We start from the raw sequence: 56,003 nt of genomic DNA on the forward strand, positions 1-56,003 counted from the left end.
CACCAATTCTGGTGCTGAGGCAGTTGAAGGCGCGATCAAGGCAGCGCGTGCGTACCATCAGAACGCCGGCGAAGACGGTGATGCCGAGCGTTTCGAACTGATCACATTCTCAAACGCGTTCCATGGCCGGACCATGGCTACGATCAGCGCGTCTAATCAAACCAAGATGCACCATGGGTTCTCGCCTCTACTTGAGGGCTTCAAATACGCAGAATTTGATGATCTGGAATCGGCGAAGGCTCTGATGGGGCCTAAGACTGCTGGATTCCTCGTGGAGCCGATCCAAGGCGAAGGTGGTATCCGCCCCGCATCCGACGCTTTCATGAAGGGCCTCCGGGCGTTGGCCGATGAGCATGATCTCATGCTGATTCTCGACGAAGTACAATGTGGCGTTGCGCGCACGGGAAAAATCTACGCTTACGAACACTATGGCATCGAGCCAGACATTGTCGCCACGGCAAAGGGGCTTGGAGGAGGTTTTCCGCTCGGAGCTGTACTCGCAACAGAGAAAGCGGCTCGCGGTATGACCTTTGGCACTCATGGCTCGACTTATGGCGGAAATCCGCTTGCAATGGCTGCGGGAAGTGCAGTGATGGATGCTGTCGCCAATCCTGAGTTCCTTGCAAGTGTTGCTGACAAAGGTGAACGCATTCGGACGCGGTTGGAGCAGTTTATCGGGAATTATCCGGAACTGTTCGAGCTTGTGCGCGGAAAGGGTTTGATGCTGGGCATCAAGATGAAAGTCGAAAGCCGTCCCTTCTTTGTCCATCTGCGCGACAATCACCAGCTGTTGACAGTGGCCGCTGGTGACCAGACGTTGCGAGTTATTCCGCCGCTCGTGATCGGCGATGAAGAAATTGATGAGTTCTTCGAGAAGCTCTCTGCAGGCGCAGCTAGTTTCAAAGTGCCAGAGCCAGCGTAATGTCAGGAAGTCCGCTTCATTTCCTCGATTTGGGGGACGCTGGCGCCAACGCCATGGCCGCAATGATTTCCGATGCGATTGATCGTAAGGCTGCTCGCGCTGGGTCACCAAAGGGAGAAGCGGACAATGATGCCCCGCTTGCCGGCCGGGTCTTGGCGCTGGTTTTCGAGAAGAATTCGACCCGCACTCGGGTTAGTTTCGACATAGCGATGCGGCAATTAGGGGGAACAGTGCTGATCCTTGAGGCCGGATCAAGTCAACTGGGCCGTGGTGAATCGATTGCCGATACTGCGCGTGTGCTCAGCCGCATGGTGGATGCAATTATGTTGCGCACTGATGATCATGCTAAGATTGAGGAGATGGCACGCCACGCCACGGTGCCAGTTATAAACGGTCTGACAGATCGCTCGCATCCCTGCCAAATCGTCGCAGATCTGCTGACGGTGATCGAGCATGGCAAAGCGCTACCAGGCCTAGAGCTTGCGTGGTTTGGCGATGGCAACAATGTGTTGCACTCAGTTTTGGAGGCTGCTGGCCTCATGAAATTCAACGTCCGAGTTGCAACGCCCCCAGGCTTTGAGCCTGACCCAGAGTTTGTTGAGTTGGCGCGGGCAGGCGGAGCGCGGGTGACGCTGACCAATTCTGCCAAAGAGGGGGCGTCAGATGCCGATGTGCTTGTGACCGACACTTGGATTTCCATGGGTCAGGATGACGCTGATGAAAAACGTCGCGCCATGGAACCGTTTCAAGTGAACGAATCTCTCATGGGCATGGCCAAATCGAATGCCTTGTTCCTGCACTGCTTGCCAGCCCATGTCGGCGAAGAGGTCAGTGAAGGGGTATTCGAAAGCGCCCAATCGGTTGTATTCGACGAAGCGGAGAACCGCATACATGCGCAGAAATCGGTTCTTCTATGGTGCTTTGGGAAACTTGGATAATGCCCAACAGACTTTCGCCCTCGAAACAGGCCTTAACGTGAAAGCGAAGAGTCACCATATGGCCTCTCATGAACACTCAGGCTGAGACATTTTCTGATAACCTTTTGGGATTTACCGTGCCCGATCGATCGGCTCGTGGTAGATTGGTGCGTCTCGATAAGGTGATCGATGACGTTCTCGCGGCGCACGATTACCCTGCTTCTGTTACCCATTTGCTGGAAGAAGCACTGGTTCTTGCCGCTCTGATGGGCGGCTTGCTCAAAAGCGAGGGTGAAGAAGCGCAGCTCACCATGCAAGCGCAGACGCAGACTGGTGCTGTGTCCCTTTTGGTCTGTGATTATCGGGGAGGTAGCCTTAGAGGCTATGCCGAATTCGACAATGATTGGCTGTCGAGCCTTGGCGCCAATCCATCGCTATCCGCGCTTTTCGGCGACGGTTATCTGGCGATCACCTTCGAAACAGGTGGGGGACAGCGATATCAGGGAATTGTGCCACTTGAAGGCGATAGTTTGGCGCAAGCTTGCGAGGCGTATTTCAGTCAATCGGAGCAAGTCCCGACTTTGATCCGGCTTGCTAGCCGAGCCGACCGTGAAGGCGGTGTTGCGGCTGGCTTACTGGTGCAACATCTCGCTGATGGTGAAGAAGGGCGCGAACGTCTTCACGTCAGGATGGACCACCCAGATTGGGAGCATGTGGCGACGATGGCCGGTTCCATCAGCCACGACGAGCTTCTCGATCCCGGACTGTCTCTTGAAGCTCTCGTCTGGCGTCTATTCCATGAAGAAACCGAAGTCAGGGTCCAATCTGGCGACGGCCTGTCGCGTGGCTGTCGCTGCAGTGCAGAATACTACACCTCCGTCATATCGCGCTTCCCGGAAAGCGAACGCCAAGACATGCGAAATGATTCGGGCGTGATTGCGGTAGACTGCGCATTCTGCGCAAAGACGTTTGAGTTAGCGATTTAGCGTTTTATCGCTGTTCAGGAACGGCTCATCGCGGAATTCTATTAAAGTGCAAGGATTTCAGACGGGACTAGCGGAAGAAATACGCATGACCTCACACGCGAAAATATCTCCAATCGGCATCGCTGCGGCAATCGGTATGGTGGCCCTCGGTGTTGCGCTTCCTGTTGCCGCGCAATCAGACAGCTTGGCGATGCTGGAAGGCCTGTCGAAAGGCGAGTGGACTATCAAGCATCGTGACGGTTCAGTGGATCGCAAGATCTGTGTGAGGACAGGTCAAGAGCTCATCCAACTGCGGCATGAAGAGCCCGATTGCAGTCGCTTTGTAGTAGAGGATGCAATCAACAAGGTATCCGTCCAGTATACTTGTCCCGGCAATGGCTATGGCCGTACAGACATTCGTAGGGAGACAGAGGAACTGATCCAGATTGAAAGCCAGGGCATCGCCTCAGGCCTTCCCTTTCAGTTCGCTGCCGAGGCGCGGCTTACAGGCGATTGCTAAATCTTCGTTGGGGCAATTCCGCCCATTGCCAATTGGTTAGATGGTGCTTAGCCCCACCCATATGAATCCCCCAAAACCTCCAGCCATTGTCCTTCTTTCAGGCGGTCTCGATTCGATGGTATCGGCGGCGAGAGCCTTGGAAGAGGGCTTCGCGGTTCACGCATTGACCGTGAATTATGGACAGCGGCATCGCGTTGAACTCGATTGTGCCAAGATAATTTCAGACAAGCTTAATCTTGAAAGCCAAACGGAAATCGCTCTCGATCTGCGCGCCTTTGGTGGATCTGCTCTGACCGACGATATTGACGTTCCCAAGTCAGGGGTGGGTGACGAAATACCGGTCACCTATGTGCCTGCACGCAATCTCGTTTTTTTGGCGCTTACTACGGCGTATGCCGAAGCTAGGCAGGCGTGCGATGTGTTCATCGGCGTAAATGTGCTCGACTATTCTGGCTATCCGGATTGCCGGCCCGAGTTCATTCAAAGCTTCGCCGAAACGGCACGCCTGGGGACCAAAGCTGGAATCGAAGGAAGCCCGCTCACAATTCACACACCCCTCCAGCATATGACGAAGGCTGACATTGCGCGAGAGTGCGCGAGACTAGGGCTTGATCCTTCTTGGAGTTGGTCCTGCTACGATCCGACTCCCGAACGGCAGGCGTGTGGTGAGTGCGACTCATGCCGTTTGCGCAAAAAAGGTTTTGCCGAAGCGGGAATAGTCGATACGACTCTTTATTAAGAATAAGGTGGCCACAACGAAGCTGCTACATTTCAACAAGAAGCCGAGTTTGGGGAGTTTCCATTGACCGAAGCCGAAGCGCAGCCTGAATCCAATGATCAGGTGAAGCAATCCGTACCTGCCTACAGTTGGTACGCCCTAAGCATCTTGGTGATTGTTTACGTTCTGAATTTTGTCGACAGGAACATCATCTCGATCCTCGCGGAGGACATCAAGGCAGACCTAGGGCTCCGAGATGATCAGATCGGCTTTCTCTACGGCACCGCCTTTGGGGTATTTTACGCGCTGTTTGGCATTCCCCTTGGGAAGCTAGCGGACTCGTGGCACCGCATCCGGCTGATGACGGCTGGCCTTGCCATTTGGTCCGCATTCACCGCACTTTCGGGCTTTGCGAAGAACTTCACAATGCTGAGTGTCGCTCGGATTGGCGTTGGAGTGGGCGAGGCGACGGCCAGCCCATCCGCTTATTCGCTCATCTCCGATTGGTTTCCCAAGAAGATGCGGGCGACGGCCCTCGCGATTTATTCATCCGGCCTCTATATCGGAGGAGGCATTTCGCTGCTTATCGGCGGCGCGATTGTTGAGAATTGGAATGAGGCTTTCCCAACCGATGCACCCTTGGGCCTAGTCGGGTGGCAAGCCGCATTTATTATTGTTGGCCTGCCTGGCCTTTTGCTTGCTTGCCTCGTCTTCACCTTGCGTGAACCTCTGCGTGGTGAAAGCGAAGGGATAATTGCCCCTCCATCTAAAGATCCGTTCCGCGGATTCCTTAGAGAGCTAATGGCGGTCATCCCTCCTTTTACGCTCTACGGCGCTGCGCAAGCGGGAACAAGGGGGCTTCTTTTCAACCTTCTCGGCGCATTTGTTATTGGCGGTGCTGCTTATGGGATGGCGTTGGCAACGGGTAGCTACCAACAGTGGGGTGCCATCGGTATTGGCTATTATGCGATCTTCTCTTGGGCCACGACCTTGAAGCGCAGAGATGCTCCGACGTTCAAACTGATCTGGGGGACACCTGCCTTTCTCACCACCATCCTTGGATACGGCATGGTGGCATTCATGTCCTATGCGGCTTCATTCTGGGCAGCGCCATACGCAATCCGCATCCTTGACCAAGCGCCTTCGGTGGCAGGATGGTGGATTGGGGGTCCTGGAGCTGCAGGCGGGTTCCTCGGCGTCATTCTTGGCGGCTGGATGGCAGATAAGTTGCGGGCGCGAAACCCCGCTGGCCGGTTGATCGTCGTCGCATTTGGACTGGTTGCCGCGGCGCCATTCTTGGCGATCATGTTTACGACGCAGAACGTCCCTCTTTTCTATCTTTGTGCTTTCTTACAATCGCTCTTTGCCAGTTCGGCGCTCGGGGCTGCGGCTGCGACTACGCAGGATCTGGTTCTGCCACGTATGCGCGGGACCGCAACTGCGACATTCTTCCTTTCAACCACGCTCGTCGGCTTGGCGCTGGGGCCGTATATGGCTGGTCAAGTTTCTACGATGACCGGCAGCCTTTCTACGGGCGGCCTGAGCCTGCTGATCGCTGTTCCGATTGGTGTTACGCTTTTGCTGATTGCCTATCGGACCGTGCCTGAAGCAGAGCGTACTGTTCTTGAGAGGGCAAAGTCTGCGGGTGAAGCGGAGTAGGTTTAGGCCTCTCGGTTCAGTCTGAAACACACGGAGAGCTGCGGCTGAGATGGCTTTGATATGTAGTGCAAAGGTGCAGAGAGAAGCTTTGCCAAACTGGTGAGAGTGAAGAGGCTATTTGCCCGCCCCGACAATTGGTTTGGTGTGCGCAATCTGCACCACCTCCTATTGACTGAATTGTTCATGACTCAGAGTCCATAATCAAACCGGAAATGTGCAACAAAAAAGGGGCCGGAAAACCGGCCCCTTTTCATTCTGGCTATGAAGCCTGTTCTTACATGCCCGAACCCGGACCGTAAGTGACTTCAACTCGGCGGTTCTGCAATTCACGCACACCGTCCGCGGTAGGAACGCGCGGCTGTGATTCGCCGAAGGCCTCGCCCGAGATACGACCGGCAGGGACACCACGACCAGTAAGGTACTCGGTCACGCTGGCATTACGACGCTCAGCCAAGCCAATGTTGTACTGAACGCTGCCCGAACGGTCTGTGTGGCCAGCAAGCATCACGGCTGCAGTACCGCAATTCGCGTATGCCGTAACCGCATTGTCCAGAATCGTCGCAGCATCTGCAGTGATCACGGACTCATCGAAATCAAAGAAGACGATGTATGGGCCAGTGTTGCACGGCGGTGGAGGCGGCGGCGGCGGTGGAGGTGGCGGCGGCGGTGGAGGTGGCGGCGGTGGAGGTGGAGGTGGAGGAGGTGGTGGCGGTGGAGCTGCACCACCAAAATTGTAGACGATCGAACCCAACAGTGAGTGCGAAGCGACCGTAGTGCTTAGATCACGCCCAATTGGATCGATTATGTCCACACCTTCTGCACTGAAGTAGCGGTACTTGACACCGACATCCCAATTGTCGCTGATTGGGGCGCGAAGACCTGCAAGCACCTGCCATGCGAACCCTGTGTCCGAATCGTCATAGATTCCTGGGCCAGGGGCAAACGCCGTGCCTTCAAGATCAACACGTGCGATGCCAACACCGCCCCCTACGAAACCTTGAATGCCATCGTCTGGGCCAAAATCGGCCAATCCGTTAAGCATAAAGCTAAGTGTTTCAGTGCTTCCGGATGCCGGGCGAACCTCTTGGCTAAATAAGGTGGTACCCGCGGTCGTATTGAACAGCGCGAGACCTGCACCGCCCGCCTCGACGTTATCGAGGACTGCGCGGCGATAGCTTGTTTCGGCCTCAAGCCGGAACACGCCGAAATCGTAACCGACGGCAGCACCTGCGTCCCATCCAGTGTCGTGATCCACGATAGCTTCATCAGGGCTACCGTTGATATCAATGTCGACGTCTTCAACGATCATCGCACCTGCATCACCTTGAATGTACCATTGACCCTCGCGGGCCATGGCCGGTGTTGTCAGTGCCGTTGAAGCCATCGCCAAACCAATGACGATATTGCGCATTTTGGAATTCCCCTTTTTTGAGTTGAGGCGCTAGAGTTTTCTAACTTCTCAGTTTTGTGCGCGCAAGCAGTCAATCAAGCTTACTGTTGCAAGTTTGCCTCTATATGCGTCTCGAATTGCGAAAAATGGAGCAATATTGGCCTTCTCTGGGATGAATTGCTTAAACGGACCTTGCGTTCACGCTGGTTTTTCGAAGACTCCAGCGGCGCGCAGCGCGTCAACGAGCTCAGATACTGCCGAGCGTGCTTCGACATCTATTGTAGCTCCTCCACTTGGCAATGTCGGCTCTGCTGCCTTTTGCCAGCTATCATAAAAGTACAATCGGACGCCTGCCGCTTGATCGAAACTTGTCATGCCGTTGTACGGGGTGACAAACTCCCAAGCTCCTCCGATCCGCAGCGCTATAGCATTGTCATGACCCGCCCAGTCTCCCGTTGCGCCTTCCAGAATGCGGAACGAGGCGCCTTCCTGCGGGTCGGCTGGGGGTGTCGCCATTGAGTCATTCACTATCCCGGTCACGAGCCCATCTATCAACGAGAACGCCTGATTGATGAACGGCTCCTTTTGAGCTTGGCCCACGAAAAGAAGCGGCAGCGACAGGTGAGTTGTTTTTGAAGGAAATGCTATCGGGTTGGTCATAACTGATCTCCAGAAAATTATGTAAGCTCGGCAAGCAGGAGCGGTGGGGATTCACCATATGAACCGATCTGTTTGACCCAAATCTGGCCTGGCCCGTAGTTTGCTAGAAGGTCCGCCCGTTGGGCTTGTGATAGAATCAGTTGCGGCTCATCTAAGGGCCAGGCCACAAACGGAGCTTCGCAGGGGCCATAGCCGACGCTGTACAGTTCTTGCTCTTCCACCAGTGGTACCTCTACCCCATCAGGCCAGGTCCACTGCCCTCTTGCGCGCCGAGTCCAGCACAATTTCCAAGCACCATCATTCTCTTCTCGAATCAATGGAGCGATCGGGATGATGGCTCGCCGAGAAAGTCCCACATTCTGCAGATCGGCGAAAACTGGTTCATCATCTGCAAGGCCGATGGCAGCAATCCGTAAACTTTGTGAAGCGGGAATGGTCGAAGGGTTCAGAGTCGTAGTGCGGTCGTCCAAAAGCACAGCGCTTGTACCCATATCATGCCCGACTAACGCGGAAGGTTCTGTCCCGGCTCTGCCCCGCAGCAAACCAGACAATCGCCATTCGCCATTGCCCAATGATTGTGCGTCAAGGAATTGGATAAGTTCTCCGCCGACCATAAGTCTGTTCGCGCCATTCGATAGGCCCATTACATCAGTGCCTTGAAAAGCAAGATCCGGCGAATTCAGGTGGACCAAGATATCTGCATTTGGTTCGATATGGGTGCAAAGTGAGGTGCCGAGCGGAACAGTGAGGGTGCCAGCGACCGCGCGAGAACTGCCAGTTTGACCTATCTCTTGAAGTGCTGTGCCTTGCTCAATGAAAAGCGCAGCCCCGCGCCAGCCTTCACTTTGGGAGGTTGCCGCCGCGAAAATCGCACGATCAGTGGGGTTGGAGTTGTCGCCGGCGGGCGCTTCGAATGCGAACAATTGTGTCGGCGTAATGGGGTTGTCTGCGGGCGCGTTAGATGCGCCTGAATCGCTAACGAGTTCCCCCAATATCTCTGGTGATACGCGATCCAAGCTCAATTCGACACCAAAATCAGACCATTCCCAACTCTTAACGAGCCAAATTCCGGCGGCATTGGGCAAGCGTACAAGGTGACCTGGACCGATATCGGGATTAAGCTCCCCAATTCTCCAGATCACATGCTCGTTCCTCCACCGGGCCCTGTGCGCGTTGGAGTTTGCGAGTTGACGCGCACCTTGGGCGTTCATTGCTGCGGGCAGATCAACCATGACCTGGCGTCCATCTGGGCGGATGCCCAAGGCGCGTTGGACGCTGGGCTGGTAGTCTCGCTCTTCGTCATAGTAACGCAGAGCAATCGGTTCGCTGCCGATCCTCCCACCGCGCTGCTTATGTCGCTCCTGCGCATCCTCGCTGTCACGGATAGATACTTGTTCTGGAAGGATGGGGATCTCTTCAGATACCGAATAGGCTGACTCTAATCGAAGCCCACTTGCGTGCGTCGTGCATACAAGTGGGAAGACCTGATCAATTGTCGCAAGCGTGGATCCGATTGACCCACCTTCATCCAAATACCCCCGCGCATGGTCCAGTACGGCATTGCCCTGACTAGGTTCCGCACTGGGTACGAGCTCGCTTACAGAAATCGTTTCACCGTTCTCAGAGAAAATCTCGAATGTAAGCGCCGGGATGCGATTGCCGAAATCGGCGAGCTGGAGATCCTCGAAAACCACACATGCAACATCACGAAAAGCAGGTGCAAGCGCTCCGCGATCTGCGGCGATCAACGGGTCAACCCGTGAGTCGCCCTTGCCTGGATAAAAGCGCAGATCGCCGGCGACCTTGAGATCCCCGGCAGCCCCACGCAGCAAATTTCCGTCAGCCCATATTCTTCCAATTCGCTCGATCGGTGTGCTCGAAAGCGCCACAGCGAATGAGACGGAATATGAGTAGGTGGTCGTCGATGGTTTGCCTTTGCTGCCACCTTGTTTGTTCTTCGATTCTTGAAGTTCCGTCGACCAGATGATCGATCCAGCCACCCGCATTCGGCCAAAATTACGCGGCAACGGTTGGCCGTAGCTAGATGTTGTTACGGTCAGTTCTTTAAGGCGGGGGCCTTGTCGACTTGTCCCAAAAAGTGCCTGATCAGCCTGTCTGCCTATGAATGCTCCAACTGCACCGCCAATAGGACCGCCAACGGCGGTGCCAACCGCGGTCAAAAGCAGAGTTGCCATTTCGTGTTCCTTTAAAGTGCTAGGGCAAGCGCCAGTGCGCCAGTTCTTCACCGGCGTTGAGCATGGGTTGGCGCACGACCCGTCGAAGGCCAGCGTGCGCATGAATTACCGAGACCGCACACTCGGCGATCACAATATGATGCTGGCCGGGGCCAGGCCTCAAAAGGAAGACGTCACCGGCGCGGATCGGCCCACTAGCGGGCAGCAATCCGCTCTGCGCGGCGCAGTGGATCCAAGGCGAGGCATCGGAATTACGCAGCCCGTACCCTATGGGCACAACAGGCTGGCCTCCAACCGCTTGGAGACTGCACGCAAGAAGACCGATGCAATCTAGGCCTTGTGTTGGTTCGCGCCCTAAAAGCCGAAAGCGCACGCCAATGAAACTGGCGGCGGCCTCTGCGAGCTGCTGCCCGCGCGCCAGCTTTGAGATCACCCTAATCCCTGACCATATCTAGCCAGCAGGTCGTTCCCAGGCAGGAAAGGCTCACCGCGAAAGTTCAGAGCATTGTCGAAACGGGTAGAACACGTGGTGAGCGTGTGGTCACACCCTTGGCGCAGTTCAGCCGCAGTCCCACCGGTAAGCTTGTCAGCCAAGGGCCGATCAAGGGCGAGCCATTCCCCGTCTACACCTACAATTGCGAAGGCAATACCGGTTTGGGGGCCATCTAGAAAACGAATCTGGCCATCGAGATGGTCTTGGCCCGAGATGCCTAGAACTCGAACGCGATTGAGATCGGCATCAATTTCTTCGACGATCACTCGGCTGGTAAAGCGTATGGCTGACAATCCACAGCCTTTCCCACAAAATGTGGCTCGGCACGTCGGGCTGGTGCGAGGAACCAGGTCCTGTTCGAGCACGGCCTTGGCCGATTTAAGTTCGCCAGTGAACCCGTTCCTGTCATCCTCGATCCGCCCAAGCTTGCCGGTGTAGACAATGTGGTGGTCTAGGGTCTCCCAGTCGACAATGCCGACGTCGATGGCAGCTTCATCAAACAGACTGGCCGACAGTTCGCTTTCGCGTATCGCATCATGGCTAAGCGCTCCTTCTACCCCTGCGTTCTCTTCAGAAAGGTCGGATGTCAGCCGAATGGCTGTTGGCACCATCCCTGGTGCTGCGCGATGAAGTATGCCCTCGAATGTCAGGTCTTTGTCGTGGCTGGTAAAACCCAGAGTTACTCCATCGCGTCGAAAAATCCGCCAGAATGTAGCCGCATTGTCGAGCTCGCGATCGAAAAATACCCTCGTCATATTTCTTCTCGGAGTTCGATCAGTGGTATGCTTGGCGCTTCCCCGGCTTCAAAGTTTACCCCTGAGATGTCTACGCGGTCTTCGGCAAACCGGACGGGCACATCAAACAAGAATCCAGCGCGGACTTGGGACCCCGGAGCTGGGGCTGAAGTGAAGATCAGCTTACCCTTCTCGCCAAGCAACCAATCAGAGGAGGGATTGCCATCCACGCTTACAAGCAGCGTCTCTGCCCGTGGACGAGTGATCGGGCGGACCTGTGGCTCTTGAGGACCGCCGTAGGATTTGATGAGCTGGAATTCTGCTGCAACTCCGTCGCCAATGCCGATCAACTGGTCGAGCATAGAGGGCGAACCTGTCATTCCGCTTGAGCTGTGATCTGTCGGATCACTGATGCGAAAACCTCTTGCTGCTCCGCGTCTGGCTCGAAAGAAGCTGATGACTTCAGAGAGTTCTTGCTCGGAGCGGATCCCAGGGCCCACGTCGAAGTGAATCCTGGCATCGGACCAAAGCGAATTGCGACGTTCATGGCCCGATGATGTAACTGATATGGATGTTGAGAACTCAGGCGCCACAGAGGCGCTTCGCCCGAGTGCGAAGGGATAGATGATATCGTCGAAGGCTTCCATTGCATCCTCTTGGCTTGAGCGCATTCGGGTATAACCATCACGATTTACCTGGGGTTGTGCCCAGACATATCGTCGTTCGATGCCACGTTTGACGGCTTCATCGACGCCGCGATCAATGCGGGTCCAATGCTCCTCACGGTCCTCGGCCCGAAGAACGAAGCCCGCGAGATAATCTTGTTCGTCAAGCGGATACTGGAGCCGAGAATCGGTAAGCGTGTAGGCCGCGCGCCGAAGAGCATCCGCCCCATCCGTAAGCCAGTCGTAGTCTTCGAGCTGGAGGCGATCGAAGGCCGGTCGTGCCCAGCCGACTGGCAGGTTGGCGCGGTACAATTCTGGCATCTGGGGATCGAGAATTGTTGGCGTGAAGGCTAGCAGTAGAATTTCAGATGACGCTGGCGCAGCTGCACGGATTGCAGCGGTTAAGTCAGATGTCGATTGGGCCAGGAGTGCCCCAGCTGCCTCAAGCAATGCGATTTGATCTGCGTCCAAGGTCTGGCGCAAATCCGGAATCTCGGGGGGATCACCGCCAAAGGCCAAAAGTGCGGCATCGTCATAGATGCAGATTTCGCCTTGTGCAGTGGTCCACCACCACGGCTCTCCGATCTGCATTCTCACCGGGAGATTTGAAGCGACCAAGAGGCTAACAAATGCGCTTGCACTGGTTTGCAACCAGGCCATGGCATCGGCATTGGCTGGTGACAATAGGCTGGAGGGTGGCACCCAACCTGTCAACGCAGGATCACCATTGAAGGTTCTTTGTTTCCACGCCTCAGGGCAATAGGCGTTGAAAAGCTCATAAGAAATTGAGGCGATCACCTCGAGGTCGTTCTCGTAGGCAAGTGCAAAGAAGTTTCGGTGCCATTGGGTGCAAGGCTGGCAAAGCTCCCCAGCAGGAACGGCCAAAAGATCTTCGCCCTGCAAGCCAAGGCGCATAAAGTGGCTCATCCCTACGTAGTGGATGAGGTCATGGCGGTATCCTAAGCCAATCAGGTTCCGAAGAATTCTGGAAGGTGTTTGATCGTAAGCGTCGTCATAAGCGGTTGCGAGCCTTTCACCGTGAACAGGAAGACGCACGTCTCCGATTTCAAGGACCGAATGACGGCCATCGGCAACGATATTGGAAACTGTGACGCTTCCGTTGAAGCGAGAGGGCAATGGGGTGTTGCTTCCCAACGCAAATTCAGGTGCAACCAGCGAAATAAACATCCGATCAATATCGGCCACATGAACTGGGCTTCCCGGTAGCGAAAAGCCGCTTTCGATCATGGAGAATGGCAGTGTGATGACTGCGTCTGTGGGCGTTCCCTCGGCATAATTCCAAAGCCTTACGAACCAGGCTCGAGATTGACCTTGGGCATCGCGCCCCTCGATAGTAAGTGTGGGCCCATTGACTGCATCAAGCGCGATCACTCCTTGAGATTGCCAACGAAAGCTCAGCGTTGTGTTTGAGTAGTTGCGATTGGTTTCGTACGCCAAAAGCGGATGGTCCAGGGTATCTTCGCTCTCCCAGATCAATCCGACCAGCTCGCCCTCACGGTGGAGCTCCACATCGATCTGCATCGAATCTGGGCCAGTCGTGACAACGGATGCCATCGCCGGGCGGGGGAAGTTTACCCGCCAAAACCGAGGATCGAATCGCTGGATAAAACTGGATTCTTGCCCACGGCGCTCGCGGGCTAGCCAATATGCCATAGCTGGAAAATCCTTGCGTCAACGATCTTGGAGCGCTCTGCGAACTGCGCTTGCAACTTGGCGCGACGAGCGCCGCATCGCAGTAGGAGCGGCGGTTCCGCGTGGTGTGGCCAGCTGTATTGCAACGCGCACATCGCGGCCTGCGGCTGTTGTGCCTTGATTGGCGGCAATCCGCCCGGAAGATGTTGGCACAAAGAGCTCAGGTCCATTCTCGCCAACGAGATATCCCCTGCCCGGGGAAACAGGTCCGCCGGTTGCCCGGCCGGGCAGGCCCAGAAGCGAGCCAAAAGTTTGACCTAGCAATCCGCCAAATCCTGAAGCCGAGCCATTGAATATCGAGCCAATGCCCGACGTAATGGCACGGGCAGCGATGGAATCCATCGTGCGAAACGCTACTCTCTGCAAGTCATCAAATCCGAGCGAGCCGCGCCTAACTGCTGAAAGAAGCCCTCTCTCAAGGACGGATCCAGCCCGATCAAAGTTGCTGATCAAATTCGAATCCACCGCACTGCTCACAGACTGTAGGTCTGCGTTGAAGCCGTCAGTGGTTGCGCGGACATCAATTACGAGTTCTTCAAAATAGTCATCCATCTCTCTCGCGCTCCAACATTTTGGCAATCATTTCCATCGATGGGCCTTGCGCATCTGAGCGGGCCTTTGGTTCAGAAAGAGCTCCTTTCAGTTCGCTCGGTGTCGCGCGCCAAAACTCGTTTGGTCGCCATCCCAGCCATTGTGCGGTGATGGTCCAAAAATGCTGGGCGTGGGCGGTGAAGCCTTCGGGCATTGTCCGTGTCACGATTGACCTTGCAAGACCTGAGAAAGAATGGCGCGCACAGGTTTTGTGGTATCGATCAGGCCTTGCTTGAGTACTGATTGGCCGACGTCTTCGCGAGATGGCCGTGGGTCAGTGTCGATACAGTGCCAAATCAACGCGCTTACTTCTGTGAGCGTCAAAGCGCCTTCAGATGCGCGTTCAACTAGGGCGAAAAGCGAACCGATTTCCTCTTCGGCTGCAACGAGATTTTCAAAGCTAGGGCGCAAACGCAGTTGGCGGTTGCCAAGCTGAAAACGAGCCTCACCTCTTAAGGCATTGGCTGTCTGGTTCATGCCGGTACAATCGGTCCAGAGCTTTCAAGCTGAAGCGTGTAATTGCGTTCGCCGTTGAAATCGCCCGAGTAGTCCAATCGCTGCACCAGAAAACGCCCACGCAGGCGTTCGCCATCTTCAAAAGATAATTCGTAATCGTCGATTGTGCCTGCCAAGGCATGGGTGCGGACTGAAGTTTCTGCGTCACTGCCAAGGAATATGCCAGCCGCATTGACCGAAACAGACCGCGTGCCCGCGCCTGAAAGCAGATCGCGCCAGCCACCTGATTCCTTATTAGTCACGGCCACGAGATCGCCATTAATCGTCAGCTGTGTGGTCCGCATTCCGGCCACTGTTTCATAAGAGATAGGCGATCCACCATCTCCTATTTTTAAGAGGAAGGCAGATCCGTTCTGCGCTGGCATAGTATCTCTCCAAAATGAAAAATCAGGTTTGCGGGGCGAAAATTCGGAACCGGAATTCGAGTAGGGCTCCGCGCAGGTTTCCTTCGCGCTCTTCACTGCGCGCGCGCAGGAAGCGGATCGAAGCAATCTCAAATCCGGTTTGAAATGGTGGGAGGTCCAAGATCCTACGTTCGATTGCGCTGATCAATGAACCGTCCGCATCAGGCTCATCCGCTCGGGTCTCAAGCTCAATTGCAATGCGAACCTCGCGGCCGGGTCGTTCCTTTGTGCCCCAATCGGTGGACGCGCTTGCGGCTATGCCGATCCAGGGTGAGCTTGCCTTGACGGGAGCTTCCTCTTCGATCGCATTGATCGTCGCGAGTGCGGGGTCGTCGCGAAGCCATGAAATGAGCTCCGCTCGCAAGTGATTTTCCATCAGGTCAACCTCTCGTGAATTTTGGCCACAGCGAACGGGCGGAATGCCAGTCGACCGTGTCTTCTTTGCGGATGCGACGACGATGCTCTGCGTATTGAAGTCCCCGAATCTTGGCTCGTTCTTGCAGTCTTCGAATGAGAGCATCTCTGGACGTAGTTGCGGTAATCATGTCAGCCGCACTGCCCGCCAAGGTCTCCAGAGGGCGCTGACAATAGCTGGAGGTGAGGTCACTGTTTTGTCGCCACTGTGGCGATCTCGATCGCGGTAGTGATGAGCGCTGAGACGAATGATACCTTGTTTGAGTGGTGCTGGTAATCCGTCCCAAGTGTCGCTGAGCCCCACGCTGGCAGTCACAACCAACGCTTGCCCTTCGATACTGTCAAGCAGCTGGACGACAAGGTTTCCGTTGGCCTGTATCTCGGCCTCAAATTGAGAAGCATTGAGTTCGGTTCGGTCTCCGCCTTGCGAAACAATCTGCACGCGTGAAAGAAAGGAGACTGGCCGGGAGGTCAGCGCGGACTGCTCACCTTGAATCGGCAATCGTTCCTCGACCAACTGCGACAAGGGTGTCTGGCCAGTAAAGCCTTCACACATTGAAAGGGCTGATTGCAAAAGGCCGATGAGGAGAACGTCCTCATTGGGCCGCGTTATTCCGAGCCAACTCTTCAGATCCGCAAGCGCTTCGCCGCCTACATCTGCCGGCTCTACAATTCTCCGCTGCATTGCGGTCTCCCAAGTTTAAAGATGGATCAGGGTGCGCCCGCGCCAGTCGCAACCAGCTGGAGTGAAGCTTGGTTTGCGGGGCGCGGGCGCTGTGTACCGGCAGGGGAGCAAGGGGGAACTCTACCCTGCCGGGAACAAATTATGCCGCATCAGTGCGGCAAAAGTTCTTTGTTTAGGCCTCAATCTTGAGAAGCTTGATCGCGTTTGAGTCGAGCACTTGTCCGCCCACGCGCTTGGTCGCGTAGAAGTGGACAAAGGGCTTGTTGGAGAATGGATCGCGCAGAACGCGGGTCGCGCTGTGCTCGGCGATCAGATAGCCATGGCGGAAGTTGCCGAAGGCAATCGGGAATTCACCCGAAGCCACGTCTGGCATATCCTCAGCTTCGACCACGGGATAACCAAGGAGACGGTCTGGTTGGCCCTCGACCATGCCTGGTTGCCACAGGAACGCACCGTCAGCGGTTTTGAGCTTGCGGACCGACGCAAGAGTGGCCGAGTTCATGACGAAGCTCGCCCCCTGGCGATGGCCAGACTTGAGCGAGTGGATCAGGTCGATGAGCTTGGAGTCGGGCGCACTGTCAAAGCCATTTGCATCGCCCGATCCAACGTATTGGACCGTCCTGAACGGACGCACACCGTCTTCTGCAGCGCTGGTAGGCGAACGCAGGAAGCCTTCCGGTTGGTTGGTGCCGGTGCCATCGACAAAGGCAGATCCCTCAGCGCGAGCAAACTCGATCGCGATTTCATTTGCGAGCCATGTTTCAAGGTCAAACGCTGCGTCGTCGAGCATCGCTTGGCTGGCCGCCGGATTGGCAAATAGATCACCAGATGGCGGTGCGATCTCCGCAAAATTTGGCGCTTGCGTTTCTGGGCGTGGTGCGATTTCGCTGACCCAACCTGACGCTGTGCTGCCAGTTGCCACCAGCTTGCGATAGCCGGACGTACCGGTCTGCACGACTTGAGCGATGGAGCGGATCGGGCTGATCTCGATAAGCTCGCTTGCGATGACCGCGTCGATCTTTTGTGGCACCGCAAAACCGCCATCTGAAGGTGACGAACCATTGATGGATTTCACTTCGGTTTCACGACCTCGACGCAGATATCCATCGACGAAGCCTTTTACTTCAGCATTGTCTGAAACCGCACCACCAATTGCTGGTCGCGAAGCTGCGCGTGAGACCTTGTCGAGACGCGCTTTGACTTCGTTAACATCACCACGAAGTGTTTGAATGTCGGCTTCTGCTTGGTCCTGCCGCGCAACGATATCGAAGCTTTGCTCCATTTGATCGTCTGAAATTGCAGGCGTGGTATCGGGAGTTGTGTTGGTATCCATAGGGTTATTGGCCTTTCTGTTGGGCATAAAAAAGGCCGCCCAGCATGGCGGCCAATCCGAGGGGCTTGAGGGTGCGCTCAGGACATGAAGTGGACCCGAGCGCCATGCTGAAGCGGATGAGTGACAAGGCTCACTTCGAACAGGTCGATTTCTGTGAGTTCGCGGCCCGCTTCGCTATGTCTGGCCTGACGGGCGCGATATCCAAAACTGAGACCCGATACCTTACCTTTGGTGAGCAATTTCGCAGCCCGGCTGGCAGTGCGATCGATTCTTGCAATGACGCGAAGGCCGCGCTCATCTTCACTGATGGTCTCAATCTCGCCGATCTGTTGATCAGGACGATGTTGCCACAAAAGAGGCAGCGCCTTTGTCTGTGCTGCGAGAGTGGCAGAAAAGGCACCTGGTAGGATTGTGTCTTGATCTGAGTCAGGGATGTTGAAAAGCCCCGCGTAACCCGCAAAACGAACCGGCTTATTCAGGTGGTCATTGTCGGTCATCACAGCATCTCCCAAACGCCAAGGCGCACAGCGATGCCAATCAGAAGTGCGGCGAGGAGGGCGCGGATGGCCCATTCGACAAAGGCCTTCCAAGCGCTTGCTTTGGCATCGCGCCATGCTCGAAGCAGTTCGCGCAGTTCATCAAGGTCACTTTCCGCGTTGGGATCTGCGAGTCCAAACCGGTCTAGGACGCGGTCGGTTGCGACCTCGGTCGTTTCTTCGACAATTGCCCGCAAGGTGACAAGGTTGGCGCCGTCTTGATTGGCTTGTGCCAAAAGGCTGGCGAGAGTATCGGAAGGCGTCATTGGCCGTTTTCCTCTGAGCCAAATCCAAGCAGTTCGCGTTTCTCATCGCGGGTCAGGAAATCCGCATCCGAAACTTGCTTCCAAAGACGTTCACGGTCTTCTGAAAGCGCAGTGATCCGGTCGAGGTCGATATGAATTGAGCTCTTCGAGAACCATGGGGAAAGCCCCTCTTGCAACGCTGAGAAGAGTTTTTCCGCCAACGGCAATAAGGTCAGCCGCCAAAGCGCCCTGTTGGCCTCGCGATAGTTTGAATAGGTGTTGTCGCCGGGAAGCCCGAGCAACATTGGCGGCACGCCAAAGGCCAATGCGATCTCTCTTGCTGCGGCACTCTTAAGCGTTGCAAAGTCCATATCAGCTGGAGACATTGCCAGCGTTTGCCAGCGCAATCCACCATCCAGCAGCATGGGTCGACCCGCATTACCAGAGCCAGAAAACGCCGTTTCAAGCTCACTTTTCAGGCGCTCAAATTGATCATGAGTGAGCCCTGCGCCATCTCCTGGCTCGTAGACCAGTGCTCCAGAAGGGCGCGCCGCATTTTCCAGCAGGCAGCGGTTCCATTCAGACGCCGCATTATGGATCGCCACCGCTTGTTGGGCTGATGCCAACGCACTCGCACCAAGGTGGTCGTCTAACGGATGGAGCGTCTTGATCTGGATAACGTTGGGCCAGCCATCCTCATCTTCGATGGGCAAGGTAATCTTATCGCCAACGACGGAGTATGTGTAGGCACATGGCCAACCGTCTGACCCAGCGACAACATCTACTCTGTCTGGCCTGAGCGCAAAAAGTTCAATCGGATGCCCTGTCGCATCTTTCACGACTTGGACAAATCCGTTGCCGTGAAGAAGAAGATGTGACGCGAGCGTCTCTATCAATGACTGCCCTGCACTGGTCGCATTGATCAGCGCTGCCAGCCTGTCATCATTGCTCCCGAGCGGGGCTTGGCCGACGCCCTCGGCAACAATGCGCACAGCTCTTTGGGCGATAGGATTACTCAAGAATCCGTCACGCACGCTGCGCTCATATTGGTAGGGTTTCGAGCTTCCGGTCTCGGTAAAGGCTGGTGTCCAACCCTGCATGATTCCGGGCGCCAATGGCACGCGGGAATCCTCCCCACCCTTGAAGGCAGAGAACAGCTGTTCGAGCAATGCCATTGGCAATTCCTTTGTTTGTTTCTTGGCGCTAGATCGAGCGCACGCTCGGTTTGGCGATTGGGCCAAGCATCAATTCTGTAAGTGCCCAAACGAGGGCATCTGCGCGGTCAGGCGAACGGCCCGGTCCAGCATATTGGCCACCAATCAGCATTCCGCACATTTGGTCTTCGAGCTTCGGGAAGGAGCCGCAATGGCGAACCCTTCCTGCTTCGTACAATGCTGCCACAGGCTCTGCCCTGGCAACTTTACCGCGGCTGGCGCGAACCAGCTTTATGGGCAAAGAGGCGTTGGCTGCGCGAAGCACATTTTCAACCATCGCGCCGCCCTGATTGGACTCCGCAACAACCCTGTCAGCTTTCCAGTGTTCGGCCGCAGTTGCGACTACCTTTGCCCACTCGCCGGGTTTGGCCTTAGCAAGGGAGCAGTCTGCGAGAACATTTGCGAACCCATCCTCCCCTATGGCCGCGACGATAATCCCACACTCATCTCCCGTGGATGAGATTGGGGGATCTACAGCCACCACGACCCTTCGCATTGGCTCACTTGATCTCTCGGCGCGCGCCCTTTCCAAGGTCGTACGGGGCCACAAGGTTCCCTCCAGATCGGTTAGCATCTCACCAGCAATTTCCTGGCGTGCGAGCTGAGTGCCGCTAAAGTCGCTGCTGATAGCGTCTAGGAACCTCTTCGGTAGATTAGCTGCGTTGTCATAAGTCGAACCTCGTGTGACGACGACGCTTCCACTCTTTTCATTGTCTAGCAATCTTTGCACCAGTGGAACTGCGCGCGGTGTGGTGGTGACCGCAATGCGGGGGTCATGGCCAAGTCGCAAACCCATGAGCAGATTGTCCCAAGCCCGGGTAGCACGATCATGCGATAGCGGCCATTTCCCAGTCTCGTCACACCAAGCGTGACTGAATTGCGGGCCTCGCAGAGATTCCGGTTCAGCGGCAGAAAACAGTTGTGCCTGCGCTCCGTTGGGAAAGCGTACCCGTCTTAACGAGGCCTCAAATGCGGGTTTGCATTCAGGTGGACTGCAAGCCAAAATTCCGCTCTCTCCTTCCACCATGACTGACCGAGCTTCGGTCAGAGAGGACGAAATCAGAGCGATGCGCGCCTCGCAATTTTCCTCTGCAATTGTCCGCACCCATTCAGCGCCTGCCCGGGTTTTCCCAAATCCGCGGCCAGCAAGGATCAGCCAGGTGCGCCAGTTTCCGCGTGGCGCAAGCTGAGCTTGGCGGGCTTGGAGTTTCCAATGGTATTGCCATTCATTGCGTTCCTCCTGATCAAGTGAGTTGACGACCCGTTGCCGAACGGAATCCTCTTCAAAAGCGAGCCAATCAAGCGCACCAATCAATTTGAATTGCTTTCACGACCCTTTTCTTGCCGAACCTGTTGTCGGATCGCTTCGACCTTGCGGTCGATTGATGCGCGAACAGCAGCAGCTGTGACATTGCGTTGCTCGGCTTGAGCGCGAGCAGCGTTCTCGCGATGTGCGGTAAGCAGTCTTATCGCGTTGGCGAAATCGTACTTATCGTCATTGTTGCCCGTCATTTCACCTTCGCGAAGTCGGCGGACCACTTCCAACTCAAGGTGCAGATATCCCTCATACAAGGCGGCAAGCCATCTGCGTGAGAATGCAGAATCTTGCCGCCTTCTTTGATAAACGGTCCCAGGTTTCAGGCCGGCACGCTCTGCTGAACGCTTTACGTTCGAGCTCTCGGCCAAAAAACCGAGGAACGCCTCATATTTGTCCTGCTTAGGGCATGTGTTTTCGGCTTGGACATGTCCTGAATCACGGGCAGTTAAGCGGTTGTGAGAAGTAATTGGCCGTCTCCCGAAGAAAGAGTGACCAGACAAGGCGCGCATCCCGAATTTGGCGCTCCCTTGCGAGGCTGATCCCAAATTGTCGCTAAAAGCGAATCGCAATTATCAGATGTTGATCAATTAGTACCATATAGCGTCACGATGTCAAGCAAAATAACCAAATGGGTTACTATTTATCAATTGCATGGGATTGGCGACTGGCATAGGGCGCGAAAATGACGGGCCTCGCGATCGCAGCGAGGGAAGATCCAGAGGAATATCGCTGAGTGTCTTGGCTGCGCGCACTATACAATTGGACCATGGACAAAGCAGCGCATCCTTATGCGGTGTGGTGGCTGGCTTTCTTTAGCTTCATCGAATCAAGCTTTTTTCCGATTCCGCCGCATCCTTTGCTCGGCCTGATGTGTCTGGCTGAGCCCAACAAGGCGATCCGATTTGCAATTATCGCCACGGTCGCATCTGTGTTTGGTGGGTTGTTTGGTTATGCGATCGGCTATGCGCTTTACGAGGCAGTTGGCGTGCCATTGCTCACCGCAATTGGCCTGATCGATAGCGTTCCAGCTGCGCAATGCACGTTCAACGAATATGGCGTGTATGCGGTGACGATAGCGGCTGCCACCCCGGTTCCTTTCAAGCTGCTCACCATCACTGCGGGTGCGCTTCAGATGGATCTCGTCCCGTTTATCCTCGCGTCTCTTGCCGGTCGTGCGTTGATTTTTGTCACCGTTGGAACCTTGTTTCAGCTTTTCGGTGCGCCAATCAAGCGTATCATCGATCAGTATCTTGGTACGGTTACCACTGTCTTCGTGCTACTCGTCCTGGGCGGTTTCTTCGCAATCACGCAGCTTGGTGGTGACGGCAATGAAGCCGGCGAGGCAAACAGCTGTGAAACCGCTCCGGAAATGCCCGTCACTTGACATAACATGGTACGGCGCACGCTGGGCTATCAGGGTATGATGCCGATAGCCTTCCCGGATCGCTCGAACATCGCCAGGATTGTTTGCACTTCTTCCGCCGTATGCTCGGCACAAAGCGAGCAGCGAAGCAGGGTCATGCCCGCAGGCGTTGCCGGCGGCCGCGCAAGATTGACATAGAGGCCTTCCTTCAAAAGCGCTTCCCACATCATCGCGCCATTTTCCAAGTCGGGCATGATTACAGCGATAATTGCGCTTTCAGGCTCTTCGGTCCCTAGCTTGAAGCCCAGCTCCTTCAGACCTTTGTGAAGTGTTTTCGAATTCTCCCACAAATGCGCGCGCTTGTTTGCTCCGTGGATCAGTTTGCGGATTGAGGTCGCCGCAGTCGCAACGACGCTTGGGGGCAGACTCGCAGTGAAGACATACGGGCGGCACACCAGACGCATGATGTCGAACTTCGGGTGATTGGAAACGCAGAAGCCCCCAACGGTCCCAACACTTTTGGAAAAAGTACCGACGATGAAATCGACGTCATCGATAACGCCCTGTTCTTCACATACGCCGCGTCCGTTCTCGCCTATGAACCCCATCGAGTGTGCTTCGTCGACGAGAACCATGGCACCATACTTCTTGGCGATGGCGATCATTTCTTTCAGGGGTGCGACATCGCCAAGCATCGAGTAGACACCCTCAAGCACAACGAGCTTCCCCGCTTCTTCCGGCAAACGGCGCAGGCGCTTTTCCAATGCTTCGATATCATTGTGGCGGAACGGAACTATCTCCGCCTTGCCCATCGCGCAGCCATCATAGATTGAGGCATGGCTGTCGATGTCGAGTATGACATAGTCGCCTTTGCCAGCAATGGTGGAGATGATCCCTAGATTGGCCTGATAGCCAGTCGAAAAGACCATAGCATGGTCCATCGCATAGAATTCTTTGAGCGCATCTTCGCATTCTTTATGGCCCTGATAGGTTCCATTGAGCACTCGGCTTCCTGTGGTGCCTGAACCGTAATCATTGAGGGCATCCTTTCCTGCATCAAGCACGTCCGGATCGAAAGTCATGCCCATATAATTGTATGTTCCGAGCAAGATAGTATCGCGGCCATTGCAGATGGCCCGTGTTGGAGAAAGCACCTTCTCCATCACAAGATTGTATGGATCCTCAACGCCGGTTGCCAGGAGGGTCTCCCGCAGTTGGATCGTACCATCAAACTTGGAAAACAGATCGCCTTTCGGCGCCGCGGTTTTGGTTGCAGTATCGGTCATAGGAAGGGCTCTTATCAGCTATCTTGTAGCTTGTGCACGGCACTCACCAGCTGACCGTAATTCTCGATCTCGGCCTGCTGGTTCATGCTTATGATGATGTCAAACTCGTCTTCAATCTCAGCTACGAAATCCATCACAGTAAGGCTGTCAAATTCGAGATCATTTGCAAAAGTTGTCGCGGTTTCGATTGACACACCCTTCTTGTTGAAGGGTTCAATGAGGGCGCGGATGCGTTCATCGACTTCGGCTTCGGTCATGACAAAGAGTACTTTCTACCTGACGCGTCACCAGCGACGCGATACGTTTCGTCTGCAAAAGCTGAGCCGAGGCAAACTTGTCAAGCTCTCGCCTTAGTGGCAGATCGATTTGGCAGTGTTATGGGGGGGGAAAGATCGTGGCACAAGCAAAGGCTGATACTGTTGCGCCAATGAGTGGTCAGAAAACGGCTGGTGATGAGAGTGCCAGCGAGGCGGATGTGGTCACGAAAGAACGCAAATTCTCCAACCATTCGATCCATCTGGTGCGTACTGCGCAAACCCAGACATTGTCGCTTTCCTCTATGGCCGACAACAAGGCATCAATCTTGATTGGTGCGACCTTTGTGGTGTTCTCGATGTCGATCACCAATCTGTTTGGAGGCGGTGCGACTTGGGCCGTGCTTACACTTGCCGCAACCGCTTTTGTGTCTTCACTTTTCGCTGTCCTCTCAGTCATTCCGTCGGTACCTAAGGCACCTGAAGACAAGAAGTACTTCAACTACTTGTTTTTCGGCCATTATGTGGCGTTGGAGACCGATGAATGGATCGACGATATGCTCGACAAGCTCGAGACCGACGAAACGCTTTTCCGCACGATGCTCACCGATGTTCATCAAGGCGGTCAGGTCCTAGCAGGTAAGAAATACAAGTATCTAAATTACGCCTATCGCACATTTGTTTGGGGCGTATTCGTGACCTGGATCGTCTTCGCGTACGAAAATCTGGTTTTCTAACCGGGCAAAAGCGCTTTGACAGCATTCATGAACGGTATGATTGAAACGGGTTTTGAAAGGTAACCAGAAGCGCCCGCTTCGCGGATTCTCTCTTCATCGCCCTTGGCCGCAAAAGCAGTGACGGCAAGTACGGGAATCTCCTTGAGAGCAGTTTCGTCCTTGGCGGCCGCAATCAAATCGACGCCTGAGATTCCAGGCAATTGGATGTCCATAATGATCAAGTCTGGGCAGGTTTGGCGAGCCGTTGCCAAAACGTCATTGCCGTCGGCAATAGGGTCGACCTCATAGCCTTGGGCCTTCAAGACATCGCAGAACAATTTCCGGTTGAGGTCGTTATCTTCAACAACCATAATTCGCTTTGTCATAGATGCGCCCGTATCATTAACCTTCATAACACCTAATCGCGGAAAGAGACCATCACAATCCCCGATCCAACGGCTGACCCGGATACACCTGAAGTCATGAGGCGCGCCAAGACGCTGGCCCTTGCTGCACTCGGATGGATCTTGCAGGACACCGAAAGGGCTGACCGTTACCTTGAATTAACAGGTCTTGATCCCGATTCATTGCGTACCGGTCTTGATAACCCAGCGGTTCTTGGCTCAGTGCTTGATTTTCTTGCCAACCATGAACCCGATCTCATACGCGCAAGCGAAGCTTTGGCTGTAACCCCTGAAGAATTGATTGCGACACGAAGGATTTTTATCTGATGAGCCGCCCCCTGGTGATTAGCGACTGTGACGAAGTGATTTTGCACATGGTCGCGCCTTTCAAAGTCTGGCTCGAAGAAAGCCAAGGTGTCGATTTCAACCTGTCTGGGGGCGACTTCGGTAAGGCGTTGCGGTGGCGCGAGAGTGGCGATTTTTTGGCGCCGGAAGACATTTGGAAGAAACTTGGAGGGTTTTTCGATACCCAAATGGATAACCAACTGCCGATTGCGGGGGCGATCGATGCGCTCAATGCGGTCACTGAACATGCTGATCTGGTGGTGCTGACCAATTTGGTCGATTTCAGAAGGGACAAGCGCGCCGAGCAGCTGGCCGTGCATGGTCTCCACGCCAAGGTCTATACCAATCAGGGACCGAAAGGTCCGGCGCTTGCCAGAATCATCGAAGAATTTCAGCCTAGCAAGGCGCTTTTTATCGATGATCTTGCCCAGCATCATGCCTCCGTCAAAGACACCGCACCAGATGTTATGCGGCTCCATTTTTGCGGCGAGCCCATGATTGCCCACGCCATTCCGTGTGCGCATGAGGCAGGTCATGCCCACGCCCGCATCGACGAATGGGCTAAAGCCCTGCCGTGGCTGACCGAACAATTGAAGGGATAAGACGCATGAGTATTGAAAATCGGTTGAACGAGCTTGGGATCACTCTGCCAGAAGCGGCGGCGCCAGTAGCAAGCTATGTGCCGGTCGTTGTCACCGGCGGTTTTGCGCATGTTTCGGGGCAATTGCCATTTGTTGACGGCGTTCTTGTCAAGGGCCGACTTGGTGACGATGTCGAACTTGTCGAGGGAATGGATGCCGCGCGGGCTTGCGGCCTAATGATCTTGGCCCAGCTCAAGAATGCAGGCGTATTGGACAACGTTGAGCGTGTCGTAAAGCTCGGCGCTTTCGTCAATTCAACCCCGGAATTCACCGCTCAGCCCAAAGTGGCCAATGGCGCATCGGATCTCATGCTTGAGGTTTTTGGCGACGCGGGCCGTCACGCTCGCGCCGCGGTCAGCGCGCCTTCTTTGCCACTTGGTGCGGCCGTTGAAGTTGATGCAATTGTGGCTCTAGCAAGCTGATCTGACCATTCGATGACCAATCGGCAATGTCCTGACTGGCTGACCCAATGGGAGTATGCCCATCGGGGGTTGCATTCCCTTGGCATACCCGAAAATTCGATTGAGGCAGCGCGGGCGGCAATCGATGCGGGAATGGGCATTGAATGCGATATCCAGCGCAGCCGAGATGGTCTCCCGATGGTTTTCCACGACTGGGAACTTGATCGCCTCACGGGGTCTTCGGGCCTCACGGAGGATCGCACGCAGACCGAATTGGAGGCGCAAAAGCTCTTTGAAAGCGAGAGCACTTTGCCCAGTTTGACGGCTTTCTTGCAAGAGATTGCGGGCGCGGTTCCGCTATTGATCGAGCTTAAGTCGAAGCCGGGCTATGACATTGAAGTGACGTGCGAAATTGTTGCGAGGGAACTCGATAGCTACTCTGGCGATTGTGCAGTTATGAGCTTCGATCCCCGCGTGGCACAGTGGTTTCGGCATAATGCTGCGCAGTTGCCTTGTGGCCTGGTCATGCGCGAAGACGAACATGGCGACACACAGACCGTTCAAGAACAAGAAGCTGCTTTGGCGCACGCTGATCCCGACTTCCTCGCCTACCACATTGCTGCGCTGCCTAGTCCATGGGTGGCCGAACTGCGTGCCAAGGGACTCCCGGTTCTGACGTGGACGGTTAACTCGCCAGAAGCGCGCAGCAGAGGGTTGGAGCATGCCGATGCTCTTATCGCTGAGAGAGAAGGGCTGGCGTGAGCGAAAGCGAACTGACGGTCCGAATTGCCCCTAGTGTTGGACATTTCGACGCGGCGCAATGGAATGCGCTGGGTGGAGATCGCAATCCATTTATATCTCACGAATTTCTAACCTCACTCGAAGATTCTGGAAGCGTGGGCTCAGGTACCGGCTGGGATCCGGTGCCAATCGTGATCACCGACGCTGATGGCCAATTGCTGGCAGCCCTACCAAGCTATGCCAAGGGGCACAGCCAAGGCGAATATGTGTTCGATCACGCTTGGGCTGATGCGCTTCAAAGGGCGGGGCGCAATTACTACCCCAAGCTTCAGATCGCTGCGCCTTTTACGCCTGCTAATGGGCCGCGCCTCCTCTTATCGGATCCGATGCATGCACCGCACCTGCTTAAAGGTGCCGAGGTGGTATGCGCGCAAAATGGGCTTTCATCCGCCCATGCTACCTTTGTCGAGCCCGAGCAGCTTGAACTCTTTGAGGCCGAAGACTGGCTCATCCGCAGCGATATTCAGTTTCATTGGCTCAACCGCGACTACGATGGGTTTGAGGGCTTTCTCTCCAGTCTTGCTTCGCGCAAGCGCAAGAACCTACGCAAAGAAAGAGACGCGGCGAAGCAGGGGCTTAGAATAGAGCGATTCTCAGGGGATGATATCAGGCCTGAGCACTGGGATGCCTTTTGGGTGTTCTATCAAGACACCGGTGCGCGCAAATGGGGAACACCCTATTTGACGAGAGCGGCTTTCACCTTGCTTGGAGAGCGCATGGGCGACCAAATGGTGCTTATTCTTGCTTCAGATGACGGAGGGCCCGTCGCAGGCGCGCTGAATTTCGTCGGCAAGGATGCGATCTATGGTCGCTACTGGGGGTGCACACGCGATGTGCGCTTCTTGCATTTCGAGCTTTGCTATTATCAAGCGATCGACATCGCGATTGAGCTCGGCTTGGCGCGCGTTGAGGCAGGGGCGCAGGGTGGGCACAAATTGGCGAGGGGCTATGAACCGGTGCAGACGTATTCGGCACACTATCTGGTAGACTCAGGCTTTCGCGAAGCCGTTGCCGATTTTTTGGAGCGCGAGCGCCAAGGTGTGGCAGCTGACCAGATGTTCCTAGGCCAAAGAACACCCTTCAAGAAAGGGTGAATCTCCGAGAGGAACTATGCTGCGTGCCGTTCTTCGGCAAGCCAGCGACGAGCCCGGCGTTGAGCTTCGGCAATCTCACGAGCTGTCATCTCATCCGAAACATCCGAACGGCAAAAAGCTGCGTCTTCATGGCCCCTGGAAGCGGCAAGGTTGAACCATTTATGCGCTTCAACAAGATCGCATTCAACACCATTGGAGCCGGTTGAATAGGCGACTCCAAGATCGAAGAGGGCAGCAACATCGCCCCTGACTGCTTCAGCAAGATATCCGGCAATAGCCAGATCGATTTCTCCGCTTGCTACTGCCGCAGCTTCAATTTCACGAACTGATTTCCATTCCATTTCATACACCCCGTCTTCTCTGTTAGTCCGAACCCCCGTTGCGGACCGGTCAACGACAGACCTCAATGATCATGGTCAACAATTCGTTAACAAGGCTCAGATTTCTTGCGTTCTAGTGTGCGCTTCTCAGCCCAAGACCCATGCAATCTTGCCGGTCTTGATGATTGAAGTGGGACTGCGCAGTAATCTGGCTTGCGGCCCATTGACCGCAAGCCTATAGGGCGCGCAGCAAGGGATTGCCGGGTATGTGATGCGAGTGGGGTCGCAACATGTCTGGCCGTCCGCAACACGGGTTTGGGATAAGAGGACCACATGTCAGCGGCGGCGTCAGAAGAAATTGCAATTATTGAAAAAAACAAAAGCATGCTCGGGGAAGACTACATCCCTTGCGATGACGAAAAGTATATGAATGAAAAGCAGCAAGCATATTTTCAAATGCTGCTGCTCGAATGGAAGCGTTCGATTCACAGTGAAGCAGGGCAAACGCTGGAATCTCTGGCTAACGGCCCGATCCGTGAGCCCGACCTCAATGATCGGGCGTCAAGCGAAACCGACTGGGGCATCGAGCTGCGCACGCGTGATCGTCAACGCAAGCTGGTCTCAAAGATTGATTCGGCCCTTAGACGCATTGAACAGGGCGAATATGGCTACTGTGAGGTCACGGGTGATCCAATTGGCTTAAGGCGATTGATCGCGCGTCCCGTGGCGACCATGACCGTTGAAGCTCAAGAGGCTCATGAGCGGCGCGAGAAAATCTCACGCGACGATTAAAGGGATCGGACATCAGCGGGAGCATTCCATTGATGACACAGGCTTGTACCAGTTTGGGACGATCCATCGTTTTGCCGCCAAACCGGTACCAAATTTTACGAGCCTTTAACTGGGCACTTGTACCTAACTCTCCAGAAATCCGGTGCGCGAGCGACGCTAGCCGGGCTCTGGAGAAATTGAGCCACGTCAAAAAGTGGCCCGGGTTGAAGTCGGAGACGCAACGACAATGACAGGTGTCGAGACGAGAAGTGTAACGCGCGATAGCCTCTTTCTGCTGGCCAACGTGCGCGTTGAAAAACAGAGCGACCAGCATCGTGTGCGCGTGCGTAATCTGTCGGATGGCGGCATGATGGGCGAGGGCACGATCAAGATCAATCGTGGCAACCGTGTCGAAGTCGAACTGCGCACTGTTGGCAAAGTCATGGGTTCGGTCGCATGGGTCCAAGATCAACGGTTTGGTATTGCCTTCGACGAAGAGATCGATTCACAGTCTGCGCGCGCACCATCAAGCAGTGACGGAGATGAGGCCGAACGTAGCGGATCACTGTCCTATGCGCACCGCGCACCGTCCACCCCTCCTTCCCCAGATAATCTGCGCAAAATCTGATCTCCTTCGCGTTCCCGAATGCTGACCCGTTTTAGATCCTGAGTGCGCGACTAGGCACTGTTATTGAGCGTATTCGGTGCTAGGCTCGAAAGTGTGTTTCGCGCCTGCTTCGCCTCTATTTTTGCGTTTCTGTTGTTCGCTTGCGGTCCTGCAACTGACAATGGGCCTGTCGATATTGCGGTCATTGGCGGGGAAGATTCACTTTTCGCATCTGGCGTAAGACTCTCACCCGGAGCACAACATCTCCGTGCGGCGTCGCACGAAGGACTGGTCGCATTGGACCAATCGGGGCAAGTGGTCCCAGCGATCGCCGAACGTTGGATCGTGACCGATGACGCGATGAGTTATATTTTTCGGCTGCGCAATTCCAGCTGGCCTGATGAAGAACCGATCACGGCCGCGCAGATCCGCCTTTTGCTGCAAGAGAAAATCCGCCAGCTAGAAGGCACCTCGCTTGGTCTCGACCTTGCCAAAGTGGTCGAGGTGCGGGCAATGACGGGCCGAGTGATCGAGCTTCGGCTTTCCGGGCCAATGCCTGAATTCCTGCGATTGCTTGCCCAGCCTGAAATGGGTCTTGCTTTGCGCGGAGATGGAATAGGTCCCATGGCAGTGGAGCTTGAAGAGGATCGCTCTATCGCGCTGCTGAGTATGCTGCCGCCTGAAAATCGAGGCTTGCCAGCGCGAGAGGGTTGGCAAGAGCTAATCCGCGATGTGGCTCTGCAAAATCTGTCAGCGCGTCAGGCGATTGACGCATTTGCGCGCGGCGAATTGGATCTCCTCCTAAACGGTTCAATTGACGATTTTCCAATGATTGAGCTTGGTCCCTTGTCACGCGGCGCGGTTCAGGTTGACCCAGCATTAGGGTTGTTCGGCCTAATCGTGCGTAGCGAGGCGGGGTTGCTTGCCGCTCCTGAGCGGCGCGAGGGGTTGTCTATGGCAATCGACCGAGAGGCCTTGATTCAACCCTTTGGGCTTGGTGGTTGGGTCTCTGCCACGTGGATTGTTCCAGCAGACCTGTTTGGCCCGCCTGCATATCCGGACAATCGTTGGTCGAGTCTCACATTCGAAGATCGGCAGCGTATCGCCAGTCAGCGGATTGCGGCTTGGACAGCCCAAAGCGGAGATGAGCCCGTCGTGCGCGTTGGGCTGCCGAAAGGGCCCGGGGGAGATCTTCTTTTCACTTCTCTCGCACGCGATTGGCAGGCGATTGGTGTTCGTGCCGAGCGGGTCGGTCTTGGCGAGGGCGGAGATCTTGAACTGCGAGATCGATTGGCGCGCTACTCCTCCCCGCGATGGTTCTTGAATCAGCTGAATTGCACGATCGAAATCGGGCTATGCTCTGAGGAAGCCGATGCTTTGGTCCGCGAGTCCCTTGCGCTTCGTGATCCAGCGGCCAAGCAGGCTCTGCTATTTGAAGCTCACCAGGTTTTGACAGAGGCCGAGGTGTTTATCCCGTTTGGAGTGCCGGTTCGCTGGTCTTTGGTACGCGGGTCGTTGGATGGGTATCAGGCCAACCCGTGGGGCCTTCACCCCTTGCCCGCGCTCGCTGAACCCACCACCTAGGGCGTGTAGGAGCGCAAAATGACATCTTCAGGCAATCAGCCACCCATTCTAACACGTCGCACAACTCATGATCGGGCGGGTGCGGATCAGCCCGAAGGATTGAGCTTTGCTCTTCCTACCGGAAGTGATCCCCATTCTGTTCGTGCAAGGGTGGAAGCGGTTGAATTGTTGCTTGAACGCAGTTTCCGTGTGCCTGGCTTGAATATGCCGATCGGGCTTGATGCAATCATTGGCCTTATCCCGGTCATTGGCGATATCGTGACCACCGCTCTTGGTGCTTACATTGTTTGGGAAGCGCGCAACCTCGGCTTATCGAAGTTTCAACTGACCCGCATGGGTGCAAATGTCGCATTTGACACACTTCTGGGCCTTGTTCCGGTCGTTGGCGATGCGGCGGATTTCCTTTACCGTTCCAACACCAAGAACCTGCGGATCATCAAGAAACACCTCGACAAGCACCACCCCGAGACAAAGGTGATTGAGGGCTGAAGCACACTCTCCAGCCTGTATTCTTGTGCCCGCTTCCATGAGCTGTATGCGCCGCATATTGTATTGCAGAGGGAAAATGAAAACGCCCTCCGTCGAGGGCCGCCCCTAGGCCTGCAGCTCAATGTCCCAATACAGCCAGTCGCGCCATGTTTCATGCAGGTAATTGGGCGGGAACATCTTGCCCTGCTGCTGCAATTGCCAGCTGGTGGGGCGGATAGGCTTCATCTGCACGGGCATGGCCGCTTGTTTGGGTGTACGTCCGCCCTTCTTCATATTGCACGAGCCACAAGCTGTTATGATGTTCTCCCACGTTGTCTTACCACCAAGGCGGCGCGGGATAACGTGGTCGAATGTCAGTGTCTCTTTGGAGCCGCAATATTGGCATTCAAACTTGTCGCGCAGGAACACGTTGAAGCGGGTAAAAGCAGGAAACTCGCTCTGCTTCACATATTGGCGAAGCGCGATAACGCTCGGGATTTTCATGTCGAGACTGGGTGAGTGCACTTCGCGGTCATAACTTGCGACGATGTCAACCCGGTCTAGGAACACCGCCTTGATCGCGGTCTGCCAGGGCCACAGGCTCAACGGATAGTAGGACAGAGGCGTGTAATCGGCATTGAGCACAAGCGCAGGACAAGCAGACAAGTGGCTTGATGCGTCGTCCTCTACACTGCGGTAGCGCGCGGCCTGTTCTATCAGTTCGGCTTTGAACATGGGTTCGCAATTCCTTTGCTGATTGACACGGAACATGACGTGACTGGTCAAAGAGTCAAAGGCATAACCCTGTGGGTATCCACAGGTGCAGCCTGTGGGTAGCTTGTGAATAGCGCGAGGATAACTCCTGTGGCATGGCTCTTACATGAGCGATTTGCCGCCTATCACTCGTTTCGCGCCCAGCCCCAACGGACCGTTGCACCTGGGCCATGCCTACTCAGCAATTGTGGCGCATGATTTGGCGCGCGAAGCAGGTGGGCGCTTCCTATTGCGGATTGAGGACATCGATGGTCCGCGATCAAAACCGGAGTTTGCCGATGAGTTTCGACGCGATCTGGAGTGGCTTGGGCTTGAATGGGATGAGGTCCCTGCACAGTCCACTCGGCTGGATCATTATGCAGCTGCGGCCGAAGAGCTGTTGGAGCGAGGTCTCGCCTACCTATGCTGCCTAACGCGAAAGGAGCTTTCCGGACTTCCACCGCGAAGGGGTGCAGATGGATTGAAATACCCAGCGTCGAGCCGGGGGCAATTTGCGGGCGAAGGGATGGAGGGAGCAGCGCTTCGGCTGGATATCGACCGTGCAATGGAGGAAGTGGGCGAGTTGCTCTGGATCGACGACATAGCGGGTGAGATTAAGGCCGACCCCCGCCCGTTTGGCGATGTGGTTCTGGTGCGCAAGGATTTGCCCGCAAGCTATCATCTCGCCGTAACTCTCGACGACGCACGGGACGGGGTCACCCTTGTGACTCGCGGCCTCGATTTGTTCGCCGCGAGCCACATCCACCGTGTTTTGCAAGCACTACTGGATCTGCCCGTTCCTCGTTGGCATCACCATCGACTTTTGCTCGACGAGAACGGGGAAAAGCTTGCAAAACGAAAGGGTTCCCCTTCGCTCTCAGACCGAAGAAGAATGGGCGAGGAAGGAGCAGTGCTTGCCGAGCAACTGCGCTTGCAAAATTTCACGCTTGGAACTTGAAGCCAATGCGACCATTTAGTCCTACATGAACTATGTCCTCATCCCCCTACTCATCATCCTGTGTATCCTTGTGGTTGTCTCGCTCGTGCGCGGGATTATTGCCTTTCTGAAGACGACCAAGGTCGATCTTGAAACCGGTGAGGCGGAGACAGTTACCGAAATGCAAATGATGCAGAACAAGGCGATGTTTTCCCGGATCAAGTACCAGGCGATGGCGATTGGCGTGGTTGCAGTGATTGCCTTGTTGGCAAGCGGCGGCAGCTAAAGGCCCCGGGCGTTGGTCAAGCTCACCAAGATTTACACGCGCACGGGCGATGACGGGACAACGGGTCTTGTCGATGGGTCGCGGGCTGAGAAGCATTCAGCGCGTATTGCAGCCATTGGCTTGGTCGATGAGGCCAATTCGGCGATCGGTTTAGCGATTTGCGCGATTGACGATGACCGCCACCGCGTGGCGCTGACTCGCATTCAGAATGATCTGTTCGATCTGGGAGCCGACATCGCCACGCCTGCCGAGGATGAGGATTTTACCCCCAAGGAAATGGCTCTGCGAATAGTCGCCAGCCAGGCAAAATGGCTTGAGGCAAAGATTGACGTGCTCAACGATGACCTGGAGCCCCTGAACAGTTTTGTCTTGCCTGGTGGCAGCGAAGCTGCGGCGCGCGTCCATGTTGCGCGTGCTTCGGCGCGCGCTGCTGAGCGTGCGATGACAGAGGTCGCGAGTGAGACCGCGATCAATCCAGCGGCGCTTGCCTATATCAATCGTCTTTCTGATTTCCTTTTCGTATTGGCGCGCGTGCTCAACGATAACGGAAAAGCAGACGTAAAGTGGGTTCCTGGCGCGAACCGCTAGTCATTCGTCGACAACCCCGCTAGGAGCGCTTTCGCTGCACTTGCGAAGGGAAATTGTGCCATGCAGAAAATCGCTGTTATCGGAGCCGGGCAAATGGGCACCGGCATTGCTCAAACCGTCGCCGCGCATGGCATGCGAGTGATGTTGTCCGACGTTGATCTGGCCACCGCTGAGGCAGGCAAGGGCAAGATCGACAAGGCGGTATCCAAGCTGGTGGGTCGCGGAAAGATAGACGTTGGTGCAGCCGAAGCTTTGCTTGACCGGATCACGCCTATTGGGGACTATTCACCAATGGAAGAGGCCGATCTCATCATTGAGGCGGCAACCGAGCGCGAAGAGATCAAGAATGCGATTTTTGAGGCCGCTGGCAAAGTCTTGGCCGATGATGCGATCTTTGCCTCGAACACCAGCTCGATCCCGATCACCCGGATGGCGAACCACTCGCCCGATCCAGCGCGCTTTATCGGCCTGCACTTCTTCAATCCGGTGCCTGTCATGGGACTGATCGAAGTGATCCCGGGCCTTGCAACAGCGAAGAGCACGACAGACAGTGTCACTGAGTTCGCGAAGGGTCTCGGCAAAGAGGTGGTTCTTAGTCAGGATGAGCCCGGTTTTGTCGTCAATCGCATCCTCCTGCCGATGATCAACGAAGCGGTGTTTGTGCTGGGCCAATCGACCGCAGGGATTGAAGATATCGACAAAGGATGTCGCCTTGGTCTCAATCATCCCATGGGCCCGCTTCAATTGGCGGACTTTGTTGGGCTGGATACCTGCCTAGATATTATCAACGTGCTCTACAGGACCACGCGTGACAGCAAATATCGCCCTGCGCCCTTGCTGGTGAAATATGTTGAGGCTGGATGGCTGGGCCGCAAAACTGGCCGTGGTTTTTACGACTACACTGGCGAGGCGCCGGTCCCTACACGCTAACTTGCGGAGTCAGGGTGAAAGCTGGCTAATTTCCGACCTCCTCAATTTGAGCCGATTGACCACTGCGTGGTGGCGCGACTTCTGGTGCGCCGGGGGCAGCCCTTGTGGTGATCGTTGGGGAACCCGCCTGGCGGGCTCTAGCTCTGGATGCCGTTTGAACCGGGCGATAGTCATCAACGGGTACTTCGCTGATGTCGTCCGGCGCCTCGGCAAATCCGGCCTGCGAAGAAGAGCGTGGCGCGCCCCAGTCACTCGTTGTGCCAGAATCACTGGCCCAGCCAGCGGCAGGGCTCGCCGCAGGAGTGGCTTGTGTTTGCAACGGTGTCTCAGCCTCAGCGGTTTGCTCGGCAACCGGCTCACTTGGCACCAGCCCGTCAAGAGCGACGCTTGCAACCAGCGCGACAGCAACGACTACACCGGCAAAGCCGAGGGCAATCTTCGGATTCTCAAAAAGCGAATTAGCCATGCTCACGCGTATGCCAAAAGAGGGTTAAGGATTGGTTTGGCCCCTCAATGAACCAAAGTTAATCAAGCGCCCTTTTGAGCTCGTATAGCAGATCGAGTGCATCTCGCGGCGAAAGCGCATCAAGGTCAGCGTCGCGCAGGCGATTGGCCAAGACTGCCTCAGGCGTTTCGACTGGAGGGGGCCGCACTGCAGCGGCAAAAAGCGGCAATTCGCCAAGACCTGCTGCAAGGCCGCCTGTCTCATTGCGCGCCGCTTCCAGCTTTTCGAGCACTTGGCCCGCGCGCTCAATCACTGTGCTGGGCACGCCGGCCAATTTGGCAACAGCCAGTCCGTAAGATCGATCAGCGGGCCCCTCGGCGAGCTCATGCAAGAGCACCAGATCGCCCTTCCATTCACGCGCGCGGACATGATGAAGCGAAAGTTGATCACAGGTTTCTGCAAGCCGTGAAAGCTCATGATAGTGCGTGGCGAAAAGGCAGCGGCATTCGATTCTGGAATGCACGGCTTCGGCAACGGCCCAGGCCAGCGCCAATCCGTCATAGGTTGACGTACCACGCCCGACTTCGTCCAGGATCACCAGGCTGTTGGGGGTCGCCTGCGCAAGAATTGCGGCGGTTTCAACCATTTCGACCATAAAGGTTGAGCGACCTTTGGCGAGGTTGTCTGACGCGCCAACTCGGCTGAAAAGACGGTCGACCAGCCCGACATGAGCTTCGGTTGCTGGGACGAAAGAGCCTGCCTGTGCCATCAGAGCAATCAGAGCATTCTGACGCAAGAAGGTCGATTTACCACCCATATTGGGGCCGCCAATCAGCCAAAGCCGGTCGTCTGAGTGGAGCTTGCAGTCATTGGCGACAAAACGCTCACCCGTTTTGGCAAGAGCCGCTTCGACCACCGGATGCCTTCCACCAATGATGGAGAGCCCTCCATTTGGCGAAATGACAGGCTTGCACCAATCGCCCTCGCTCGCGCGTTCAGCGTTGCCAGCGGCCACGTCAATCCTGCCAAGTGCGGCAGCTGTGGCAGCGATCTGCTCGCGTGCGTTGCCTACGATCTGCGTCAGCTCTTCGAAATGCGCCTCTTCCGCAGCGAGCGCCCGCCCACCTGCTTCCGAAACGCGTGAGGCTTCTTCGTGAAGCGTTAGCGAATTGAATCGCACCGCGCCTTTCATGGTTTGGCGATGGGTGAACCCGCTGTCGGGTGCCATCAAGCTATCCGCATGGCGGCTGGGCACTTCGATGAAGTAACCCAGAACGCCATTGTGCTTGATCTTCAAAGAGGCGATGCCCGTCTCCGCACGGTATCGCGTTTCCATTGCGGCAATTGCGCGCCTGGCATTGCCTGACATTTCGCGCAGTTCATCAAGGCTTGCGTCGTAGCCTTCCGCTATGAAGCCGCCGTTGCTCCGTTCTGTTGGAGGCGAAGCAACAAGCGCGCGCGATAACTGATCGGTGAGAGCGCCGTTTCCGGTGAGTTCTGGTAAAAGCATATCCAGCAGAGCAGGGCGGTCGCCTTCCCCCATAAGCCAGTGATAAATGTTTGCTGCTTCCCCAAGCCCATCGCGCACTTGGCCCAGATCTCGGGGAGATCCACGTCCCGCCACAATTCTGCCCAGTGCTCGACCGAAATCTGGGAGTGCTCTAAGAGCATCTCGCAGATTTGCCCGTTCAATCGGCCGATCAAGCCAAAACTGCACCAGTGCAAGTCGCTTCTCGATCGTCTCTTGATGCAGAAGTGGAGCGGCAAGGTCCTCGGCAAGTAAGCGCGATCCAGCGCCGGTCGAGCATCGGTCGAGCGTGGCCACAAGGCTGCCCGCGCGACGTCCATTCGAGGCTTCAAGGATCTCAAGGCTCGTGCGCGTTGCCTCATCCATCGCCATGCGCAGCGCCTGTTCGCGCGCAGTGGGTGGAAGCAGAAATGGCAACTCACCCCGTCCAACGTGGGAAAGATAGGCGACCAATCCCCCGGCGGCGGCTAGCATCGCGCGCGAAAACTCGCCGAAACCGTCAAGTGTCGAAACGCCGTGCAGGGATTTGAGTCGTTCCGCCCCGTCATCGCTGGCGAAGGTGGCGCGCGCCTGTTCCACCGCACCTTCGGGGCCATGCTCCCATCCTTCAGGCACTACGACTTCGCTTGCACCCAACCGCGCCAATATTGCCCCGAGGAGGTCTGGCGCACATTCCTCGAGCACCATGCTGCCGGTTGAGATGTCACATGCTGCAAGACCAATGGTTCCGCGCACCTCGCAAATCGCAACCAACAAATTGGATCGGCGGGGTTCCAGCAATGCCTCTTCTGTCAAAGTTCCTGCAGTGACAAAGCGCACTATATCGCGGGCAACCAATGCTTTGGAGGCAGGCCTGCCCTCGCGCTTGGCGCGCGCTTTGGCCTCATCCGGCGTCTCGATCTGTTCGGCGATTGCGACCCGCTGGCCCGCCTTGATGAGTCTTGCCAAATACCCTTCTGCCGAATGCACGGGGACACCGCACATCGCCACCGGTTCGCCGCCATGCTCTCCGCGTGATGTCAGAGCGATATCGAGAATGTCAGAGGCCACTTTGGCATCGTCAAAAAACAGCTCGAAAAAGTCGCCCATGCGATAGAAAAGCAACGATCCTTCCGCTTCGCGTTTGAGAGCGAGATATTGCTCCATCATGGGAGTGGGCTTGTTGGAAGCGGCCATCACAAGGGCCTAGCGAGAGGCCTTGCGATTCGGGAAGGGCTGCTGTGCACTTATCCAATGTGCATTCGCCCACTATCATCAAACCGAAACGCGGGCTAAGGCACTGGACGATGGTGCAATTGACGATGATTTGAGGGGGTACAGCATGGCAGACGAACCGAAAGGCGGCTTTACCAGCCGCGAGGCGCTTTTTTACCACGAGACTATTCGGCCAGGGAAACTTGAGATCGTCGCGACCAAGCCGATGACCTCCCAGCGCGATCTGTCGCTTGCTTATTCGCCTGGCGTGGCCGTGCCCGTGGAAGCGATTGCAGCCGACCCATCCTTGGCCGCGCGCTATACAGCTAAAGCCAATCTGGTTGCGGTGATTTCGAATGGGTCTGCCATTCTCGGCCTTGGCAATTTGGGTGCGCTGGCTTCCAAGCCGGTGATGGAAGGTAAGGCGGTTTTGTTCAAACGCTTTGCCGATGTGGATTCGATCGATATCGAGCTTGCGACCGAAGACCCACAAGCTTTCATCGAAGCGGTTGCTCTGATGGAGCCGACCTTTGGCGGCATAAATCTTGAAGATATCAAGGCGCCAGAATGCTTCATCATCGAAGCCGCTCTGCGGGAACGCATGAACATTCCAATCATGCACGATGATCAGCACGGGACGGCAATCATCACCGCAGCTGGCCTGCTCAACGCTTGCTATCTTACCGATCGAGACATCAAAGACGTTAAGGTTGTCGTAAACGGCGCTGGATCCGCGGCGATTGCGTGCACAGCTTTGGTCAAGTCCATGGGCGTGCCGCATGAAAATGTGATTATGTGTGATCGCAAGGGCCCTATTACGATTGGCCGCGAGAACGTTGATCAGTGGAAGAGCGCTCATGCTGTGGCTACAGATGCAACAAGCCTAGAAGATGCTCTCGAGGGCGCTGATATCTTCTTAGGGCTTTCGGCCGCTGGGGCGCTTAAGCCTGAATGGGTGACCAAGATGGCCAAAAACCCGATCATTTTCGCCATGGCGAACCCAACGCCGGAAATCATGCCAGATGAGGCGAAGGCTGTTCGCCCAGATGCAATTATCGCCACGGGGCGCAGTGACTTTCCCAACCAAGTCAATAATGTGCTTGGGTTCCCCTTCATTTTCCGCGGCGCATTGGATGTCCAGGCGACCTCTATCAATGAAGAGATGAAGGTCGCCGCTGCCACCGCAATTGCAGAGCTGGCGCGTCAGCAAGTGCCCGAAGAAGTGGCGAGCGCTTACGGCAAGAACCAGAAGTTTGGTACTGACTACATAATCCCTGCGCCTTTTGATCCGCGCCTAATCGAAGTCGTGTCTTCAGCCGTAGCGAAGGCAGCGATGGATTCTGGAGTGGCTCAGACCACTATTGATGACTTTGATGCCTATAAACACCAGCTAAAATCGCGTCTGAATCCTACGACTTCGGTGCTCACCGGTGTTTACAACGAAGCGCGAGCAAACCCAAAACGGATGGTCTTTGCCGAAGCCGAAGAGGAAGTGGTGCTGCGCGCTGCTATCCAGTTCCGCGACTTTGGCTATGGCACACCAATCCTGGTTGGCCGGACAAAGGCGGTGATGGACAAGCTCCATCAACTCTCAGTTTCTGATCCCGGGAGCTTTGAAATCCAGAACTCGGCGGACAGCAAGCATGTGCCCGCGATGGTTGAATACCTTTACTGTCGTCTCCAACGCCGCGGTTACACCCAGCGCGATGTTCGCCGAATGGTCAATCAAGAGCGGAACGTCTTTTCCGCGCTTCTGGTGGCGCTTGGTCATGCCGATGGCGTGATTTCGGGCCTTACTCGCACCTATGCGCAAACGATGCGTGAAGTGAACCTCGTTCTCGATAAGAAGGAAGATGCACTTCCATTCGGCATCCATATGATGATCGGCAAGAACCATACGACCTTCTTGGCCGATACCACCATCAACGAACGTCCCAGCGCAAGCGAGCTTGCGTACATCGCTCGGGAAACAGCGGCGGTGGCGCGTCGCATGGGTCATGAGCCGCGGGTCGCGTTCCTTTCATACTCGACATTCGGCAATCCGTCGGGTCAGTGGCTTGCCAACATTCGTGAGGCGGTGGCTATTCTCGATGAGGAAGGATGCGACTTTGAGTATGAGGGCGAAATGGCGCCCGATGCAGCGCTCAACCCGGCGGTGATGAAGCTCTATCCGTTTAGCCGCCTCTCAGCGCCCGCAAATGTGCTGGTGATGCCTGGTTTGCAATCGGCCAATCTGTCGGCGAAGCTGCTGCGCGAACTGGGCGCTAACACCACCGTTGGCCCGATGCTTCTGGGCATGGAGAAGCCGGTGCAGATTGCGCCAATGACGGCTGCAGCTCCGGATGTGTTGACGTTGGCTGTACTCGCGAGCGCAGGTGTTGTGGGCTAGGGTTGTTGTGATCTCCTGCCAGAGGGATCGTTTCTCGATTCCACCGGATATTCACTATCTGAACTGCGCCTATATGGCGCCGTTATCGCACGATGTGCTTGGGGCGATGGAGCGCGCTGTCCAGCACAAGGCTCAGCCTTGGAACTTTACGCCGCCCGACTTTTTCAGCGTTTGTGAGCGGTTCAGAGGGCTCGCTGGCAGCCTGACCGGCACCAGTAGTGAGAACCTCGCGATTGTGCCTTCGGTTAGCTACGCGCTTGCGACGGCTGCGCGGAATTTGCCGTTCCAGCCTGGCCAGGAAATCGTCACGCTCGCGGATCAATTCCCTTCGAATGTCTACGTTTGGCGCAAGTTGGCCCAGCGGCATCAAGGGCGGATCGTATCAGCACGGCGAGATTCTGGCGATGATTGGACGGCTTCGGTGCTCAACGCGATTGGACCTGATACGGCGATTGTGGCCGTACCGCATTGTCATTGGGCCGACGGGCGCGTTGTTGACCTTGAAGCCGTAGGCGAGGCCTGCCGCGCTCAAGGTGCCGCGCTGGTCCTTGATCTCACCCAGTCATTGGGCGCGATGCCTATCGATTTTGCCAGGGTGCAGCCGGATTTCGCCGTGGCGGCTTGCTACAAATGGTTGATGGGGCCTTACGGCATCGGGGTCATGTATGTCGCCCCGCAACATCAGAATGGTGAACCGATCGAGCACAACTGGATCAACCGGCAGGGCGCGCAGGATTTCTCACGGTTAGTCGACTATCAGGATGAATATCAAACGGGTGCTCGGCGGTTCGATATGGGCGAGAAGTCTAACCCGCCCTTGCTCGAAGGGGCGTGTGCGGGGTTTGAGTTTCTCCTTACATTTGGGGTGGACAGCATCGTTGCCACGCTGGCTGAAAAGACGACCAAAATCGCCGAGGCGGCCGACCAAATTGGCCTTGGTTCGGCTCCTGTCGGCATTAGAGCGCCGCATTTCTTGTCGCTGGACCTCACCAAAGACCGGATTGACGGTCTGACAGAGAGGCTGGCGGAAAAATCGGTTTTCGCCTCCGTTCGCGGCCAATCGCTCCGTGTGACCCCGCATCTCTACAACAATGATGACGATACTCAGGCGCTGTTAGAAGCGTTGGCTTAGCCCTTCCGTCTAAATCGGAAGTACCAAACTTCATGGCCAAAAACGGTGCGCGCTTTTGTCTCGTAGCGGGTTTCGCACCAGCCTGACGGGCGATCTTGCCAGCTCTTGGGGCCCTCAACCACCCATTCGAATTCATCGGTGAAGCGCTGCATCACCATCAGAGCATGACGAACATAGATCGGGTGATCGGTTCCGAACCGAAATTCACCGCCAGGTTTAAGCTTGTCCGCGATCATCTGGACCGGGCCATCGTTCATCATTCTGCGCTTCGCATGCTTATTCTTGGGCCATGGGTCCGGGTGGAGGAGATACACCATCAAGAGCGAGCCATCGGGCACGCGGGAGAGCACTTCGAGCGCATCGCCATGGTGGAGCCGTACGTTTGAAAGCTTCTGCTCTTCCACATGTGAAAGCGCCTGTGCGACACCATTGAGATAGGGCTCAGCGCCAATAAAGCCGTGATTGGGCAAGAGGTCAGCGCGGTAGGCGAGATGCTCTCCGCCGCCGAAACCAATTTCGAAATGCAGCGGGCAATCTTCCCCAAAAAGACGCTCGGCCGTGACTGGGCTTTCTTCCGGCACAGCGATCTGTTGTAGCAGATCGTCGACCAAGCGCTGCTGCTTGGCGCGCAGGGGTTTGCCGATGCTGCGGCCGTACAGCCGACTGAGAGTGGTGGGATCGCCTTCTTTATATGCGCTCATGGCGCGCTCGCTAGTCGGGGAGGTTAGGGCTTGTCCACCCCCAACAATCATGCGTCGCCGCCTTGAGGCTAGGGGGCCTCTTCCTATATCGCGACCTAATGGAACAGCTTTTGGCCCTCTTCGAAGCGCAGCCCATCTGGGCGCAGAGTATTATCGGTGTGGCGGGGCTCTTAATTGCGTCGCTCGCGGTCAACTACATTCTGAAGGATGTGATCCTGCGGTTGGCTGCCCCTTATCTGGACGGCCAAACCAAGACGATCGACTCATCGGCCACCTGGTTCGCAACGGTTGCGCCGCTTCTGATCATCTCGAATGGTATCGGTCTTGTGCCGGGCCTTCCTCCGATGGCGGTCACGATCACTGCGAATGTCACGCAAGCTTTGATCGTGCTCTCCATTGCAATGGGGGTCGTCAAGGCGCTCACTTACTTCAATGAACTTTACGAGCGGCTTCCCCAGTCCCGCAATCGACCGATCAAAGGCTATCTGCAGGTGGTCAAGATCGTTGTCCTGTGCGGCGCAGCGATCATCCTGATCTCGATCCTGATTAATGAGTCTCCCCTTCTTCTTCTGAGCGGCCTAGGCGCGATCACAGCGGTCCTGCTGTTGGTGTTCAAAGACACGATCCTCAGCCTTGTGGCGAGCGTTCAACTCACCACCAACGACATGCTGCGTGTAGGCGATTGGATTGAGATGCCGGGCATGAACGCGGATGGTGATGTCATCGACATCTCGCTCCACACGGTGAAGGTGCAGAATTTCGACAAGACCATCACCACCATTCCCACCCATCGCTTGGTCTCAGACAGTTTCCGCAATTGGCGCGGGATGAGCGAGAGTGGAGGCCGCCGGATTAAGCGTTCGCTGCAAATCGACCAAAATTCAGTGCGTTTCCTTTCCGATGAAGAGGTGCTGGACCTCAAGAAATTCAAAATCCTGAAACCCTATTTGGCGCAGCGCCGCGAAGAGCTGGACGAGTGGAACAGACACGAGCTTGGCCAAGACGATGCTCCGGTTAACGCGCGGCGCATGACCAATATCGGTACTCTGCGGGCCTACATCGCGGCTTACATCAAGTGGCATCCCCGAATCAGCGAGAACTTCACGCTGCTGGTGCGCCAGCTTCCTCCCGGCGCGCAAGGGCTACCGATTGAGATCTATTGCTTCACCGATACGACCGACTGGAACACCTATGAGGGCATTCAGTCCGACATCTTCGATCACCTGATCGCGATCGTGCCCGAATTCCACTTGAGCCTGTTCCAAGAACCCTCAGGAAGCGATTACGCCAAGCTGGTAGAGCACGAGTAGGGCTGTAGGAAAGCAAAACGCCCGGCGACCACTTGGGCTACCGGGCGTTTCTCGCTGAACTGATGGGATTAGAAGCTTACGCGGCTTCAACTTCTTCCTGCGGATCGCGCAGCACATAGCCGCGGCCCCAGACTGTTTCGATGTAGTTCTCACCGCCGCATGCATGGCTTAGCTTCTTGCGCAGCTTGCAGATGAAGACGTCGATGATTTTGAGCTCTGGCTCGTCCATCCCGCCATAAAGGTGGTTGAGGAACATCTCTTTGGTAAGGGTCGTGCCTTTGCGAAGCGAGAGAAGCTCAAGCATCGCATATTCTTTACCAGTGAGGTGCACACGGGCGCTGTCGACTTCGACGGTTTTCGCGTCAAGGTTAACCGCAAGCTTGCCGGTGCGGATGATCGACTGGCTGTGGCCTTTCGAACGGCGCACAACAGCGTGAATACGCGCCACCAACTCTTCGCGGTGGAAAGGCTTGGTCACGTAATCGTCTGCGCCAAAACCGAAGCTCCGAATCTTGCTGTCCATCTCGGCAATGCCGGAAAGGATCAGAACCGGCGTTTGCACCTTGGCAACGCGCAGCTTTTTAAGAACATCATAGCCGTGCATATCCGGCAAGTTCAGGTCGAGCAGGATGATATCGTAATCATACAGCTTACCCAGATCGAGGCCTTCCTCGCCCAGATCGGTGGAGTACACATTAAAGCCTTCAGTCGTCAGCATAAGCTCAATGGCTTTTGCCGTTGTTGGCTCGTCTTCAATCAACAGCACTCGCATTTCTGGTCCCCTAATTGCGCCCCATTTTGGTGGAGGGAGATGTGCATCGTAACGTCTCGCTAAGAGATGTTGCTCTCTATTAACCACACAAGTTCTGAACGGAAAAGGTTAATTTAGCGTAAACCCAGCTTAAACCACGAGTCGCGGGGGCAATACCTAGGTCTTTGAGAGGGGGCGTGAGACACTTGAGACACTGTCCAAAGGGCAAAAAGCCGGTGTCGCGGTTGATCCGAATTTGTGCGTTAAGAAAGGTAAGCGCCGGGTCAACATAACGTGGCGTTTAGCGCGCCAGCCACCCGGTAGGAAAACAGTTTTGCCTTGGGAGTGATGTGGCATTGACCGCTTCGGGTTCGGCCCTGCCCTCTTTTGAATGGCCAAATCTGAGGGTGAAAGCGGTCGCTATCCACAGATGGTACCGCGCCCCGATTAACCTAACCAGGAGTCTGGCGCGCCAAAATGTCGCTTTGGATGGATTCCAACACAAGATCCTCTCCGTCCACGAATGCACGCCAGGTGTTCTCGATCGGTAGATCAATGTCCATAGACCCCACACCGCTCACCAAAAGCTTGTTCGGCAAAAAGCAATCGTCGAACCAATCGCACCCTTTCGCAACATCACCCCAAGCCGTTGTGATGTAGAGTTGAACGCCGGACGCCGGGAGTTTGGGGGCAAACCCCTCTGCCTTGAACCTCAAGACATCACCGACTTCACTGCCAACAATCGTCAGTTGATCGGGAATATGGTGCTTGAACTGCGAACCAGCGACAAGGCCTGCGGAAAATGTGTTGGGGCCGGTGATCAAATAGAGGCGACCATCAGATGGCACAGCCTCCGAAAGGTCACTCACCAGCGGCAGCAGCTGTGTGTAATCGCCGCCGCGATTGTAGCGGAAATCGACAATGATGTTCTGAGCATTCGCTTCAGCGATCATTTCCAGAACGCGATTTCCAAAGTGAGAAATCGTCTCGTCTTTATCGTCAAAGCTCCCATTGACACGAAGATAGACCGCTTGCTCAGCCGGAAGTGCTTTTGCAAATAGCGTCCGCTCCGCTTCCTGCAGATACAAGGGAAGCGGCTGATCGGCGGTTAGCAAGTTCACCCAACCATCTGTCTCAAAACTTGAATCTTCCGGAAATGCATCGAGAAAGTCCCAGAAAGGATCTCCTGGCATTTCGACAGGATCAGCCTCGAGCATTGTCTCTGTTATCAAGCCATCTAAAGACAATACCTCGAGCTGCACCGCAGCCCCATCTGTTTGAGCGCCCAGCAGTAAAAGCGCGCTCGGCGCTGAATACAGAAATTCGCTCCGATACCGTTTCCAACTCTGGGTCCCGCCGCCAATCAGTCGTGGTACATTTGCAATCAGTTCTTCCGGAGATTTCCCGCCCAGCGAGAGCACTCTTTGCCCGACAAGTGCGCTTTGTTCCGGCCTTGCCTTCACAATGATGAGCGCATCAGACGTCCAATGAAAGCGAACCGGCAATCGATGCATTCGAGGGGAGAGAACGGTCGTATGCGCGTTGTCCAAGGGCGCTAGCGCCCTTAGCATCGATAGCGAAAGATCATCGACCGATTGCGGCGGCTTCGCCGACTCAACAATGGCCTTAAATTCGTTCGCCTGCCCTTCGGTAACGCCGGCTTCGTTGAGAAGCACCAGTTCGCGAAAGTATGAGAAGTCCGAGGCTAAGTCGTGTGGAGGCGATGTTTCCGGATAAGTTGGGGAAGTAATCATTTGCATCCCCCCAAGAGAAACAAAAGCGATCCCAATCAGTGTGGTTGCCAGAACAGATGCGGACACGATCCACAGCAAGATTCGTTTCATTATCATTCCATCTGTTATTTCCACTAGCATTCGGCCTAACCTGGCCGATAAACAAGAAGAAATATCTCCTGTCGGTGGGTAGTCGCCGCTCCAGCCAGAGAGCCTCTGGCGGCAGAATCAGTATCGTTTAACTGACCGCAATTGGGTCGCTAGCGGGAGGTCCGCTTTCATATACACCACCCCAACCAGATACTCAGCAAGCGATGTGTCACAACCGATGGTGGGGCCGCAAAGCCCGGTATTCTCAGAACCCAGCGAGTTTTTTAGCCCGCCTGCGTTCTGCACTTGAGCCAATCCCAATCGCTTCACGATATTTGGCAACCGTTCGCCGAGCGAGGCCGAAACCCTCCTCGTTGAGCAGGTCCGCCAGCTTCTGATCAGACAGCACCTTTTTGGGGTCTTCGGCATCGATCAATGCTTTGATCCGCGCCTTGATGGCCTCGGAGGACGCGCCCTCTCCATCGGAAGAGGCGACACCGCTGGTGAAGAAATATTTGAGCTCGAATGTGCCCCGGTCACAATGGAGATACTTGTTGCTCGTCACACGGCTGACCGTGCTTTCGTGCATATCGATTTGCTCAGCGACTTCGCGCAAAGTCAGCGGACGCAATTCAGAGACGCCGCGCCTGAAAAAGCCATCCTGCTGCTTAACGATTTCGGCGGCGGTCTTGAGGATAGTCCTCTGCCGCTGGTCCAGCGCGCGGATCAACCAATGGGCATCCGCCAGTTTTTCCTTGAGCCAACCCTGAGTTTCCTCGTCGGCTCCTTCACCGCCCAGCTCTATATAATAGTCGCGGTTAACGATCAGGCGTGGAAGTGTGTCCTGGTTAAGGGCAATGTCCCAGCCGCCATCGTCTTTTGCGCCAAGCAATACATCGGGCACCACCGCCTCGCTGGTTGACGAAGCGAAGGCCAAACCCGGTTTAGGATCATATTCGCGCAGTTCGCGCAGCATATCGGCGAAGTCTTCATCATCGACTTTGCACAATCGCTTCAGGCGAGGCACATCCCCTTTGCCAAGCAACTCCAAATTGGCGAGCATGGTTGCCATGGCCGGATCGTAGCGGTCAGCATCCTTGGCTTGCAGAGCCAGGCACTCGCCCAGATCGCGCGCACCAATTCCGGTGGGATCGCACATCTGCACCACTTCGAGCGCATCTTCTGTGCAATCCATATCAACGCCCAGATCATAGGCGACATCGCGCAAAGATGCCGTGAGATAACCCGCGTCATCGAGCAATCCCGCAATATGGCGAGCGACAAATTCCTCGTGTGGGTTGGTGGCGATCCCGCCAATCTGCGCATCCAAATGCTCGGCAAGCGTGAGCTCTGCGGCCTTAGTGGCCTCGATGCCAGGCAGATCATCCATACCGCCGGATGCGCCGCCAGCAGATCCCCATTCTGCTTCCGAAGGCCCACCAGCGCCAATGCTGGCTTCGCCTGTATCGCGGTCCCGGTCGATGGCGCTTACGTCGATGTCGAGCGGAGCCTCGCTTTCGCCTTGCGCCTGCTCCATCAATTGGTCAGCGGTAAACTCCTCACGCGGGATGTCGTCGGGTTCGCCGGGAGGCGTTTCATTATCGGCAGCGACAGAGCCTGCCTCCAGCAGCGGATTGCTCTCCAACGCATCGCCGATGAACATTTCGATTTCTAGATTAGAAGCCGCAAGCAGTTTGATTGCCTGCTGCAGCTGAGGCGTCATAACCAGCTGTTGCGATTGGCGTAAGTCGAGGCGGGGGCCTAATGCCATTGGCGCGCGGTTTAGAGCGTAAAGCTCTCCCCTAGGTAGAGCCGCTTTACGTTTTCATCTTCGACCAGAGCCTGCGGCGTCCCAGCAAATAGCACCTGCCCGCCATAGATGATGCAAGCGCGATCCACGATATCCAAGGTCTCGCGCACATTGTGGTCGGTAATCAGAACCCCGATACCGCGGCTCTTCAGGTCTTTCACAAGATCGCGAATGTCGCTGATCGAAAGCGGATCAATCCCTGCAAAAGGCTCATCCAGAAGCATGATCGAGGGCTTGGCCGCCAAGGCCCGAGCAATCTCACAGCGCCGCCGTTCACCGCCTGAAAGCGCCATAGCAGGGCTTTCGCGCAGGCGAGTGAGCCCAAATTCCTCGAGCAAGCGCTCCAATTCGCGTCCGCGTGTTTCTGCGTCAGGCTCCACCATCTCGAGGACGCAATTGATATTCTGCTCAACCGTCATCCCGCGAAAGATGCTGGTCTCCTGCGGTAGATAGCCAAGCCCGAGGATCGCCCGCCTGTACATCGGCAGGTTGGTAACATCCTCGCCATCCATCAGAATGCGGCCGGAATCCGGTTTGACGAGGCCCATGATCGAATAGAAGCAGGTGGTTTTGCCCGCGCCATTGGGTCCAAGCAGGCCGAGCACCTCGCCTTTGGCAACCGTCAGAGAAATATCGGTGAGGACTGCGCGCTTGTCATAGCTTTTGGCGATTGAAATGACTTCAAGCCCGCCTTCGGGCATCGGCGCTGTTGCGTCCGCGACGTTTTCGGCCACAGTGCTTGTGTCATCATAAATGCTAGTGGGCTCGCTCATATGATTCTCATGTAGCATCGTCTTTTGCGCATGGAAGGGCGAGTGGGTGCATTTTGGCAAGATTTTTGCTTTCGGGCACAATTCTTGAGCAAACGCCTATGCAAAACCCCTTAATTCCGCGGGTTTATGTGAAAATCCACGGATCGAGCTCGTCGACTAATTCGGCTTGGTTACTGCGCTTGCAACAATGCGTTCTGTTTGAGATACTCATCGCAGAGAGAGCAGAAGTCGTTGGGGAACGCTTTTATGAACGAGCTGACGAACAGCCACGGATCAGGCAGCCGTGGATCAGGCAACCAAGAGGTCGTCGATCAGTCAGATGCCAAGGCGCGCGATTGGCGCAAGTCGATGAGCGACCATGTCGCATACGCATTGCTGGTCTACACCGGTCTTCAAATTTTTATGACGGTTAAGGCGCTTGGCGAAGGAACGTCGTCGCTTCTGCCATATGTTGCCCTCGTTATCCTGGTAGCCGCCATCATTCCGGCGTGTCGCTGGTTTGAGCGCCGCTGGACCGGGATGTCGGACGAAGAGGCTGCGGATGAAGCGCACGCCGGCGCGTTCCGCCGCGACACCGTGATGCTCTGGGTTCTAGCGATTGGTCTGCCGCTTGCTCTGACCGGCCTTTGCAAAGCGATCTTCGCCGTTATCTAGCAAACAGCTAAACCGGCTGAGTAGCGGGCCTATTTCTGGGCCCGCTCAACCGCTTCTATGACGATCTGGCGCGCTTCTTGTGCGTCGCCCCATTTGCCGATGCGGACCCATTTTTCCGCTTCAAGGTCTTTGTAGTGGGTAAAGAAGTGCTCGATCTGCTGCAGGATGATCGAGGGCAAATCCTTGGTTTCGCCAACATCTGAGTAATACGGGAACGTCGTATCGACCGGCACGCAGACCAGTTTCTCATCCCCACCGTGTTCGTCTTCCAAGTTTAACACGCCGATAGGCCGCGCCTTCACCACACAGCCCGGGATAAAGGGTGAGCGCGCAATCACCAGCGCATCAAGCGGGTCACCGTCGGGCGACAAAGTGTGCGGAACAAAGCCATAATTGGCCGGATAGCGCATCGGGGTGTGCAGAATACGGTCGATGAAAAGCGCGCCGCTGTCCTTGTCGAACTCATACTTCACCGGCTCGCCGCCGAGTGGCACTTCGATGATGACATTGAGGCTTTCGGGTGGATTGTCGCCAGTAGGGATCTTGTCGATACGCATGTAAGGTTCCTGATAAAGTAGTCAGCCCCTCTCCCCAAAGGCTCGGGCTGCGCCTCTAGCGAGCTTCAAAGGATTGCGAAAGCCCTTCCTTAGTCGTAATCGCGCAAACCTTATGAGTAAGAACACGCCAAAAGCCATTCGCGGCACGCAGGACATTTTTGGACCCGATGCCGAGGCGTTTGCCTTTGTGGTGGAAACCTTTGAGCGTGTGAGGAAGCTTTACCGCTTTCGCAGGGCGGAAATGCCAGTGTTTGAAAAGACTGAAGTGTTCAGCCGTGCGATTGGTGAGACGACCGATGTGGTCTCAAAAGAGATGTATTCGTTTGAGGATCGCGGCGGGGACTCTTTGACCCTGCGTCCAGAATTCACCGCTGGGATTGCGCGCGCGTACCTCACCAATGGCTGGCAGCAGCACGCCCCGTTGAAGCTGGCAACTCACGGGCCATTGTTCCGTTACGAGCGCCCACAAAAGGGTCGGTATCGCCAGTTCCACCAGATTGACGCGGAGATTCTGGGCACGGGCGAACCGCAAGCCGATGTCGAGCTTCTCGCCATGGCTGATCAGCTTTTGAAGGAGTTGGGCATTGAGGGTGTGACCTTGCACCTTAACACGCTGGGGGACGCCGAGAGCCGCGATGCCTGGCGTGCCGGTTTGATAGACTATTTCGAGGCGGTTTCAGGTGAGCTTTCCGAGGACAGCCAAGAGCGGCTGCACAAAAATCCGCTTCGCATTCTCGACAGCAAGGACCCTCGCGACAAAGCCTTTGTTGCCGATGCGCCCAAGATTGATCATTTTTTGTCTGAAGAGGCGCTGGCGTTCTTCGAGAGTGTCACAAGCGGGCTCGATGCAGCAGGCGTCAAATGGAAGCGCGCCGAAAGCCTTGTGCGCGGTCTCGATTATTACCGCCACACCGCGTTTGAGTTCATCCCGGACGAGGGATCAGCGGCGGCCGATGCTTTGGGTTCGCAAAGCACCGTACTCGGGGGTGGTCGTTACGATGGCTTGATGGAGAGCCTAGGCGGACCAGCGACCCCTGCGGTTGGCTGGGCGGCTGGAATTGAGCGGCTGGCGATGTTGGTGGGGGAGAAATCAGAGGGTCCCGCCGATGCTATTATCGTCATTGAAGATTCAAGCGATGTAGCTCTCGTTCGGGGCTACGCAGCGCTTAAATCGTTGAGACTGGCAGGATTGAGCGGCGAATTGATTGCGGAAGGGTCGCCGCGTAAGCGCTACGACAAGGCCGTAAGGCGATCTCCGAATGCCATTGTGAGTTTCTCTGAAAATGGCCATCGAATATCAGGGGATGAGACGACGCATCCAGAGCTTGAGCGCATTCTGGGCCTTTAGCCTTTGCGTCACCCTGAACTTGGTTCAGGGTCCATCTCTCCAATTACGAAGTTGTTGAGGAACGAAGAATGGATGCTGAAACAAGTTCAGCATGACGAGTTAGAGATTAAGTCCAATGAACATCCCACAAGACCGCCTCAACCAAATCGCCAATCGCTTTGCCGAGCTTGAAGCCCGTATGGCCTCTGGCACGCTCGAAGGCGATGAATTCGTCCAGGCCTCACGCGATTATGCCGAGCTTGAACCGGTCGCCAAGATCGCTGCCGAGGTCACTGCTATGCGCGAAGAGATGGTTGGCCTTGAGGAGATGCTCGCCGACCCTGAAATGAAGGCGATGGCCGAAGAAGAACTCAGCGAAATCCGTGCATCTCTGCCTGAAAAAGAGCGTTCGCTCGCCATTGCTCTGCTGCCGCGCGACCGGGCGGACAGCAAACCCGCCATGCTCGAAATCCGCGCTGGCACAGGCGGCGATGAAGCGGCGCTTTTCGCGGGCGACCTTTTCCGCATGTATGAGAAGTTTGCTGGTGAGCAGGGCTGGAAAGTCGAGCCGGTCTCCATGAATGCATCCGAAGTCGGCGGCTTCAAAGAGATCGTGGCCAACATCACCGGGCAGGGCGTTTTCGCCAAGCTCAAGTTTGAAAGCGGCGTGCACCGCGTCCAGCGCGTGCCCGTGACCGAGAGCGGAGGGCGCATTCACACCTCCGCTGCGACCGTGGCGGTGCTGCCTGAACCCGATGAGGTCGATGTGCAGATTGATCCGGGCGACCTCAAGATCGACACCTACCGTGCCTCTGGTGCAGGCGGTCAGCACGTCAACACCACCGACAGCGCGATCCGCATCACCCACGAGCCCACAGGCCTTGTGGTGACCTGTCAGGACGGACGCAGTCAGCACAAGAACAAGGAAAAGGCGATGCAGGTCTTGCGCGCTCGGCTTTTCGAAGCACAGCGTGATGCTGCCCAAGGCGCAGAAGCAGAGGCGCGAAAGGCAATGGTCGGCAGCGGCGACCGGTCAGAACGCATCCGCACCTATAACTTTCCGCAAGGCCGGGTGACCGATCACCGGATTGGGCTTACCTTGCACAAACTTGAAGAGGTGCTTGCGGGCACGGGCCTTGATGAATTGGTGCAAGCGCTGATCTCCGAGGATGAGGCCAAACGCTTGGCAGCTTTGGCAGAGTGACGGTTTCTGAGGCCATTAGAGCGGCCACCGCAAAGCTCGACGCCACCAGCGACACCGCGAGGCTCGATGCTGAATTGCTAATGGCGCATGCGCTGGGAGTGAGCCGTTCGGATATGCTTTTGTGGCACATGACCAGTGACACACCCCTCAGCTTTGACGATCTTGTCACGCGCCGCGCTACGCATGAACCGATCGCGCATATCACCGGCATACAGGAGTTTTACGGTCGCCCGTTTTCCGTCACCGCTAACACATTGATCCCCCGAGGCGATACAGAGAGCTTGATCGATGCGGCTTTAGAAGCGGTACCTATGGCCAGGTACGTGCTCGACCTTGGGACAGGGACAGGCGCCATTCTAGTGACCGTCTTGCTCGAACTCGAAGGGGCAACCGGTGTTGCGACCGACCGTTCCGTCGCGGCGCTCAAGATTGCCGAATGCAATGCGCAATCGCTCGATCTTGGTCAGGACCGCGCACGATTCGAACTGCGTGATTGGACAAAGCCAGGCTGGACAGACGGTCTGGGTCGTTTCGATCTTATCTTATCCAACCCGCCGTATGTAGAGGATGCGGCTCCGCTTGAACCAGATGTACGCGAGTTTGAACCAGTTTCTGCCCTCTTTGCGGGGCCAGAGGGACTGGATGACTATCGGGTATTGATCCCGCAATTGCGTGGTTTGATGAGAGATGAAGCGGTCGCGATCCTTGAAATCGGTTTTGCTCAAGCAGAAGCTGTCACCCAAATCGCGCTAGACCATGGCTTTACCACTGAACTGCGCAACGACCTTGCAGGACACCCGCGTTGCTTGGCGCTTCGTTGACGAAAAAGTCATCAGGGCTTGGCAAAAGCATCATAGGCAGCTAGCTATCGAATCAAGCCACTGTCATGCGTCGGACGCGAGACACTGGCCTAAGCTCCAAATTCGATGTTGAACGGCCTTTCCGGGGTCACCCCCATAGGTCAGGAAACGCGGGCAAGGGCATGCCGCATGGGCGGCTTAGCTTAGGGACGAAAGGTCTACTGACCGATGGTGCTTATCTGTTGAGAGACACCAAGGTCGTTAACAGGAAGATTTTCCTTGAATAACAATCGTAACAATCGTCGCCGCGGTCGCGGTAATCGCAGCAATCAAGGCGGCGGCAATAACCAGAACCGGATCGATAGCCGCGCGCGGGGCAATGCGCCTCAGCTGCTCGATAAGTACAAAAAGCTGGCACAAGACGCTCAGCACAATGGCGATAGGGTTCAGGCTGAATATTACCTCCAATTCGCAGACCACTACTTCCGGGTGATCGCCGACAATAAGGCGCGTCAGGATGAAGCACGGGCCAAGCGCAATGAAGAGCGTGGGGCCAACAATGATGACCGCGATGAGGATGATGGTGAGGGCCGTCGCCGCGGTAATCGCCGAGGTCGTGGGCGCCGCGACAATCAAGAGGGCGACTCACAGGACGATAACGCAGTCACTACTTCTGCTGATCAAGGTGAAACGGGTGTCGAAGGCGAACCTGCAAGCGCCGACGAAGAGAACGCCAAGCCCAAGCGGCGGGCGCGCAAGCCTCGTGAAGAGGGCTCTGATGAAACTCCACGTCGCCGGACTCGTCGGAAAAAAACCGAGGATGCTGAGGATACGGGTGAAATCGACTCTTCAATCCTTCCTCCTGCGATCAGCGCGAGCGCCGGATCAGAGGATGATGACGGCCTCGAAGCGGTCGGCTGAACCAATCTCCTTGCTGTAAGGGATCGGGTCGATGGCCGCTGAAGGTTCTGACACTCTGGCCGGTCAAGCACCGATAGCGAGTTCCGGTGCTTTTGCCTCGCTTTGGGGCAAGGCCAAAGCATTTGCGCAACGTTGGCCGGGCGTGACCTCAGGCCTTTTGGGCCTTGTTTCAGCGCTTGGCTTCCCTCCCATTCATGCTTGGTGGATTGCCCTTCCAGGGCTCGCGCTCTGGATTGCGCACTTGCGCAGCGCTTCCGGCTGGAAGGGCGCGTTGTGGATTGGCTGGACCTTCGGCTGGGCGCATCTGACGTTGGCCAACAATTGGATCGCCACCGCCTTCACCTATCAAGCGAAGATGCCTGAGGCCTTGGGCTGGGCAGCAGTGCCGCTTTTGTGCATCTATCTTGCGGTGTACCCGGCGCTGGCGGCGCTGGCGGCGCATATGACGGGGCGTTGGAATGGGCGGCGCAGTGGTACGCTTGCGTTTGGGGCGGTGTTGGCCGCTGCATGGATTGCCACCGAATGGCTTAGAAGCTGGGTGTTTACCGGTTACCCGTGGCCGCCCTTGGGGCTGATGTTGCTTGGCGGATGGGAAGAGCCAGGTTGGGCACGGTTTCTTCCTTGGCTTGGCACCTACGCGCTTTCAGGCATCGCGATCATGTTGGCGACCTATTTGGTCGCGGCTTCGACAGTTAAGCTGCCGAGCGGGTGGCATCGCGCGGTTGCGTTTTTGGGAGTGGCGGCGATCGTTGCCGGGCCCATGCTCCTACGGGTCCAATCCGATGGTGAGACGGATATCCAATTCACCCTCGTCCAGCCGCTAATTCCCCAAGAGGAGATCAACGACGGCTCCAAATTCGAAGAGCAATTTCAGCGCATCGCTCGCCTCACACAAAAGAACGCCGATCAATCGCGCCTTGTCCTGTGGCCCGAAAGCGCCGTGCCAGACTATCTCGAAGAAGGCTATCCTCAGCGATACTACACCCGCATGACGGCGGGCGCCGATCCCGATTTCGCGCGGCGTAGGATTGGCATGGTGATTGGGCCGCAATCAACCCTGCTCACTGGTGTTGTTAATCTCAACATCGGGCCAGGAACCGATGGCATCCCTCGTGCCCTTTCGGCTCGCAATTCGGTGATTGCGATGAATGGAGAAGGCGAGATCACCGATCACTATGCCAAGGCGCATCTGGTGCCCTATGGCGAGTATTTGCCACTTGAGGACGTCTTGGGCGCAATTGGCCTATCTCGCCTCACAGCTGGTACAGTGCCATACATTCCCGGCCCCGGTCCACAAACGCTGGATCTCGGTGAGCATGGCAAGGCTG

At 56.0% G+C, this 56,003-nt stretch carries 61 protein-coding genes (2 of these 61 only partly in view); 31 read left to right on the plus strand and 30 right to left on the minus strand.

Features of this window, described 5'->3' with window-relative positions:
* The 6 genes from Q0778_RS10440 to Q0778_RS10465 all read left to right on the plus strand — a co-directional run.
* On the plus strand, positions 1–922 hold the 3' portion of the coding sequence (locus tag Q0778_RS10440) for an aspartate aminotransferase family protein (protein ID WP_298335877.1). 278 nt of this gene lie to the left of the window's left edge; 922 of the gene's 1,200 nt are visible here — the last part of the coding sequence; its start codon lies beyond the left edge, outside the window; its stop codon occupies positions 920–922.
* A complete protein-coding gene (gene argF / locus Q0778_RS10445; protein ID WP_298335879.1) occupies positions 922–1,860 on the plus strand; it encodes an ornithine carbamoyltransferase in 939 nt (312 codons plus the stop codon). Before Q0778_RS10440 ends, argF begins: the two co-directional genes overlap by 1 nt.
* Positions 1,861–1,928: 68 nt before the next feature.
* The gene (locus Q0778_RS10450; protein ID WP_298335881.1) at positions 1,929–2,825 is read left to right on the plus strand and encodes an Hsp33 family molecular chaperone HslO; all 897 of its coding nucleotides are present in this window, start codon (positions 1,929–1,931) and stop codon (positions 2,823–2,825) included.
* Positions 2,826–2,910: 85 nt separating this feature from the next.
* Positions 2,911–3,324, plus strand: a complete 414-nt coding sequence (locus tag Q0778_RS10455; protein WP_298306010.1) for a hypothetical protein — start codon at positions 2,911–2,913, stop codon at positions 3,322–3,324.
* 61 nt (positions 3,325–3,385) lie between these two features.
* Positions 3,386–4,063 (plus strand): 7-cyano-7-deazaguanine synthase QueC, encoded by a 678-nt coding sequence (gene queC / locus Q0778_RS10460; RefSeq protein WP_298335883.1) that lies wholly within the window; start codon positions 3,386–3,388, stop codon positions 4,061–4,063.
* Between the two features lie 63 nt (positions 4,064–4,126).
* On the plus strand, positions 4,127–5,701 hold the full coding sequence (locus Q0778_RS10465) for an MFS transporter (RefSeq protein ID WP_298335885.1): 1,575 nt from the start codon (positions 4,127–4,129) through the stop codon (positions 5,699–5,701).
* A 274-nt stretch (positions 5,702–5,975) separates the two neighbouring features.
* Here Q0778_RS10465 and Q0778_RS10470 read toward each other — a convergent pair whose 3' ends face one another.
* The 3 genes from Q0778_RS10470 to Q0778_RS10480 form a co-directional block, all read right to left on the minus strand.
* Positions 5,976–7,112: an OmpA family protein gene (locus Q0778_RS10470; protein ID WP_298335887.1), complete on the minus strand. Its 1,137-nt coding sequence runs from the start codon at positions 7,110–7,112 to the stop codon at positions 5,976–5,978.
* A 177-nt stretch (positions 7,113–7,289) separates the two neighbouring features.
* Positions 7,290–7,751: a DUF2793 domain-containing protein gene (locus Q0778_RS10475; RefSeq protein ID WP_298335889.1), complete on the minus strand. Its 462-nt coding sequence runs from the start codon at positions 7,749–7,751 to the stop codon at positions 7,290–7,292.
* Between the two features lie 17 nt (positions 7,752–7,768).
* Positions 7,769–9,946 carry a phage tail protein gene (locus Q0778_RS10480; protein WP_298335892.1) on the minus strand — a complete coding sequence of 726 codons (2,178 nt, stop codon included), beginning with the start codon at positions 9,944–9,946 and terminating at the stop codon, positions 7,769–7,771.
* A gap of 34 nt (positions 9,947–9,980) precedes the next feature.
* Between Q0778_RS10480 and Q0778_RS10485 the strand changes: the two genes are divergently transcribed.
* Positions 9,981–10,280: a hypothetical protein gene (locus Q0778_RS10485; RefSeq protein WP_298335894.1), complete on the plus strand. Its 300-nt coding sequence runs from the start codon at positions 9,981–9,983 to the stop codon at positions 10,278–10,280.
* A 95-nt stretch (positions 10,281–10,375) separates the two neighbouring features.
* Here Q0778_RS10485 and Q0778_RS10490 read toward each other — a convergent pair whose 3' ends face one another.
* The 14 genes from Q0778_RS10490 to Q0778_RS10555 form a co-directional block, all read right to left on the minus strand.
* Positions 10,376–11,194 carry a DUF2163 domain-containing protein gene (locus Q0778_RS10490; protein WP_298335896.1) on the minus strand — a complete coding sequence of 273 codons (819 nt, stop codon included), beginning with the start codon at positions 11,192–11,194 and terminating at the stop codon, positions 10,376–10,378.
* Entirely contained in the window at positions 11,191–13,512 is a 2,322-nt protein-coding gene (locus tag Q0778_RS10495; RefSeq protein ID WP_298335898.1) for a DUF2460 domain-containing protein, read from the minus strand. Before Q0778_RS10495 ends, Q0778_RS10490 begins: the two co-directional genes overlap by 4 nt.
* An 18-nt stretch (positions 13,513–13,530) precedes the next feature.
* Positions 13,531–14,103: a tail tape measure protein gene (locus Q0778_RS10500; RefSeq protein WP_298305978.1), complete on the minus strand. Its 573-nt coding sequence runs from the start codon at positions 14,101–14,103 to the stop codon at positions 13,531–13,533.
* Positions 14,096–14,308, minus strand: a complete 213-nt coding sequence (locus Q0778_RS10505; protein ID WP_298335900.1) for a phage tail assembly chaperone — start codon at positions 14,306–14,308, stop codon at positions 14,096–14,098. The genes Q0778_RS10500 and Q0778_RS10505 overlap by 8 nt, the downstream gene beginning before the upstream one ends.
* Entirely contained in the window at positions 14,305–14,619 is a 315-nt protein-coding gene (locus tag Q0778_RS10510; protein WP_298305974.1) for a gene transfer agent family protein, read from the minus strand. Before Q0778_RS10510 ends, Q0778_RS10505 begins: the two co-directional genes overlap by 4 nt.
* Complete coding sequence (locus Q0778_RS10515) at positions 14,616–15,023, minus strand: phage tail protein (RefSeq protein ID WP_298305971.1); 408 nt, start codon at positions 15,021–15,023, stop codon at positions 14,616–14,618. The genes Q0778_RS10510 and Q0778_RS10515 overlap by 4 nt, the downstream gene beginning before the upstream one ends.
* A 22-nt stretch (positions 15,024–15,045) precedes the next feature.
* Positions 15,046–15,438: a DUF3168 domain-containing protein gene (locus Q0778_RS10520; RefSeq protein ID WP_298305967.1), complete on the minus strand. Its 393-nt coding sequence runs from the start codon at positions 15,436–15,438 to the stop codon at positions 15,046–15,048.
* A 165-nt stretch (positions 15,439–15,603) separates the two neighbouring features.
* Positions 15,604–16,161: a hypothetical protein gene (locus tag Q0778_RS10525; RefSeq protein ID WP_298335901.1), complete on the minus strand. Its 558-nt coding sequence runs from the start codon at positions 16,159–16,161 to the stop codon at positions 15,604–15,606.
* 172 nt (positions 16,162–16,333) lie between these two features.
* Positions 16,334–17,494, minus strand: a complete 1,161-nt coding sequence (locus tag Q0778_RS10530) for a phage major capsid protein (protein ID WP_298335904.1) — start codon at positions 17,492–17,494, stop codon at positions 16,334–16,336.
* A gap of 77 nt (positions 17,495–17,571) precedes the next feature.
* Positions 17,572–17,991 (minus strand): HK97 family phage prohead protease, encoded by a 420-nt coding sequence (locus tag Q0778_RS10535; protein WP_298335906.1) that lies wholly within the window; start codon positions 17,989–17,991, stop codon positions 17,572–17,574.
* Positions 17,991–18,296: a DUF6127 family protein gene (locus Q0778_RS10540; RefSeq protein WP_298335908.1), complete on the minus strand. Its 306-nt coding sequence runs from the start codon at positions 18,294–18,296 to the stop codon at positions 17,991–17,993. Before Q0778_RS10540 ends, Q0778_RS10535 begins: the two co-directional genes overlap by 1 nt.
* Positions 18,293–19,450: a phage portal protein gene (locus Q0778_RS10545; protein ID WP_298335910.1), complete on the minus strand. Its 1,158-nt coding sequence runs from the start codon at positions 19,448–19,450 to the stop codon at positions 18,293–18,295. The genes Q0778_RS10540 and Q0778_RS10545 overlap by 4 nt, the downstream gene beginning before the upstream one ends.
* Before the next feature lie 28 nt (positions 19,451–19,478).
* Entirely contained in the window at positions 19,479–20,804 is a 1,326-nt protein-coding gene (locus Q0778_RS10550; protein WP_298335911.1) for a terminase family protein, read from the minus strand.
* On the minus strand, positions 20,801–21,061 hold the full coding sequence (locus tag Q0778_RS10555; RefSeq protein WP_298335913.1) for a hypothetical protein: 261 nt from the start codon (positions 21,059–21,061) through the stop codon (positions 20,801–20,803). The genes Q0778_RS10550 and Q0778_RS10555 overlap by 4 nt, the downstream gene beginning before the upstream one ends.
* Positions 21,062–21,573: 512 nt before the next feature.
* Here Q0778_RS10555 and Q0778_RS10560 point away from each other — a divergent pair.
* Complete coding sequence (locus tag Q0778_RS10560; RefSeq protein WP_298336168.1) at positions 21,574–22,191, plus strand: VTT domain-containing protein; 618 nt, start codon at positions 21,574–21,576, stop codon at positions 22,189–22,191.
* Positions 22,192–22,220: 29 nt separating this feature from the next.
* On the opposite strand, the gene Q0778_RS10565 is transcribed toward Q0778_RS10560, so the two are convergent.
* Entirely contained in the window at positions 22,221–23,456 is a 1,236-nt protein-coding gene (locus tag Q0778_RS10565) for an aminotransferase class I/II-fold pyridoxal phosphate-dependent enzyme (RefSeq protein ID WP_298305946.1), read from the minus strand.
* 14 nt (positions 23,457–23,470) lie between these two features.
* Entirely contained in the window at positions 23,471–23,713 is a 243-nt protein-coding gene (locus tag Q0778_RS10570) for an acyl carrier protein (protein WP_298305943.1), read from the minus strand.
* Between the two features lie 137 nt (positions 23,714–23,850).
* Here Q0778_RS10570 and Q0778_RS10575 point away from each other — a divergent pair, with 137 nt between their 5' ends.
* A complete protein-coding gene (locus Q0778_RS10575; protein ID WP_298305940.1) occupies positions 23,851–24,447 on the plus strand; it encodes a Pycsar system effector family protein in 597 nt (198 codons plus the stop codon).
* On the opposite strand, the gene Q0778_RS10580 is transcribed toward Q0778_RS10575, so the two are convergent.
* Positions 24,444–24,812, minus strand: coding sequence for a response regulator (locus Q0778_RS10580; RefSeq protein WP_298335915.1), 369 nt, complete (start codon positions 24,810–24,812; stop codon positions 24,444–24,446). The two genes, Q0778_RS10575 and Q0778_RS10580, sit on opposite strands and share 4 nt — an antisense overlap.
* Before the next feature lie 96 nt (positions 24,813–24,908).
* Here Q0778_RS10580 and Q0778_RS10585 point away from each other — a divergent pair, with 96 nt between their 5' ends.
* The 5 genes from Q0778_RS10585 to Q0778_RS10605 are packed head-to-tail and all read left to right on the plus strand — an operon-like array spanning position 24,909 to position 28,112.
* On the plus strand, positions 24,909–25,157 hold the full coding sequence (locus tag Q0778_RS10585) for a DUF3572 domain-containing protein (RefSeq protein WP_298335918.1): 249 nt from the start codon (positions 24,909–24,911) through the stop codon (positions 25,155–25,157).
* Positions 25,157–25,777 (plus strand): HAD family hydrolase, encoded by a 621-nt coding sequence (locus tag Q0778_RS10590; protein ID WP_298305931.1) that lies wholly within the window; start codon positions 25,157–25,159, stop codon positions 25,775–25,777. Before Q0778_RS10585 ends, Q0778_RS10590 begins: the two co-directional genes overlap by 1 nt.
* Positions 25,778–25,782: 5 nt before the next feature.
* Positions 25,783–26,238 carry a RidA family protein gene (locus tag Q0778_RS10595; protein ID WP_298305928.1) on the plus strand — a complete coding sequence of 152 codons (456 nt, stop codon included), beginning with the start codon at positions 25,783–25,785 and terminating at the stop codon, positions 26,236–26,238.
* Between the two features lie 12 nt (positions 26,239–26,250).
* Complete coding sequence (locus Q0778_RS10600; protein WP_298305926.1) at positions 26,251–26,979, plus strand: glycerophosphodiester phosphodiesterase family protein; 729 nt, start codon at positions 26,251–26,253, stop codon at positions 26,977–26,979.
* Positions 26,976–28,112: a GNAT family N-acetyltransferase gene (locus Q0778_RS10605; protein WP_298335920.1), complete on the plus strand. Its 1,137-nt coding sequence runs from the start codon at positions 26,976–26,978 to the stop codon at positions 28,110–28,112. The genes Q0778_RS10600 and Q0778_RS10605 overlap by 4 nt, the downstream gene beginning before the upstream one ends.
* 14 nt (positions 28,113–28,126) lie before the next feature.
* Here Q0778_RS10605 and Q0778_RS10610 read toward each other — a convergent pair whose 3' ends face one another.
* Positions 28,127–28,453: a hypothetical protein gene (locus Q0778_RS10610; RefSeq protein ID WP_298305921.1), complete on the minus strand. Its 327-nt coding sequence runs from the start codon at positions 28,451–28,453 to the stop codon at positions 28,127–28,129.
* Between the two features lie 312 nt (positions 28,454–28,765).
* Here Q0778_RS10610 and dksA point away from each other — a divergent pair, with 312 nt between their 5' ends.
* The 4 genes from dksA to Q0778_RS10630 all read left to right on the plus strand — a co-directional run bounded on the left by dksA (position 28,766) and on the right by Q0778_RS10630 (position 31,883).
* Complete coding sequence (dksA, locus tag Q0778_RS10615) at positions 28,766–29,224, plus strand: RNA polymerase-binding protein DksA (protein WP_298305918.1); 459 nt, start codon at positions 28,766–28,768, stop codon at positions 29,222–29,224.
* A gap of 193 nt (positions 29,225–29,417) precedes the next feature.
* Positions 29,418–29,831 (plus strand): PilZ domain-containing protein, encoded by a 414-nt coding sequence (locus tag Q0778_RS10620; protein WP_298335922.1) that lies wholly within the window; start codon positions 29,418–29,420, stop codon positions 29,829–29,831.
* 132 nt (positions 29,832–29,963) lie between these two features.
* Complete coding sequence (locus tag Q0778_RS10625) at positions 29,964–31,394, plus strand: peptide ABC transporter substrate-binding protein (RefSeq protein ID WP_298335924.1); 1,431 nt, start codon at positions 29,964–29,966, stop codon at positions 31,392–31,394.
* A gap of 18 nt (positions 31,395–31,412) precedes the next feature.
* The gene (locus tag Q0778_RS10630) at positions 31,413–31,883 is read left to right on the plus strand and encodes a DUF4112 domain-containing protein (protein WP_298305909.1); all 471 of its coding nucleotides are present in this window, start codon (positions 31,413–31,415) and stop codon (positions 31,881–31,883) included.
* Between the two features lie 105 nt (positions 31,884–31,988).
* Here the strand turns inward: Q0778_RS10630 and Q0778_RS10635 are convergent, their stop codons facing one another.
* Positions 31,989–32,597: an HNH endonuclease gene (locus tag Q0778_RS10635; protein ID WP_298305905.1), complete on the minus strand. Its 609-nt coding sequence runs from the start codon at positions 32,595–32,597 to the stop codon at positions 31,989–31,991.
* Positions 32,598–32,742: 145 nt separating this feature from the next.
* On the opposite strand from Q0778_RS10635, the gene gluQRS reads away from it, so the two are divergent.
* Genes gluQRS through Q0778_RS10655 form a run of 4 tightly spaced genes read left to right on the plus strand, consistent with a single transcriptional unit; the run spans position 32,743 to position 35,356 of the window.
* Positions 32,743–33,573 carry a tRNA glutamyl-Q(34) synthetase GluQRS gene (gene gluQRS / locus Q0778_RS10640; RefSeq protein ID WP_298335926.1) on the plus strand — a complete coding sequence of 277 codons (831 nt, stop codon included), beginning with the start codon at positions 32,743–32,745 and terminating at the stop codon, positions 33,571–33,573.
* Between the two features lie 25 nt (positions 33,574–33,598).
* Positions 33,599–33,838 carry an HIG1 domain-containing protein gene (locus Q0778_RS10645; protein ID WP_298305898.1) on the plus strand — a complete coding sequence of 80 codons (240 nt, stop codon included), beginning with the start codon at positions 33,599–33,601 and terminating at the stop codon, positions 33,836–33,838.
* A 12-nt stretch (positions 33,839–33,850) separates the two neighbouring features.
* A complete protein-coding gene (locus tag Q0778_RS10650) occupies positions 33,851–34,426 on the plus strand; it encodes a cob(I)yrinic acid a,c-diamide adenosyltransferase (protein WP_298305895.1) in 576 nt (191 codons plus the stop codon).
* 60 nt (positions 34,427–34,486) lie between these two features.
* Complete coding sequence (locus Q0778_RS10655; protein ID WP_298305892.1) at positions 34,487–35,356, plus strand: 3-hydroxyacyl-CoA dehydrogenase NAD-binding domain-containing protein; 870 nt, start codon at positions 34,487–34,489, stop codon at positions 35,354–35,356.
* Positions 35,357–35,381: 25 nt separating this feature from the next.
* On the opposite strand, the gene Q0778_RS10660 is transcribed toward Q0778_RS10655, so the two are convergent.
* The gene (locus tag Q0778_RS10660; protein ID WP_298305887.1) at positions 35,382–35,822 is read right to left on the minus strand and encodes a hypothetical protein; all 441 of its coding nucleotides are present in this window, start codon (positions 35,820–35,822) and stop codon (positions 35,382–35,384) included.
* A gap of 58 nt (positions 35,823–35,880) precedes the next feature.
* Entirely contained in the window at positions 35,881–38,505 is a 2,625-nt protein-coding gene (mutS, locus tag Q0778_RS10665) for a DNA mismatch repair protein MutS (RefSeq protein ID WP_298335928.1), read from the minus strand.
* A 145-nt stretch (positions 38,506–38,650) separates the two neighbouring features.
* Between mutS and Q0778_RS10670 the strand changes: the two genes are divergently transcribed.
* The gene (locus tag Q0778_RS10670; protein ID WP_298335930.1) at positions 38,651–40,912 is read left to right on the plus strand and encodes an NADP-dependent malic enzyme; all 2,262 of its coding nucleotides are present in this window, start codon (positions 38,651–38,653) and stop codon (positions 40,910–40,912) included.
* Positions 40,913–40,985: 73 nt separating this feature from the next.
* The gene (locus Q0778_RS10675) at positions 40,986–42,044 is read left to right on the plus strand and encodes an aminotransferase class V-fold PLP-dependent enzyme (protein WP_298335932.1); all 1,059 of its coding nucleotides are present in this window, start codon (positions 40,986–40,988) and stop codon (positions 42,042–42,044) included.
* Here the strand turns inward: Q0778_RS10675 and Q0778_RS10680 are convergent.
* Complete coding sequence (locus Q0778_RS10680) at positions 42,041–42,745, minus strand: tRNA (guanine(46)-N(7))-methyltransferase TrmB (protein ID WP_298335934.1); 705 nt, start codon at positions 42,743–42,745, stop codon at positions 42,041–42,043. The two genes, Q0778_RS10675 and Q0778_RS10680, sit on opposite strands and share 4 nt — an antisense overlap.
* Positions 42,746–42,843: 98 nt before the next feature.
* Between Q0778_RS10680 and Q0778_RS10685 the strand changes: the two genes are divergently transcribed.
* A complete protein-coding gene (locus tag Q0778_RS10685) occupies positions 42,844–44,055 on the plus strand; it encodes a mechanosensitive ion channel family protein (protein WP_298305872.1) in 1,212 nt (403 codons plus the stop codon).
* Positions 44,056–44,131: 76 nt separating this feature from the next.
* Here Q0778_RS10685 and ctrA read toward each other — a convergent pair whose 3' ends face one another.
* The 4 genes from ctrA to lptB form a co-directional block, all read right to left on the minus strand.
* On the minus strand, positions 44,132–44,827 hold the full coding sequence (gene ctrA, locus Q0778_RS10690; protein ID WP_298305869.1) for a response regulator transcription factor CtrA: 696 nt from the start codon (positions 44,825–44,827) through the stop codon (positions 44,132–44,134).
* A 431-nt stretch (positions 44,828–45,258) separates the two neighbouring features.
* On the minus strand, positions 45,259–46,560 hold the full coding sequence (locus tag Q0778_RS10695) for a hypothetical protein (RefSeq protein WP_298303852.1): 1,302 nt from the start codon (positions 46,558–46,560) through the stop codon (positions 45,259–45,261).
* Between the two features lie 334 nt (positions 46,561–46,894).
* Positions 46,895–48,400: an RNA polymerase factor sigma-54 gene (rpoN, locus tag Q0778_RS10700; RefSeq protein WP_298335936.1), complete on the minus strand. Its 1,506-nt coding sequence runs from the start codon at positions 48,398–48,400 to the stop codon at positions 46,895–46,897.
* 11 nt (positions 48,401–48,411) lie between these two features.
* The gene (lptB, locus tag Q0778_RS10705; RefSeq protein ID WP_298305858.1) at positions 48,412–49,212 is read right to left on the minus strand and encodes an LPS export ABC transporter ATP-binding protein; all 801 of its coding nucleotides are present in this window, start codon (positions 49,210–49,212) and stop codon (positions 48,412–48,414) included.
* A 246-nt stretch (positions 49,213–49,458) separates the two neighbouring features.
* On the opposite strand from lptB, the gene Q0778_RS10710 reads away from it, so the two are divergent.
* A complete protein-coding gene (locus tag Q0778_RS10710; protein ID WP_298335938.1) occupies positions 49,459–49,866 on the plus strand; it encodes a hypothetical protein in 408 nt (135 codons plus the stop codon).
* A gap of 29 nt (positions 49,867–49,895) precedes the next feature.
* Here the strand turns inward: Q0778_RS10710 and ppa are convergent, their stop codons facing one another.
* The gene (gene ppa / locus Q0778_RS10715) at positions 49,896–50,423 is read right to left on the minus strand and encodes an inorganic diphosphatase (RefSeq protein ID WP_298305853.1); all 528 of its coding nucleotides are present in this window, start codon (positions 50,421–50,423) and stop codon (positions 49,896–49,898) included.
* A gap of 112 nt (positions 50,424–50,535) precedes the next feature.
* On the opposite strand from ppa, the gene hisS reads away from it, so the two are divergent.
* The 5 genes from hisS to lnt form a co-directional block, all read left to right on the plus strand.
* On the plus strand, positions 50,536–51,771 hold the full coding sequence (hisS, locus tag Q0778_RS10720) for a histidine--tRNA ligase (RefSeq protein WP_298335940.1): 1,236 nt from the start codon (positions 50,536–50,538) through the stop codon (positions 51,769–51,771).
* Between the two features lie 115 nt (positions 51,772–51,886).
* A complete protein-coding gene (gene prfA / locus Q0778_RS10725) occupies positions 51,887–52,954 on the plus strand; it encodes a peptide chain release factor 1 (protein WP_298305848.1) in 1,068 nt (355 codons plus the stop codon).
* Positions 52,951–53,775 carry a peptide chain release factor N(5)-glutamine methyltransferase gene (gene prmC, locus Q0778_RS10730; RefSeq protein WP_298335942.1) on the plus strand — a complete coding sequence of 275 codons (825 nt, stop codon included), beginning with the start codon at positions 52,951–52,953 and terminating at the stop codon, positions 53,773–53,775. The genes prfA and prmC overlap by 4 nt, the downstream gene beginning before the upstream one ends.
* 258 nt (positions 53,776–54,033) lie before the next feature.
* On the plus strand, positions 54,034–54,675 hold the full coding sequence (locus tag Q0778_RS10735) for a DUF4167 domain-containing protein (protein ID WP_298335944.1): 642 nt from the start codon (positions 54,034–54,036) through the stop codon (positions 54,673–54,675).
* 31 nt (positions 54,676–54,706) lie between these two features.
* Positions 54,707–56,003 carry the 5' portion of an apolipoprotein N-acyltransferase gene (gene lnt, locus Q0778_RS10740; RefSeq protein WP_298335946.1) on the plus strand. The gene runs 398 nt beyond the window's last position, so the window shows 1,297 of its 1,695 coding nt (coding positions 1–1,297); it begins with the start codon at positions 54,707–54,709; its stop codon lies beyond the right edge, outside the window.

Origin of the sequence: uncultured Erythrobacter sp., assembly GCF_947502395.1 — a bacterium.
Lineage (GTDB): Bacteria > Pseudomonadota > Alphaproteobacteria > Sphingomonadales > Sphingomonadaceae > Erythrobacter.

Bases quoted from the DNA above. Each gene is read 5' to 3' on its own strand.
- argF (WP_298335879.1), top strand. From the start codon at position 922: ATGTCAGGAAGTCCGCTTCATTTCCTCGATTTGGGGGACGCTGGCGCC.
- Q0778_RS10450 (WP_298335881.1), top strand. From the start codon at position 1,929: ATGAACACTCAGGCTGAGACATTTTCTGATAACCTTTTGGGATTTACC.
- Q0778_RS10455 (WP_298306010.1), top strand. From the start codon at position 2,911: ATGACCTCACACGCGAAAATATCTCCAATCGGCATCGCTGCGGCAATC.
- queC (WP_298335883.1), top strand. From the start codon at position 3,386: ATGAATCCCCCAAAACCTCCAGCCATTGTCCTTCTTTCAGGCGGTCTC.
- Q0778_RS10470 (WP_298335887.1), bottom strand. From the start codon at position 7,112: ATGCGCAATATCGTCATTGGTTTGGCGATGGCTTCAACGGCACTGACA.
- Q0778_RS10475 (WP_298335889.1), bottom strand. From the start codon at position 7,751: ATGACCAACCCGATAGCATTTCCTTCAAAAACAACTCACCTGTCGCTG.
- Q0778_RS10480 (WP_298335892.1), bottom strand. From the start codon at position 9,946: ATGGCAACTCTGCTTTTGACCGCGGTTGGCACCGCCGTTGGCGGTCCT.
- Q0778_RS10490 (WP_298335896.1), bottom strand. From the start codon at position 11,194: ATGACGAGGGTATTTTTCGATCGCGAGCTCGACAATGCGGCTACATTC.
- Q0778_RS10495 (WP_298335898.1), bottom strand. From the start codon at position 13,512: ATGGCATATTGGCTAGCCCGCGAGCGCCGTGGGCAAGAATCCAGTTTT.
- Q0778_RS10500 (WP_298305978.1), bottom strand. From the start codon at position 14,103: ATGGATGACTATTTTGAAGAACTCGTAATTGATGTCCGCGCAACCACT.
- Q0778_RS10510 (WP_298305974.1), bottom strand. From the start codon at position 14,619: ATGAACCAGACAGCCAATGCCTTAAGAGGTGAGGCTCGTTTTCAGCTT.
- Q0778_RS10515 (WP_298305971.1), bottom strand. From the start codon at position 15,023: ATGCCAGCGCAGAACGGATCTGCCTTCCTCTTAAAAATAGGAGATGGT.
- Q0778_RS10520 (WP_298305967.1), bottom strand. From the start codon at position 15,438: ATGGAAAATCACTTGCGAGCGGAGCTCATTTCATGGCTTCGCGACGAC.
- Q0778_RS10525 (WP_298335901.1), bottom strand. From the start codon at position 16,161: ATGCAGCGGAGAATTGTAGAGCCGGCAGATGTAGGCGGCGAAGCGCTT.
- Q0778_RS10530 (WP_298335904.1), bottom strand. From the start codon at position 17,494: ATGGATACCAACACAACTCCCGATACCACGCCTGCAATTTCAGACGAT.
- Q0778_RS10535 (WP_298335906.1), bottom strand. From the start codon at position 17,991: ATGACCGACAATGACCACCTGAATAAGCCGGTTCGTTTTGCGGGTTAC.
- Q0778_RS10540 (WP_298335908.1), bottom strand. From the start codon at position 18,296: ATGACGCCTTCCGATACTCTCGCCAGCCTTTTGGCACAAGCCAATCAA.
- Q0778_RS10545 (WP_298335910.1), bottom strand. From the start codon at position 19,450: ATGGCATTGCTCGAACAGCTGTTCTCTGCCTTCAAGGGTGGGGAGGAT.
- Q0778_RS10560 (WP_298336168.1), top strand. From the start codon at position 21,574: ATGGACAAAGCAGCGCATCCTTATGCGGTGTGGTGGCTGGCTTTCTTT.
- Q0778_RS10565 (WP_298305946.1), bottom strand. From the start codon at position 23,456: ATGACCGATACTGCAACCAAAACCGCGGCGCCGAAAGGCGATCTGTTT.
- Q0778_RS10570 (WP_298305943.1), bottom strand. From the start codon at position 23,713: ATGACCGAAGCCGAAGTCGATGAACGCATCCGCGCCCTCATTGAACCC.
- Q0778_RS10580 (WP_298335915.1), bottom strand. From the start codon at position 24,812: ATGACAAAGCGAATTATGGTTGTTGAAGATAACGACCTCAACCGGAAA.
- Q0778_RS10585 (WP_298335918.1), top strand. From the start codon at position 24,909: ATGAGGCGCGCCAAGACGCTGGCCCTTGCTGCACTCGGATGGATCTTG.
- Q0778_RS10590 (WP_298305931.1), top strand. From the start codon at position 25,157: ATGAGCCGCCCCCTGGTGATTAGCGACTGTGACGAAGTGATTTTGCAC.
- Q0778_RS10595 (WP_298305928.1), top strand. From the start codon at position 25,783: ATGAGTATTGAAAATCGGTTGAACGAGCTTGGGATCACTCTGCCAGAA.
- Q0778_RS10600 (WP_298305926.1), top strand. From the start codon at position 26,251: ATGACCAATCGGCAATGTCCTGACTGGCTGACCCAATGGGAGTATGCC.
- Q0778_RS10610 (WP_298305921.1), bottom strand. From the start codon at position 28,453: ATGGAATGGAAATCAGTTCGTGAAATTGAAGCTGCGGCAGTAGCAAGC.
- dksA (WP_298305918.1), top strand. From the start codon at position 28,766: ATGTCAGCGGCGGCGTCAGAAGAAATTGCAATTATTGAAAAAAACAAA.
- Q0778_RS10630 (WP_298305909.1), top strand. From the start codon at position 31,413: ATGACATCTTCAGGCAATCAGCCACCCATTCTAACACGTCGCACAACT.
- Q0778_RS10635 (WP_298305905.1), bottom strand. From the start codon at position 32,597: ATGTTCAAAGCCGAACTGATAGAACAGGCCGCGCGCTACCGCAGTGTA.
- gluQRS (WP_298335926.1), top strand. From the start codon at position 32,743: ATGAGCGATTTGCCGCCTATCACTCGTTTCGCGCCCAGCCCCAACGGA.
- Q0778_RS10645 (WP_298305898.1), top strand. From the start codon at position 33,599: ATGAACTATGTCCTCATCCCCCTACTCATCATCCTGTGTATCCTTGTG.
- Q0778_RS10655 (WP_298305892.1), top strand. From the start codon at position 34,487: ATGCAGAAAATCGCTGTTATCGGAGCCGGGCAAATGGGCACCGGCATT.
- Q0778_RS10660 (WP_298305887.1), bottom strand. From the start codon at position 35,822: ATGGCTAATTCGCTTTTTGAGAATCCGAAGATTGCCCTCGGCTTTGCC.
- mutS (WP_298335928.1), bottom strand. From the start codon at position 38,505: ATGGCCGCTTCCAACAAGCCCACTCCCATGATGGAGCAATATCTCGCT.
- Q0778_RS10670 (WP_298335930.1), top strand. From the start codon at position 38,651: ATGGCAGACGAACCGAAAGGCGGCTTTACCAGCCGCGAGGCGCTTTTT.
- Q0778_RS10675 (WP_298335932.1), top strand. From the start codon at position 40,986: ATGGCGCCGTTATCGCACGATGTGCTTGGGGCGATGGAGCGCGCTGTC.
- Q0778_RS10680 (WP_298335934.1), bottom strand. From the start codon at position 42,745: ATGAGCGCATATAAAGAAGGCGATCCCACCACTCTCAGTCGGCTGTAC.
- Q0778_RS10685 (WP_298305872.1), top strand. From the start codon at position 42,844: ATGGAACAGCTTTTGGCCCTCTTCGAAGCGCAGCCCATCTGGGCGCAG.
- ctrA (WP_298305869.1), bottom strand. From the start codon at position 44,827: ATGCGAGTGCTGTTGATTGAAGACGAGCCAACAACGGCAAAAGCCATT.
- Q0778_RS10695 (WP_298303852.1), bottom strand. From the start codon at position 46,560: ATGATTACTTCCCCAACTTATCCGGAAACATCGCCTCCACACGACTTA.
- rpoN (WP_298335936.1), bottom strand. From the start codon at position 48,400: ATGGCATTAGGCCCCCGCCTCGACTTACGCCAATCGCAACAGCTGGTT.
- lptB (WP_298305858.1), bottom strand. From the start codon at position 49,212: ATGAGCGAGCCCACTAGCATTTATGATGACACAAGCACTGTGGCCGAA.
- Q0778_RS10710 (WP_298335938.1), top strand. From the start codon at position 49,459: ATGAACGAGCTGACGAACAGCCACGGATCAGGCAGCCGTGGATCAGGC.
- ppa (WP_298305853.1), bottom strand. From the start codon at position 50,423: ATGCGTATCGACAAGATCCCTACTGGCGACAATCCACCCGAAAGCCTC.
- hisS (WP_298335940.1), top strand. From the start codon at position 50,536: ATGAGTAAGAACACGCCAAAAGCCATTCGCGGCACGCAGGACATTTTT.
- prfA (WP_298305848.1), top strand. From the start codon at position 51,887: ATGAACATCCCACAAGACCGCCTCAACCAAATCGCCAATCGCTTTGCC.